53 protein-coding genes (2 of these 53 running past the window's edge) are annotated in these 57,110 nt (G+C 62.5%); 28 read left to right on the top strand and 25 right to left on the bottom strand.

Going from position 1 to position 57,110, the window contains the following annotated elements:
* Positions 1-398: the final stretch of a hypothetical protein gene (locus ABZ728_RS10450; RefSeq protein ID WP_366656042.1), read on the top strand. Its footprint begins 1,270 nt before the window's first position; 398 of the gene's 1,668 nt are visible here — the last part of the coding sequence; the start codon falls outside the window, past its left edge; its stop codon occupies positions 396-398.
* Here ABZ728_RS10450 and ABZ728_RS10445 read toward each other — a convergent pair.
* From ABZ728_RS10445 to ABZ728_RS10415, 7 genes are all read right to left on the bottom strand, one after another.
* Positions 395-1,366 (bottom strand): sugar-binding transcriptional regulator, encoded by a 972-nt coding sequence (locus ABZ728_RS10445; RefSeq protein WP_366656041.1) that lies wholly within the window; start codon positions 1,364-1,366, stop codon positions 395-397. The genes ABZ728_RS10450 and ABZ728_RS10445 overlap by 4 nt on opposite strands.
* Positions 1,367-1,480: 114 nt before the next feature.
* A complete protein-coding gene (locus ABZ728_RS10440; RefSeq protein ID WP_366656040.1) occupies positions 1,481-2,389 on the bottom strand; it encodes a TIM barrel protein in 909 nt (302 codons plus the stop codon).
* A gap of 11 nt (positions 2,390-2,400) precedes the next feature.
* The gene (locus ABZ728_RS10435) at positions 2,401-3,237 is read right to left on the bottom strand and encodes a carbohydrate ABC transporter permease (RefSeq protein ID WP_366656039.1); all 837 of its coding nucleotides are present in this window, start codon (positions 3,235-3,237) and stop codon (positions 2,401-2,403) included.
* A complete protein-coding gene (locus ABZ728_RS10430) occupies positions 3,234-4,172 on the bottom strand; it encodes a sugar ABC transporter permease (RefSeq protein ID WP_366656038.1) in 939 nt (312 codons plus the stop codon). Before ABZ728_RS10430 ends, ABZ728_RS10435 begins: the two co-directional genes overlap by 4 nt.
* A 12-nt stretch (positions 4,173-4,184) precedes the next feature.
* Complete coding sequence (locus ABZ728_RS10425; RefSeq protein WP_366656037.1) at positions 4,185-4,751, bottom strand: SIS domain-containing protein; 567 nt, start codon at positions 4,749-4,751, stop codon at positions 4,185-4,187.
* 60 nt (positions 4,752-4,811) lie between these two features.
* Positions 4,812-6,161: a sugar ABC transporter substrate-binding protein gene (locus ABZ728_RS10420; protein WP_366656036.1), complete on the bottom strand. Its 1,350-nt coding sequence runs from the start codon at positions 6,159-6,161 to the stop codon at positions 4,812-4,814.
* 62 nt (positions 6,162-6,223) lie between these two features.
* Complete coding sequence (locus tag ABZ728_RS10415) at positions 6,224-7,252, bottom strand: alcohol dehydrogenase catalytic domain-containing protein (RefSeq protein ID WP_366656035.1); 1,029 nt, start codon at positions 7,250-7,252, stop codon at positions 6,224-6,226.
* A gap of 206 nt (positions 7,253-7,458) precedes the next feature.
* Here ABZ728_RS10415 and ugpC point away from each other — a divergent pair, with 206 nt between their 5' ends.
* Positions 7,459-8,595 (top strand): sn-glycerol-3-phosphate ABC transporter ATP-binding protein UgpC, encoded by a 1,137-nt coding sequence (gene ugpC, locus ABZ728_RS10410; RefSeq protein ID WP_366656034.1) that lies wholly within the window; start codon positions 7,459-7,461, stop codon positions 8,593-8,595.
* A 29-nt stretch (positions 8,596-8,624) separates the two neighbouring features.
* On the opposite strand, the gene ABZ728_RS10405 is transcribed toward ugpC, so the two are convergent.
* The gene (locus ABZ728_RS10405; protein ID WP_366656033.1) at positions 8,625-9,605 is read right to left on the bottom strand and encodes an Rpn family recombination-promoting nuclease/putative transposase; all 981 of its coding nucleotides are present in this window, start codon (positions 9,603-9,605) and stop codon (positions 8,625-8,627) included.
* Positions 9,606-9,681: 76 nt separating this feature from the next.
* Positions 9,682-11,283, bottom strand: coding sequence for a ribulokinase (locus ABZ728_RS10400; protein ID WP_366656032.1), 1,602 nt, complete (start codon positions 11,281-11,283; stop codon positions 9,682-9,684).
* 159 nt (positions 11,284-11,442) lie between these two features.
* Here ABZ728_RS10400 and xylB point away from each other — a divergent pair, with 159 nt between their 5' ends.
* Positions 11,443-12,912 (top strand): xylulokinase, encoded by a 1,470-nt coding sequence (xylB, locus tag ABZ728_RS10395; RefSeq protein ID WP_366656031.1) that lies wholly within the window; start codon positions 11,443-11,445, stop codon positions 12,910-12,912.
* Between the two features lie 5 nt (positions 12,913-12,917).
* Here the strand turns inward: xylB and ABZ728_RS10390 are convergent, their stop codons facing one another.
* The gene (locus ABZ728_RS10390; protein ID WP_366656030.1) at positions 12,918-13,622 is read right to left on the bottom strand and encodes an SDR family NAD(P)-dependent oxidoreductase; all 705 of its coding nucleotides are present in this window, start codon (positions 13,620-13,622) and stop codon (positions 12,918-12,920) included.
* A 203-nt stretch (positions 13,623-13,825) separates the two neighbouring features.
* Here ABZ728_RS10390 and ABZ728_RS10385 point away from each other — a divergent pair, with 203 nt between their 5' ends.
* The 3 genes from ABZ728_RS10385 (at position 13,826) to ggpS (ending at position 17,235) form a co-directional block, all read left to right on the top strand.
* Entirely contained in the window at positions 13,826-14,878 is a 1,053-nt protein-coding gene (locus tag ABZ728_RS10385; RefSeq protein WP_366656029.1) for an NAD(P)H-dependent glycerol-3-phosphate dehydrogenase, read from the top strand.
* Positions 14,879-14,939: 61 nt separating this feature from the next.
* Entirely contained in the window at positions 14,940-15,674 is a 735-nt protein-coding gene (locus ABZ728_RS10380; RefSeq protein ID WP_366656028.1) for an HAD-IIB family hydrolase, read from the top strand.
* 4 nt (positions 15,675-15,678) lie between these two features.
* Complete coding sequence (ggpS, locus tag ABZ728_RS10375; protein WP_366656027.1) at positions 15,679-17,235, top strand: glucosylglycerol-phosphate synthase; 1,557 nt, start codon at positions 15,679-15,681, stop codon at positions 17,233-17,235.
* A 210-nt stretch (positions 17,236-17,445) separates the two neighbouring features.
* On the opposite strand, the gene ABZ728_RS10370 is transcribed toward ggpS, so the two are convergent.
* Positions 17,446-18,213 (bottom strand): DeoR/GlpR family DNA-binding transcription regulator, encoded by a 768-nt coding sequence (locus tag ABZ728_RS10370; RefSeq protein ID WP_366656026.1) that lies wholly within the window; start codon positions 18,211-18,213, stop codon positions 17,446-17,448.
* Positions 18,214-18,576: 363 nt separating this feature from the next.
* On the opposite strand from ABZ728_RS10370, the gene ABZ728_RS10365 reads away from it, so the two are divergent.
* From ABZ728_RS10365 to ABZ728_RS10340, 6 genes are all read left to right on the top strand, one after another.
* The gene (locus ABZ728_RS10365; RefSeq protein ID WP_366656025.1) at positions 18,577-19,551 is read left to right on the top strand and encodes an ABC transporter substrate-binding protein; all 975 of its coding nucleotides are present in this window, start codon (positions 18,577-18,579) and stop codon (positions 19,549-19,551) included.
* 109 nt (positions 19,552-19,660) lie between these two features.
* Positions 19,661-20,845 (top strand): betaine/proline/choline family ABC transporter ATP-binding protein, encoded by a 1,185-nt coding sequence (locus tag ABZ728_RS10360; RefSeq protein ID WP_366656024.1) that lies wholly within the window; start codon positions 19,661-19,663, stop codon positions 20,843-20,845.
* The gene (locus tag ABZ728_RS10355; RefSeq protein WP_366656023.1) at positions 20,838-22,823 is read left to right on the top strand and encodes an ABC transporter permease subunit; all 1,986 of its coding nucleotides are present in this window, start codon (positions 20,838-20,840) and stop codon (positions 22,821-22,823) included. The genes ABZ728_RS10360 and ABZ728_RS10355 overlap by 8 nt, the downstream gene beginning before the upstream one ends.
* A gap of 83 nt (positions 22,824-22,906) precedes the next feature.
* Positions 22,907-23,710: a methyltransferase domain-containing protein gene (locus tag ABZ728_RS10350; RefSeq protein ID WP_366656022.1), complete on the top strand. Its 804-nt coding sequence runs from the start codon at positions 22,907-22,909 to the stop codon at positions 23,708-23,710.
* 49 nt (positions 23,711-23,759) lie between these two features.
* A complete protein-coding gene (locus ABZ728_RS10345; protein ID WP_366656021.1) occupies positions 23,760-24,680 on the top strand; it encodes a choline kinase family protein in 921 nt (306 codons plus the stop codon).
* 6 nt (positions 24,681-24,686) lie between these two features.
* On the top strand, positions 24,687-25,433 hold the full coding sequence (locus ABZ728_RS10340; RefSeq protein ID WP_366656020.1) for an HAD family hydrolase: 747 nt from the start codon (positions 24,687-24,689) through the stop codon (positions 25,431-25,433).
* Positions 25,434-25,582: 149 nt separating this feature from the next.
* On the opposite strand, the gene ABZ728_RS10335 is transcribed toward ABZ728_RS10340, so the two are convergent.
* On the bottom strand, positions 25,583-25,915 hold the full coding sequence (locus ABZ728_RS10335; RefSeq protein ID WP_366656019.1) for a DUF805 domain-containing protein: 333 nt from the start codon (positions 25,913-25,915) through the stop codon (positions 25,583-25,585).
* 407 nt (positions 25,916-26,322) lie between these two features.
* On the opposite strand from ABZ728_RS10335, the gene ABZ728_RS10330 reads away from it, so the two are divergent.
* Positions 26,323-26,532, top strand: coding sequence for a cold-shock protein (locus ABZ728_RS10330; protein ID WP_366656018.1), 210 nt, complete (start codon positions 26,323-26,325; stop codon positions 26,530-26,532).
* Between the two features lie 116 nt (positions 26,533-26,648).
* Here the strand turns inward: ABZ728_RS10330 and ABZ728_RS10325 are convergent, their stop codons facing one another.
* From ABZ728_RS10325 to ABZ728_RS10315, 3 genes are all read right to left on the bottom strand, one after another.
* On the bottom strand, positions 26,649-27,278 hold the full coding sequence (locus ABZ728_RS10325; RefSeq protein WP_366656017.1) for a hypothetical protein: 630 nt from the start codon (positions 27,276-27,278) through the stop codon (positions 26,649-26,651).
* A 112-nt stretch (positions 27,279-27,390) separates the two neighbouring features.
* A complete protein-coding gene (locus ABZ728_RS10320) occupies positions 27,391-29,574 on the bottom strand; it encodes a malate synthase G (protein WP_366656016.1) in 2,184 nt (727 codons plus the stop codon).
* Positions 29,575-29,789: 215 nt separating this feature from the next.
* Positions 29,790-29,981 carry a hypothetical protein gene (locus ABZ728_RS10315; protein ID WP_366656015.1) on the bottom strand — a complete coding sequence of 64 codons (192 nt, stop codon included), beginning with the start codon at positions 29,979-29,981 and terminating at the stop codon, positions 29,790-29,792.
* A gap of 560 nt (positions 29,982-30,541) precedes the next feature.
* On the opposite strand from ABZ728_RS10315, the gene ABZ728_RS10310 reads away from it, so the two are divergent.
* The 5 genes from ABZ728_RS10310 (at position 30,542) to ABZ728_RS10290 (ending at position 33,447) form a co-directional block, all read left to right on the top strand.
* Positions 30,542-31,864: an amidase gene (locus tag ABZ728_RS10310; RefSeq protein WP_366656014.1), complete on the top strand. Its 1,323-nt coding sequence runs from the start codon at positions 30,542-30,544 to the stop codon at positions 31,862-31,864.
* 149 nt (positions 31,865-32,013) lie between these two features.
* Positions 32,014-32,208 (top strand): DUF1328 domain-containing protein, encoded by a 195-nt coding sequence (locus ABZ728_RS10305; RefSeq protein WP_366656013.1) that lies wholly within the window; start codon positions 32,014-32,016, stop codon positions 32,206-32,208.
* A gap of 133 nt (positions 32,209-32,341) precedes the next feature.
* Positions 32,342-32,656: a hypothetical protein gene (locus ABZ728_RS10300; protein ID WP_366656012.1), complete on the top strand. Its 315-nt coding sequence runs from the start codon at positions 32,342-32,344 to the stop codon at positions 32,654-32,656.
* A gap of 13 nt (positions 32,657-32,669) precedes the next feature.
* Entirely contained in the window at positions 32,670-33,164 is a 495-nt protein-coding gene (locus tag ABZ728_RS10295) for a phage holin family protein (protein ID WP_366656011.1), read from the top strand.
* Between the two features lie 37 nt (positions 33,165-33,201).
* Positions 33,202-33,447 (top strand): hypothetical protein, encoded by a 246-nt coding sequence (locus tag ABZ728_RS10290; RefSeq protein ID WP_366656010.1) that lies wholly within the window; start codon positions 33,202-33,204, stop codon positions 33,445-33,447.
* A 33-nt stretch (positions 33,448-33,480) separates the two neighbouring features.
* Here the strand turns inward: ABZ728_RS10290 and ABZ728_RS10285 are convergent, their stop codons facing one another.
* The 7 genes from ABZ728_RS10285 to ABZ728_RS10255 all read right to left on the bottom strand — a co-directional run bounded on the left by ABZ728_RS10285 (position 33,481) and on the right by ABZ728_RS10255 (position 41,494).
* Entirely contained in the window at positions 33,481-34,239 is a 759-nt protein-coding gene (locus ABZ728_RS10285) for an ATP-binding cassette domain-containing protein (RefSeq protein WP_366656009.1), read from the bottom strand.
* Positions 34,240-34,337: 98 nt separating this feature from the next.
* Entirely contained in the window at positions 34,338-36,434 is a 2,097-nt protein-coding gene (locus tag ABZ728_RS10280) for a dipeptide/oligopeptide/nickel ABC transporter permease/ATP-binding protein (protein ID WP_366656008.1), read from the bottom strand.
* Complete coding sequence (locus ABZ728_RS10275; protein ID WP_366656007.1) at positions 36,431-37,381, bottom strand: ABC transporter permease; 951 nt, start codon at positions 37,379-37,381, stop codon at positions 36,431-36,433. The genes ABZ728_RS10280 and ABZ728_RS10275 overlap by 4 nt, the downstream gene beginning before the upstream one ends.
* 65 nt (positions 37,382-37,446) lie before the next feature.
* Positions 37,447-39,015, bottom strand: a complete 1,569-nt coding sequence (locus ABZ728_RS10270; RefSeq protein WP_366656006.1) for an ABC transporter substrate-binding protein — start codon at positions 39,013-39,015, stop codon at positions 37,447-37,449.
* 223 nt (positions 39,016-39,238) lie between these two features.
* The gene (locus ABZ728_RS10265) at positions 39,239-40,030 is read right to left on the bottom strand and encodes an FkbM family methyltransferase (protein ID WP_366656005.1); all 792 of its coding nucleotides are present in this window, start codon (positions 40,028-40,030) and stop codon (positions 39,239-39,241) included.
* Positions 40,023-40,643 (bottom strand): YceI family protein, encoded by a 621-nt coding sequence (locus ABZ728_RS10260; RefSeq protein WP_366656004.1) that lies wholly within the window; start codon positions 40,641-40,643, stop codon positions 40,023-40,025. The genes ABZ728_RS10265 and ABZ728_RS10260 overlap by 8 nt, the downstream gene beginning before the upstream one ends.
* Positions 40,644-40,690: 47 nt before the next feature.
* Positions 40,691-41,494, bottom strand: coding sequence for a CDP-alcohol phosphatidyltransferase family protein (locus ABZ728_RS10255; protein ID WP_366656003.1), 804 nt, complete (start codon positions 41,492-41,494; stop codon positions 40,691-40,693).
* 190 nt (positions 41,495-41,684) lie between these two features.
* Between ABZ728_RS10255 and ABZ728_RS10250 the strand changes: the two genes are divergently transcribed.
* The 3 genes from ABZ728_RS10250 to ABZ728_RS10240 are packed head-to-tail and all read left to right on the top strand — an operon-like array spanning position 41,685 to position 44,970.
* On the top strand, positions 41,685-42,542 hold the full coding sequence (locus ABZ728_RS10250) for an arginine deiminase family protein (protein WP_366656002.1): 858 nt from the start codon (positions 41,685-41,687) through the stop codon (positions 42,540-42,542).
* Between the two features lie 58 nt (positions 42,543-42,600).
* Positions 42,601-43,845 carry an aminotransferase gene (locus ABZ728_RS10245; protein ID WP_366656001.1) on the top strand — a complete coding sequence of 415 codons (1,245 nt, stop codon included), beginning with the start codon at positions 42,601-42,603 and terminating at the stop codon, positions 43,843-43,845.
* A gap of 57 nt (positions 43,846-43,902) precedes the next feature.
* Positions 43,903-44,970, top strand: a complete 1,068-nt coding sequence (locus ABZ728_RS10240) for a tartrate dehydrogenase (protein ID WP_366656000.1) — start codon at positions 43,903-43,905, stop codon at positions 44,968-44,970.
* 171 nt (positions 44,971-45,141) lie between these two features.
* Here the strand turns inward: ABZ728_RS10240 and ABZ728_RS10235 are convergent, their stop codons facing one another.
* Entirely contained in the window at positions 45,142-45,648 is a 507-nt protein-coding gene (locus ABZ728_RS10235; RefSeq protein WP_366655999.1) for a hypothetical protein, read from the bottom strand.
* 309 nt (positions 45,649-45,957) lie between these two features.
* Between ABZ728_RS10235 and ABZ728_RS10230 the strand changes: the two genes are divergently transcribed.
* Positions 45,958-47,259, top strand: a complete 1,302-nt coding sequence (locus ABZ728_RS10230; RefSeq protein WP_366655998.1) for a multidrug effflux MFS transporter — start codon at positions 45,958-45,960, stop codon at positions 47,257-47,259.
* On the opposite strand, the gene ABZ728_RS10225 is transcribed toward ABZ728_RS10230, so the two are convergent.
* Entirely contained in the window at positions 47,250-48,170 is a 921-nt protein-coding gene (locus ABZ728_RS10225; RefSeq protein ID WP_366655997.1) for an FkbM family methyltransferase, read from the bottom strand. The two genes, ABZ728_RS10230 and ABZ728_RS10225, sit on opposite strands and share 10 nt — an antisense overlap.
* A gap of 160 nt (positions 48,171-48,330) precedes the next feature.
* Positions 48,331-49,776, bottom strand: coding sequence for a glutamine synthetase family protein (locus ABZ728_RS10220; protein WP_366655996.1), 1,446 nt, complete (start codon positions 49,774-49,776; stop codon positions 48,331-48,333).
* 235 nt (positions 49,777-50,011) lie between these two features.
* Here ABZ728_RS10220 and ABZ728_RS10215 point away from each other — a divergent pair, with 235 nt between their 5' ends.
* From ABZ728_RS10215 to ABZ728_RS10190, 6 genes are all read left to right on the top strand, one after another.
* Entirely contained in the window at positions 50,012-51,355 is a 1,344-nt protein-coding gene (locus ABZ728_RS10215) for a glutamine synthetase family protein (protein WP_366655995.1), read from the top strand.
* Between the two features lie 297 nt (positions 51,356-51,652).
* The gene (locus ABZ728_RS10210; protein ID WP_366655994.1) at positions 51,653-53,035 is read left to right on the top strand and encodes an aspartate aminotransferase family protein; all 1,383 of its coding nucleotides are present in this window, start codon (positions 51,653-51,655) and stop codon (positions 53,033-53,035) included.
* Positions 53,036-53,253: 218 nt separating this feature from the next.
* Entirely contained in the window at positions 53,254-54,360 is a 1,107-nt protein-coding gene (locus ABZ728_RS10205; protein ID WP_366655993.1) for a polyamine ABC transporter substrate-binding protein, read from the top strand.
* A 148-nt stretch (positions 54,361-54,508) separates the two neighbouring features.
* Positions 54,509-55,690 (top strand): polyamine ABC transporter ATP-binding protein, encoded by a 1,182-nt coding sequence (gene potA, locus ABZ728_RS10200; RefSeq protein WP_366655992.1) that lies wholly within the window; start codon positions 54,509-54,511, stop codon positions 55,688-55,690.
* Positions 55,687-56,706: an ABC transporter permease subunit gene (locus ABZ728_RS10195; protein WP_366655991.1), complete on the top strand. Its 1,020-nt coding sequence runs from the start codon at positions 55,687-55,689 to the stop codon at positions 56,704-56,706. The genes potA and ABZ728_RS10195 overlap by 4 nt, the downstream gene beginning before the upstream one ends.
* Positions 56,706-57,110, top strand: partial view of an ABC transporter permease subunit gene (locus tag ABZ728_RS10190; RefSeq protein WP_366655990.1) — the 5' portion only. Its footprint extends 435 nt past the window's final position; only the first 405 of its 840 coding nucleotides appear in the window; it begins with the start codon at positions 56,706-56,708; its stop codon lies beyond the right edge, outside the window. The genes ABZ728_RS10195 and ABZ728_RS10190 overlap by 1 nt, the downstream gene beginning before the upstream one ends.

Genomic DNA, 57,110 nt, shown 5'->3' with positions numbered 1-57,110 from the left:
AGACCTTTGAGAGCTCCGGACCGATCGCCGAAGACGGCGGCGATCTGCGCATCGTATCGCATGGCGATGCGGTGAGCCTTGAGGCCGAACTGCCGGTCACTGTGACCACGACCGTTGAAGGGCCCTTTCCCGGCGAAAATACCGAACCCCGCACGCATTTCTGGTCGCTCGCCTGCCAGTCGTCGGGGAGGTGGTGGGGTTCGCCGCCGGACATGACTCATATCGGTCCCCCGAATGAACCACTGTCGGGCTCCTGGGCAAGCGACGACCGCGAAGTGGTCGAGTTCGAGTGTCACGAAAACTGGCAGCCGTCGGTCTATGGTCCCGGCAGCGGTGAGAGCGGCACCACGTCCCTGTCCGTCCAGAGCCGCGTCGAGGTGCAGCCGCGTCGCCGTTAACGCCCCGTCGTTTCCGCCGCCAGCAGCGCTTCGGCCGTAGCCTCGTCCGTCGCGAGTACATTGATCAGCCCGGCGCCGAGAAGGGCGCGCATGACGCGGATCTTGCTGGCGCCGCCGGAGGCCAGCATCACCGACGGTATGGCTTTCAGGTCGTTGATCGCCAATGCGACCGCACGTCGATTGATGGGATGATCGACGAGCTGTCCGCGGCTGTCGACGAATTGGCCGAGGACGTCGCCCACAGCACCGGCGCGGTCGAGTTCAACGACCTCCTTCGGCGTCATCCCGTATTCGATGATCAGACTGTCGCTGAGGTCGCCCGTCGTCACGATGGCGATATCGACCGTTTTCGCCAGTTCGTGGGTTTCGCGGATGGCGTCCTGCGCAAGCAGCACATCTCGCGCTTCTTCGGTGCTGGCGTAAATTGGTGCCGCGAAGAAATGGCGGTCGGCATCGAACAGATCGGCGAAATCCGACACGATCTCGAAGGTGTTGATGCGAGAACAATGGGAAAGGCCGCCCAGAACCGAGATGATCTGGATATTGCGCAACGGCCGGGGCGTAAGCGAATGGACGATGGATCGCGTCGTGCGGCCCCATCCGACGCCGATCTTCATGCCATCATGGATTCTCGGCTCCAGATATCCCGCCGCGCCAAAGCCGATGGCCGCACGCAAGTCCTCCGGCCGCCGGGGCGTCGGCACGACGATCGCGTTGTCGAGTCCGAATTGATCCTTCAGCGCTTCTTCTGCAGCGACACAGGCGCCGACCGGCCGGGTGATCGATATCCGGATGATGCCGTTTTCCCGGCACGCGGACAGTTCGCGGTTGACCCGATTGCGGCTCGTTCCCAGCAGGTCCGCGATTTCCTGCTGCGTCATGTTGCCGACATAGTAGTACCAGGCGATCCGGGTCTGAAAATCTTCCCGGCTGTCAGCCTGGGCGAAACGCAACGGTCTGTCGGTCACCGATCATTGCCTCTGTATGCTGTTGCCGGGAGTCATCCGAACTTGCGAGAACGCTCCATGCAGATGCCAGAAAACGCGACGCCCCGAAACCCCGGCCTGCATCGTCACCTCCGACTATGTGGAAAAGGCCTCTTTCAGTGTGGACACGCATCGTTTCATGTCGCTCAAAACCTGGTCGTCGGCCGTTTCGAACGGATAGAACACCTCAAGGAAAACGGGTCTGTCACTCAGCCCGGCCCCGCGGATCAGATTTGCGGCCTGGACCGGGTCGACGATGCCGTCATCGCGCGTGAAGCCCCAGTGCCGGTCGAGCACACCATCTGTCTGCTGCAGGTGGAACTGGCCGATATGCTCCCCCAGCCCAACCAGCCAGGGCCGCACGTCGGCGCCGTCCAGCCCGTAAAGCGGCCGGTAAAGCGCATGGCCCCAGTCGAGACAGAAGCTGATCGGCACGGCGGTACGCTCTGACAGTCGCGACCGTATCGCCAGACAGTCCTCGACACGCCAGAAGAATTCCCGCGGCAGGGGTGTCGGCTCGACCACGAAGCCGGCCAGGCCGCGCGCAGCAGCGTGGTCGGTCAGATCGGCCACCATGTCGATCAGCCGCTCATAGGCATCGTGGCGCCTGGTCGCGTCCGCAGCTTCTGCGGGAGAGAGCGCACCCAGCGGCCCGCCGATTTCCCTGACGCCGAGATCGGCGGCCGTGTCGATCGCTCGCCTGAACCACTCAAGTCCGGCCTCCCTGCCTTCCGGTTCAGGGTGGAGCAATTGGTTGTATGTGTAGCTCGCCAGACCCACGAACGCGCTGTGGAGCACGATGCCTTCGGCCTCGCAGGCCCGGCGAATGCGCCGGGTGAGGGCGCCGCGCAACTCGGACGGCCACCATGGGTCGAGAATGTCGAACGAGAACTGGGCAAGGTCCAGTTCGAGCTCGGCGCGAACGATGCCGGCCCAGGCTTCGGGCTCGACCCAGCGTTTCACCGCGAAGGAAAGATTGGTGCCGAGGGCAATGTCTGTCGTCATGGTGGTTCAACCTATTTTACGGCGCCCATCGTCAGGCCCCGGACCAGTTGACGGGAAACCAGCATGGCGAACACGATCACCGGCAGAACGATCAGTGTGCCTGTCGCCATGATCTCACCCCAGGGAAGTTCGTAGCCGCTCATGAAACTCGTCGCCGCCACCGGTGCGGTGCGGACGGATGTCCGGGTCAGGACGAGCGCATAGAGCAGCTCGTTCCACGAGAAGATGAAGCTGAAGATGGCCGAAACCGCGACGCCGGGTGCGGCGAGCGGCAGGGCAATCCGGAAAAAGGTCGCCAGCGGGGACGCGCCATCGAGCCTTGCGGCCTCGTCCAGTTCGCGGGGAATGGACCGGAACTGGTCGGCGCAGATCCAGACGACGATCGGCAGATTGAATGTGAGATAGACGAGAATGAGCACGAGATAGGTGTCGATCAGGCCAAGGGAGCGCGCCAACAGGAAGAAGGGCAGGGCAAGCACGATCGGGCTGATCATGCGATTGGTTATGAACCAGAACCACAGTTCGGACTTGCCGCGGAATTCGAAGCGCGCCAGTGCATAGGCTGCGGGGGTCCCGATCGCGATCGCCAGGACGGTCGTCGACAGGGCAACGATGATTGAATTCAGCAGGCTCGCCGCAACGCCCTGTCTGATCAGGGCTTCGGCATAGTTCGTCAGCGTGGGCGAGAAAACCCATACCGGGGGCGACGAGAGGATATCCGACCCGGTCTTGAAGCTGGTCGCGACCATCCAGTAGAACGGGAAGACAGCGACGACGAAGACAATGACGAGGCCGAACGCGTGCAAGATGGTAGGTAGCCGGCGACGCCCTGCAGTGCCTGCACTCATGTCTCGATCTCCCTGTAGACGACGCGGATATAGAGGCGCGACAGAACAATGGTCAGGATCAGCAGCAACACCGCCTGCGCCGACGCCATGCCCTGATCGAACACCCGAAAGCCGATCCGCTGGATGTAGATCGAAATCAGTTCGGTCGCCGCGCCCGGCCCACCGCGCGTCATCGTGAAGATCAGATCGAAAAGCTTGAGAACCTCCGCCGTGCGCAGGATGAGTACGGCCGTAAGGCCGGGCAGCAGATAGGGAAGTTGCACATAGACCAGGATGCGCCACCAGGTCTTCGTTTCAAGTCTGGCGGCTTCCTCGATCTCGTTTGGCACCATGGTCAACCCGGCAAGCAGGATCAGCGCGCAGAACGGCGTCCACTGCCAGATATCCATAAGGGCGACGGCGATGAAGGCATTGGTTGTCGACCCCAGCCATTCCACCGGCGACGCGCCGAAGACCGTGACGAACCAGTTGATCACACCGGCATCGCGGTTGAACAGCAGCCGCCCCACCAGCCCGACCACGGCATAGGTGGTCGCCAGCGGGATGACCAGACTGAGCCGGGTGAAAACCTTGAGCAGTCCCAGGCCGGGGCGATGCAGCAAAAGCGCGATTGCCAGACCGAGCGCGATTTGTACGGGCAGGACCGTGACCAGAAATCCCAGCGTGCGCAGCATGGCCTCGATGAAGCTGGGGTCGGTCAGCGCGGTGGCATAGTTGTCGAAACCGACGAAATCGCGGGCTTCGTTCGGCCGGGCCAGATTGTAGCGCCGAAACGAGTTGTAGACGGCAAACAATAGCGGATAGAGCCCGATCGCCAGCAATGCCCCGACCGCCGGCAGCAGAAACCAGAAAGCGGTCCATCCGGGTTTCCGCATCGGCCGCAGGCGTTTCGGTTCCATGCCGTGGTCAGTCGCCGGTTGTTGTCTGCCGGTCATGGCCCGCTGTCCCTATTCGAGATTGGTGTGATTGGCCCGCATTGCGTCGGGCGACAGGCCGAGATCGTCCCGCAATGCCAGGATCGCCACTTCGAAGAAGACATATTGGGCGCCCTCGTAGAGGCTGCCCATCGGCAGGATGGAGCCGGCCGCGTTTCGCCGATCGTCAGCCATGGTTTGAGCCGGCAACGTGATGACCGTGTCGGCGAGGGCGGCGGCGGTGCCGTCCGGCTGCGCGGTGACGCAGACGATGCGGGCACCGGCACCACGGGCTACCTTCATCAGGGCCTCGACAGTCGAGAAGGATCCCGGGCCGGCGCTGACGATCAGCAGGTCGCCGTTGCCCAGCGGCGGCGTCGTCATATCGCCGACGACATGAGCACCCAGACCGCAATGATAAAGGCGCATGGCAAAGGCCTTCATCATCAGTCCTTCGCGCCCGACGCCGTAGAGTGCGATCTTTCGCGCCGACCTGATTTCGCCGTTGATCGCGGTAATGGCCGTATCGTCCATCGGCTGGAATACGGCTGCGATTTCGGCACAGGCGGTTTCCGCCATCGACGAAAGGCTGCGCGTCATGGAAGGTGTCCTTGGTGTTGCCCCGCCCGGCAGTTCCGGTGCCGAACGGGGCTGATGCCGCTACTTCATCAGGGGTTTGTCGCCGTCGTAGTAGCCGGCCCGATCAAGCACGGCTTCCATACGATCGCCGATTTCGCGCGCGCCTTCCTCGGTCGATACGTCGCCCAGCATGATACGCGTGCCCCAGTCGGCGATGATTTCCGATATCTCGGGCCATTCCGGGAAGCGGGGACGGAAATCGGGCACGCCGCCCTGCCAGGATTGGACCATCGGTTCGGCATAAGGGAACCGATCGAGGATGTCCTGGTCCTCATAGGGAGCGGTCCGGCCCGCGACGCCGCCGGCTTCCAGATACGGAACAGCCATTTCCTCCGACGTGATCCACTGGATGAAGAGATAGGAGGCTGCCTTTTCCGCGTCGGAGGATTGTGACGCAACAGCCAGCGAGAATCCGCCGAGTGCTGGTTTCAGACCGGCTGGTCCTGCCGGTTCCGTCGCGACCTCCAGGCAATCGACGATGTCCGACGAAGCCGGATCTGCGAGAGTGGAATAGAAGGACGACCATTCCGTGATCATGGCCACCTGGCCTTGAGCCAGCGCGTTGACGGCTTCAGCGTGATCGTAGTCGACAATGCCCGGCGGCATGTATTCCATGAGATCCTGGCGGAACTGCAGGCCGGTCTGGCTTTCTTCAGTCATAAGTGCCGAGCGGAACTCATCATCCAGCAGGGCGCCGCCGAACGGCCAGAGAACGCGCATGAAGCTGTCGGCCGACTGCGTCTCGCCGCGGCGGGACTGCAGTGCAAACGCGTACTGGTCGCCTTCGGTCAGAGCAGGACCGTAGTCTTCATACAGTTCGGTCCATGTTTCCGGCGGCCCGTCGAAACCTGCGTCCTCAAGCATGCAGCTGTTGTAGTACAGAAGCCCGGAGTAGTTGTCGAATGGAAGGCCGTAGATGGTCTCGTCCCAGGTGCCGAAAGATTCGAGCAGGATCGGAAAGAAGCCGTCGAGATTGAGATCCGGGTCGGCAAGGCTTTCGTCATCGAAGAACTGATCCATCGGTTCGACCCAACCGTTGGCGGCGAACTCGCCGATCCAGACCACGTCGACAAGGACAACATCGATGTCGCCACCGGCAGTGAAATCCAGCACCTGGCGTTCCCGGCTGTTCTCGTAGGGGAGTATCTCCCATTCCACGTTTATGCCGGTCGCCTCCTCGAACTCCGGTATCAGTTCGATTGCGGCGCGATAACCGGGACGATCAAGAAAGATCGCATTGATCGTCGTGCCGGAATACGGTTCGGCGGCTGTTGCGAGATCCCAGTCCTGGGCCTGGGCCGTGGTCGCCATGGCGACCAGACCGCCAGATATGGCGAGGGTTGAAACTGCTGTACGGAATGTGCGTCTCATCGTTTCCTCCTGTTGATTATTTGCGTTGTTGGTTCGAACATCATCCGGTCGCCTGCGGCCTGTCAGCCCGTTTCCGGATCCGGCACGATGACGCTCTTGACGGCGCCGTCCTGAAAATTTGCCTGGAATTCGAACGCCGTGGCGGCAGTCGATAACGGAAAGTGGTGGGTGACCATGCTGTCCAGATCGACCCTGCGTTCGGATACCAGTTGGATTGCGCGGGGATAGACATGACCCATTCGGCGCGAGAACTTGATGTTCAGCCCTTTGCGTCGGACCAGCGATGCCGTCAGGCCGTATTGGTCGCCGTCGGGTATGCCGGCGATCAGCAGTCGCCCGCCGATGCGCACTGCGTGGACGGCGTGCTCCAGCCCTTCCGGTGCGTTGGTCGCCTCGATCACGAGATCCGCACCACGCCCGTTCGTCCATTGGGACACGGCCTTGAAATCCGGCGCGGCGTCGTCGGCGCCCAGCTTGAGCGCCAGATCGCGCCGATAGTCCACGGGGTCGATGGCGTAGACGCGGCCAGCCCCGGCGAGCCTGGCCAGTTGCAGTATGCCAAGGCCGATCGGGCCGCATCCGAGCACGGCTATCGTCTCCAGAAGCTGAGGCTTGGCATGGTCCATGGCATGAATGGCGACACCCAGCGGCTCCAGCATGACCGCCTGATCGACCGAAAAGCCATCCGGCATTACGAATACCTGTGATGGGCGGACAGCAATCAGTTCGGTCATGGCGCCATTGTGCGGCGGTGCGCCGATAAACTCGACATTCGGGCAGAGATTGACGTGACCGCGCCGGCACCATTCGCAATGGCCGCATGGAAGTGCCGGGTCAACAGCGACCAGTTGCCCTTTCGAAAGGCCATGTTCGGGCTGGTCTTCATCGACCCACCCAGCGAATTCATGGCCGGGAACAAAGGGACGATCGATGACGGCGGAGCCGATACCGCCATCCTTGAAGTAGTGCAGATCGCTGCCGCAGACACCAATGCCGCCGACACGAATACGAACGGTTCCCGCCACGGATTCGGGGCGTGGCAATGTGCCGGAGCGAATGTCTCGGACGCCATGGATGAATGTCGCCAGCAAGGAACGTTCCTCTCCTTCGGTGCCACGGCCATTCGTCGGAAAAGCGGTGGCTGTACCATTGTCGGTGGACAGAGGCTTGGACAAATGCCTTTATATTATGGCATATGTAACTCCAAGAATGGGTGGCTTGTCAACACCGCCCGGGCTCGGGCCGCGCGCAGCGACTTGCGTGCGGCCAGCGACCGGAGGGCGGATGGGAGGAATGGATGACGAAGGTCCGCTTGGCGGCGATCCGAAAATCATACGGCGACATGCAGGTGCTTCATGGCGTCGATATCGATATCGAGGACGGAGAATTCATGGTCTTCGTCGGACCGTCCGGCTGTGGCAAGTCGACTCTCCTGCGCTCGATTGCCGGTTTGGAGCCGGTTACCAGCGGCAGAATTATCATTGGCGAACAGGATGTTACGAATGTAGAGCCGGCGGATCGCGGCGTCGCAATGGTGTTTCAGTCCTATGCCCTCTATCCGCATATGACCGTGGAAAAGAACATGGCGTTCGGGCTCAGGATGGCCGGCATGCCGCGGGCGGAAATTCGCCGCCGGATCGACACGGCGGCATCCATCCTGCAGATCGAGGATCTGCTGCACCGCAAGCCACGCCAGTTGTCTGGCGGACAGCGGCAGCGCGCGGCGATTGGCCGGTCGATCGTCCGTGACCCCAAGGTCTTTCTGTTCGATGAGCCGCTGTCAAATCTGGACGCGGCGCTGCGCGTGCAAATGCGTCTGGAGCTGGTGCGTCTGCATCACCGCCTCAAGGCAACGATGATCTATGTCACCCATGATCAGATCGAGGCCATGACCATGGCCGACAGGATCGTGGTGCTGAATGATGGCCATGTAGAGCAGATCGGCACACCGCTGGATCTTTACCGGCGACCGGCCAACCGGTTTGTTGCCGGATTCATCGGCTCACCCAGAATGAATTTCCTGGAGGTCACTGTCACCGCCGTCGGCGCGGACGGTATCCGTGTCGAACTACCCGATCGCCACGGTGCGTTGACTGTCCCGGTGCAAGGGGAGGGTATCAGTGTCGCAGACACCATTGTCCTGGGCGTGCGACCGGAGCATATTCCAGTCGCCACACCCGGAACCGGGCCCGACAACGGGACGCCCGTAGCTGCTGGCCAGGGGGAGTTCACACGTGTCGTGGCGCGGGTATTGGTGGTCGAGCATCTGGGCGGCGAAATCGTGCTGAACGTGATCATTCAGGAGACATACGAGTTGATGGTCAAGATTGTCGCGGATGTCGATTTCGTCGAAGGGCAGGAGTTATCTCTCGATCTTGTCGGGAGCCGGTGTCACCTGTTCGGCCACAACGGCGCGGCGCTGCCACGGATGTGACAAGCGCGGTTCGAGAAGTTGGAGACGCGTCAGTGGTGCGTCAATCCGTCGACCGCCTGCTCAAACGTCGGTGCGACGAGTGCCCGCTTGGTCGCCATGCTCAGGGCTTCGGCAGACTGCATCCGGATACAGTCCTTTACGTTCTGGTCGAGCCTGTGGAAGCGGGTTTCAAGGATCTGGATAAGGCTTTCGGCCATTCCTTCGGCCTTTCCTTCGGCCTTTCCCTGCACCAGCCCCTGCAGGCGGCCTTCTTCCTGCCATTGACGGATCGCGATCGACATGACGGTGTCCTCCTCCTGCGGTCGGGCTGCGGATATCAGCTGTTGCCAGCCATCGCGGTCGATGGAAGGCTGGGTCGTCAGGATATATTGGATCAGCTGTTTCAGCAATTGCGTGTCGGCCGCCGGCAGTCCCAGGATACGCACCAGGATGTCGAACGCCGCCGGTTCGTCGCGCAGATGCTTGAGCGCCATGAACACCGCGGCGACGTCGCGATGGTTGGACAAGGCGTTGTCGGGACGTTCGTTCAGGTGATGGACGGTGTAGCGGAGGTCGCGGAGCTGCTCCTTGAGCGGCGCGTCGGCATCGATGCAATCGATGATCGCGGTCGGGACGCTCCACGGCTGGCGGCCATGGTAGAACACGATCGGGATGATCGGTGGCAGCCGGCGAAAATTCCCGTCCGGAGCATCGCCATGCCGGCGCCAGATGCGCAGCAGATAGGTGCCCAGCTGGATCGGCGTCGCCGGGTCGACCGAACTCTTGTGCTCCAGCAGGGCATAGACAAGGGCCGACCGGCCGTCACGGGTCCGCACCCGGAACAGCCGGTCGCTCTGGCTATTGGCGAGATCCTCGTCGATGAAGCTGCCGTCGACGGGTTCCGGCAGCGCGTGCCCCAGCAGGGGCACGATCTCCGGCGGGAGATAATCGTTCAGAACCGCTGCCGCACGGCGCGGGTCGTCGAGCAGCGCCTTGAAAAGGGCATCATGGGGAGTAGTGGGTGGCGGCATGTCACCAGGCGGATGGTTCGGGGAACGGCGCCCGCACTGGTAGTGGTTTCGATCGAATGATGCAACCTTCTGCAGATTACTGCCGCAGTGCCCGCAACTGCCGCATCATGTCGCCACCGCCCTTGGCGTCCGCTTCCTGTCGGTACAGGCCGTAAAGGGTTTCATAGCGGGCCGCGGCTGAGGGGTCGGGCTCCAGACTTCGTCCCGCTCGCCGGCCGAGTGCGGCGACCGCAGCTGGAAAATCGGTATAGCAGCCGCTTGCAACAGCGCCGTGGATTGCCGCGCCGCGCGCGGTCGCCTCCGGAGCGTCGGGAACCACAACCGGCCGGTTCATGATGTCGGTCAGGATCGTCAGCAGCAGAGGGTTCTTTTCGGCCAGACCGCTGGTGATGACGAGACGGTGAACGGGGAGGCCGCTGTCTTCCAGCACCTCGACGATGCGGCGGGCGCCCAGACAAATGCCTTCCATGAGCGCCCGGTACAAGTCGACGGGCCGGGTCTGCAGGGTCAGTCCGATCACGGCGCCGCTCAGCGCGGGATCGACCAGCGGCGTGCGACACCCGTTGTGCCAGTCGAGGGTCAGCAGGCCCGTGCCGGCAGGCGCGATGGTGGCGGCTTCGGCATTCAACCGTTCGAACGCCGCTGCCGGCGCCTCTCCGGCACAGAACGTGCGCACGAACCACGAAAGAATGTCGCCGAAAGCCGCCTGACCGGACTCGTAGCCCCAACTGCCGGGCATGATGCCGTCCTTCACCACGCCGGCGATACCGGGTGCGGGCTCCATGCGGTCGGCCATCAACAAATAGCATGACGATGTGCCGAGCGATCCGACCAGTGTGCCGGTCTCGCTGACCCCGACGGCCGGGACGGCGGCGTGTGCGTCGATAGTCGCTACGGCGACCGTCGGGGCATTGGGAAGGCTGGTTCGCGCCACCCATTCCGGTGTCAGTGTGCCGGCGGCGGTACCCACAGGCAGCGGCGGCGCCAGACGGTCACGAAGGCCGGGCGCGATCGTGTCGAGGATATCCGGAAAGCCGTCGTCTTCGGTCCAGTGCGCCTTGTAGCCTGCCTGACAAATGCTGCGCCGCTCGTGCCCCGTAAACTGCCATACGAGCCAGTCGCCGCATTCTATGAATCGCTCGGTTGCGGCCCAAAGATCGGGCGCATTGTCCGCGATCTCGCCCGCCTTCGACGGCAGCCATTCGCAGGAAGTCCGCCCGCCCGTCCGGGCAAGGCAGGCCGGCGCCAGTTCCTCTATCCTGTCGGCCCAGGGCTGGGCGCCGTGGTGCTTCCAAAGCTTGGCATAGGCGTGCGGCGCCGATGGAAAGCGGCGCGACAGCGGCGTTCCGTCGGCAAGGGTTGGCAGCGGCGTACTTGCGGTCGCGTCAACACCGATTCCGGCGACCTTTCCACCGGCCGGAACAGCCGATGCCAATGCCGAAAGGATTGTTTCGGCGGCATGCAGCCAGTCGTCGCCATCCTGCAGCGCCCAATCGGACGGCAAGCGGGAACCGTCGGGGCCGACCTCATCATAGGTTCCATGGGCATAATCGGCGCTCTTGCGGGCGATCAGGTCACCCGTCGCCGCGTCGATCAGAACGCCGCGCGCCGACCCGGTGCCATAGTCGAGGCCGATGATGAAGGTCGATGAGGATGAAGAGGTCGACGTCTCCGGCATATTTTTCCCCAATTTGTCAGTCGGCGTCATTGCCCCGCTTGCCGACGGCTCCGGTGTCGTCGCGTTTGACACTATGCCGATGCAAATGCAACATCTGCATTCAAACATACAGAACAGCCGCCACGCCGGTGATCATAGCGAAACGCGGAGGAACAGTCAGTGTATCTCGGTCTCGATTTGGGGACTTCCAGCGTCAAGGCGGTCGTCATCAATGCAGACGGGCAACCGCTCGCACAGGCGACGGCGCCAGTATCCGTTTCGCGGCCGAAACCCGGATGGTCCGAACATGATCCGGCTGACTGGGTATCGGCCACCGATCGCGTGATGTCCGCACTGGCTCAAGATCACGGTCAACTGATGGGCGCGGTCGAGGCGGTCGGCCTATCCGGTCAGATGCACAGCGCGACCGTCATGGACGCATCGGACCGCGTATTGCGGCCCTGCATGCTGTGGAACGATGGCCGTGCGCAAGCCGAATGCGCATTGTTGGAGCGGCTGGCGCCCGACCTGAGGACGCTGACCGGCAATCAGGCCATGGCCGGTTTTACGGCCCCGAAACTTCTCTGGATGCGCGAGCACGAGCCGGACCTGTTCCGTCAGGTTGCCACCGTACTGCTGCCGAAGGACTACCTGCGCTGGCATCTGTCAGGCGAGAAGGCATCGGACATGTCGGATTCCGCCGGCACGTTGTGGCTGGATGTCGGCCACCGCGCCTGGTCGCCGGTCCTGCTTGACGCGTGCGGCATGTCCGTATCGCAGATGCCGCGCCTGGTGGAAGGCACCGAGGTTTCAGCGACGTTGCGTGCCGATCTGGCCGCCAAGTGGGGGCTTCGTTCCGGCATTCCGATTGCCGGCGGCGGCGGTGACAACGCCGCCGGAGCGGTCGGCATGGGCGTTGTCACTCCGGGCACGGCCTTTGTCTCCCTCGGGACGTCCGGCGTTGTCTTCGCGGTTTCCGACGGCTTCAGACCGGACCCCGGCAAGGGGCTGCACGCGTTCTGCCACGCCCTGCCGGACACCTGGCATCAGATGACGGTCGTGCTGTCGGCTGCGGCCTGCGTCGACTGGGCGGCCCGGCTCGTCGGTTTCGACGATGCCGGCGCCTTTACCACCGCCGCCGATACCGCCATTCCCGAGCGCTGTCCGATCTTTCTGCCCTATCTGACGGGCGAACGAACCCCGCACAGCGATTCCGCTGCCCGGGGTGTCTTTTTCGGACTCGATCCCGAAACAGGGCCAGCGGAAATCGCCTATTCGGTGCTTGAAGGCGTGTCGTTCGGCCTTGTTGACGGTGTCGACGTCATGCGCGGCGCCGGCACCGACCCTGAGTCATTCACCGTTATCGGCGGCGGCGCCCGTTCCAGCGTCTGGGGCCGGATCATCGCCGCCGCCATGGCCCGGCCGATGATCTACCGGTCGCTGGGCGAGGTCGGTCCGGCCCTGGGAGCCGCCCGTCTGGCGCAGATCGCCGCCACCGGGAGCGATCCGGCAATGGTGGCGACACCACCCAAAGAAGAATCGCGTATCGAACCGGATGCGGCGATGACCGATCGTCTGGCGCCCAGACTGGAGCGGTTCCGGGGGCTCTACACGGCACTGAAGCCGAGTTTCGACGCCGCATACGGCTGATGGGGCTACCACGGCAGGATTGTGCCGTCATAGCTGCGAAAACTGCCGGTGTCCGCGGCGGTGGCCGCATCGATGGCGCCCAGAAGTTCGCCGGCCGCCGTGGTGGGATCGCGAACCGTCAGTCCGTCCTTGGCGAATGGCGCGCTCAGCGGCGAGGCAACTGTTCCGGGATGGAGCGCGAGGCAAATGGCCTCGGGGCGCTTGCGGGACAGTTCGATCGACGCTGTTTTCAGCAACTGGTTCAATGCCGCTTTCGATGCCCTGTAGCCGTACCATCCGCCGAGATGGTTGTCGGTGATGCTGCCGACCTTGGCCGAAATGACCGCGCATACGGCCTTTCCGTTCCGGGGAAACAGCGGCAGAAAATGCTTCATGACCAGGGCAGGGCCGGTGGCGTTGACGGCGAAGGAATGCGCAAGGGCGTCGGCGTCCAGGTTTCGCCACGACTTTTCCGGCCCATGCAATTCGTCGTGCAGGTGGCCGGTCGCTATCAGCAGCAGGCGGACCGGGCCGTTGGCGGCGATACCCTCGGCGGCGGCCGCGATGCTGCGTTCGTCGGTAACATCCAGGGCCGGATCGGTTCGGCGGCCGAGCCCGTGGACCGCCTGAAACTGGCCGCAACTGGTGATCAGTCCCAGACAGGCATGGCCTATCGCACCGGTGGCGCCGACGACCACGGCTTGTCCGTCGGGTGGTATGGATGAGAGCATGGATCGGGTGCTTTCGAACGCTGCGGTGGCATCAAAGCTAGAACGTTTAGGCAGCGAGAAAAGGCCCTGTTCTATCAAAGGCTTGGAATGGAAAGCCAGAAGGTGAGGGGCAGGTATTCGCTGCAGCTTTCTTGATGTTGCGCTGCAAAATGTTAGTATACCTAGTCATCCGTCACAGAACATGAACAAGGGAGCGTCGGATCATGGATCTTACCAACGCCGGGATCATTGGCGGTGGCGCCTGGGGAACTGCCCTGTCTACCGCGATGCATCGCGCCGGCCGATCCGTCACTCTCTGGGTTCGTGAGACCGAAGCGGCGGAGCAGATAAACTCGCTCCACGAGAACCAGGTTTTTCTGCCCGGCATTCGGCTCGATCCATCGATCCGGGCCACCAGCGAAATGGCCGATCTCGCCGCTTGTGATCTGATCCTGCTGGTGGTGCCGTCGCAATTCGTCAGGTCGACCTGCCGGGACGCCGCCCCTCACCTGAAGAAGAGGGCGCCGATCATCGTCTGCGCAAAGGGCATCGAAACCGGAACCGGCGCCCTGATGGGCGAGGTGGTTCAGGCAGAGTTGCCGGATCACCCGGTTGCCGTTCTGTCAGGGCCGACCTTCGCGGCCGAGGTTGCCGACAATCTGCCCACGGCCATCACCTTGGCGGTGGCAGAGGACGAGGCGCGATCCGACGGATTGGGCGGAGCGTTGCTGCAAGCCGTGGCGTCACTGCATTTCCGCCCCTACTTGAGCGGCGACATCGTCGGCACCGAGGTGGGGGGCGCGGCCAAGAACGTCATCGCCATCGCCTGCGGGATCGCCGACGGGCTCGGTTTCGGGTCGAACACCCGAGCGGCATTGATCACGCGGGGGCTGGCTGAAATCCTGCGTTTCGCCGTTGCGCGCGGCGGCAGGGCCGAGACACTGCTGGGTCTCGCCGGTCTGGGCGATCTGACGCTCACCTGCTCCAGCACGCAAAGCCGCAACTTTTCGTTCGGCCGGGCGCTCGGGCAGGGGCAGCAAGCCGACGACCTGCTGGGCAATCGGAATTCGGTCGTCGAGGGCGCCTACAATGCCGCCAGCGTGGTGACGGCCGCAAGGCAACTGGGCGTGGCGATGCCGATCTGCGAGGCGGTAAACGCCCTGCTTCACGAGAATGTGCCCCTGTCCGTCGTGGTCGAGGGGCTGATGGAGCGCCCGATGCGCGGTGAGGCGCCCTCGCTGGAGCAGGTCGTCGTCCGTTCGGGCCATTCTACCTGAGGCCGCTTTCAGCGACCGGCCGGATCGGCACATCATCCCCAACGAAAGTCGGAACACGCCTATGTGCGATCATCGATTGATTCTCGCTACAGACCTGGACGGAACGTTTCTTGGCGGCAGTGCGGACCAGCGGCGCTCGCTTTACGACATGCTGACGCGCCACCGCCGGCAGATCATGATCGTCTTCGTCACCGGCCGGGATCTGGGGTTTATCGATACGCTGAAAGCTGAAGGCGACGTACCGGTCCCGGACTACGTGATCGGCGATGTCGGTACCACGATCGTTCGTGGCGATACCTTCGAGCCGATTGCCGCGGTTCAGGATCCCATCTCCCGTGTCTGGGCGGAATCCGGCGAACGGGTCAAGGAAATGCTCCGTGACGAGCCGGGCCTGAAACCTCAACCCGGCACCTTCGAGCGGCGGATGTCCTATTACTATGACCCGCAGACATTACGTCCGGAGGCCATGGCGAAGGTCGAGGCGGCCGGGCTCCAGTGGCTGACATCCGCGGACATGTATTTCGATGTCCTGCCGCCGGGTGTGTCCAAGGGGCCGACCCTGCTGAATTTCATCGATGCGCTGCAACTTGATGCAGCGCGATGCCTCGTGGCGGGCGACACCATGAACGATCTGTCGCTGTTCGAGACAGGACTGAAGGGCGTTGCCGTCGGTAACGCCGAACCGAGATTGCAGGCCGAATTGCACCGATTGCCGCAGACCTGGTTCAGCCCCGAACCGGGCTGTGCGGGTATTGCCGACGCGATCCGTCATTTCGACTTCAAGCTGGAGGACTGAACCCATGGTCAGCGGGACCGAGATCGACGAAAACGGCAAATCCGATCTGGTGATCGTGTATCACCGCCAGCCCTATGACGAGGTCGTCGTCGACGGCAAGGTGACCTATCGCGAAAATGCCAGCCCCAACGGAATCGTTCCGACGCTCAAGAGCTTTTTCGGCGCCGTCAATCGCGGAAGCTGGGTGGCCTGGAAGCAGGTCAGGGACCGGCAGCGCGAGCCCGGCTTCGAGCGGCGGATCGAGGTGACGGATTCCTATGGCACCTACAAGGTCAGCCGGCTGCCCCTGACGGGCGAGCAGGTGAAGCAGTTCTATCATGTGACCTCCAAGGAGGCCTTCTGGCCGATCCTTCACTCGTTCCCCAATCATTTCAATTACGAACCGGTGGACTGGGAGAATTTCAAGGAGGTCAACCGGCTGTTCGCCGAAGCGGCGTGCGAGGAGGCGGCCGACGACGCGCTGATCTGGGTGCACGACTATAACCTGTGGCTGTGCCCGCACTTTATCCGGCAGATCAAGCCCAATGCCCGCATTGCGTTCTTCCACCATACGCCGTTTCCGTCCGCCGATATCTTCAACATCCTGCCCTGGCGGCGGGAAATCGTGGAAAGCCTGCTGGCGTGCGACCTGATCGGTTTTCATATACCAAGATATGCGCGGAATTTCGTCCAGGTCGCGCGAGGCCTGTGTGACGTGAAGATCGAGACCACGATCAGGGTCGAGGACTCGCTTTCCCCTGTCGGCGGCGCCCTGTCGGAACCGGAAATGCCGGAATACATTCAGGCGAATGGCCGGCAAATCCTGATCGACGCGTTTCCGGTCGGAACCAACCCGTCATTGATCGAGGCACAGTTGGCCAAGCCGGCCGCATGGGAGAGGCTGCGAAATCTGCGTGCGGAAATCGGCGAACAGAAACTGATCATGTCGATCGGCCGCACCGATTATGTCAAGGGTACCAAGGAGATGCTGGAAGCCTATGACCGGCTGCTGTCGCGACGGCCGGACCTTCACGGCAAGGTCAAGCTCATGGTCACCTCTGTTTCGGCGAACGAGAACATGGCCGTGTATCGAAAGGCCCAGCATCAGGTCGAGCAGATGATCGGGCGTATCCACGGCAAATACGCGACCATGGGCTGGGGCCCGATCATGGCCTTCACCACGCCTGTCCCGTTCGACGAGGTGCTTTGCTATTACCGGCTGGCCGATATCTGCTGGACCACGCCTCTTCGCGACGGCCTCAATCTGGTGGCCAAGGAATTCGTGGCGGCCCATCGCGGCGAATCCGGCGTGCTGGTGTTGTCGGAATTCACCGGTGCGGCCGTCGAGATGCAGGAGGCGGTCATGACCAATCCCTATTCCATCGACAGCCTGGTCGAAGGGATCGAAACCGCCCTCGACATGGACGAAGCGGAGCAGAAGCGACGCATGAGCGCGATGTTCCAGAGCGTCGAGAAATACGACATCAGCCACTGGGCCGAACACAGCCTGTCGCAGTTCCGCCGCATCGGCGCGCGGGTCGCCGCACCGCCGGAGGCCGAGGTCGGGACCGCCGCCGAATGATGAACGGGCAAGGGGGGTTCCCCAACGCCGATGCGCACAAAGCCCGCCCTGGCTCGTCAGTCCCAGATTGCATCTTTGTGCGAGACGAATTCCTTCGGGCTCCGCCAAGGCGTGTGGCGGTCGAGATGCGATGGTGATCCGAGGGCGATCAGGGCGCCTCTACCGAAGAGTCGGTCAATCCGGCAGCACCTTGAAATGCGGCTGTGAGCCTTACTCCGGGTTGGCGATGATCAGCCTGACTTCCGCCTCCTTGAGCCGCTGTACCATGGGCTCGGGAGGCTGGCGGTCGGTGATCAGGGTGCCGATGCGGTCGATGTCGCAGAGACGCACCGGCGCCTGCGCCCGGAATTTCGAGTGATCGGCCACGACGACCAGATGCGACGCCTGCGCCAGCGCGTTGATCGCAAACTCTGTCTCGTCGAAATAGAAATTCATCAACCCGCCTTCGGGGTGAATGGCGCCGACCGTAATAAAGACATAGCGCAGCCGGAACCGCTGAACGAACGCCACGGCATCGGCACCCAGAATGGCGCCGTCGTCCTCGCGCACGGCGCCGCCGGCCAGAAACACCCTGTTGTTCCGGTGGTTGAGCAGTGTCCGCGCGATTTCCAGACCATTGCTGACGACGAACAGGTCCTGGTGCTGGGCGAGTGCGCGCGCCACGAACAGGGTTGTGCTGCCATTCTCCAGTAGAATCGAGTCCCCGTTCTCGATCAGGCCGGCGGCTTCCCTTGCGATCGCCCGCTTCTCGGCCGAGTTGTGCGACATGCGATTCTGGAAGTCGGGTTCCTGCACGACCGCCGGCAACATCGCCCCGCCGCGAACGCGTTCGATGAGTCCGCGATTGGCCAGAGACTTGATATCCCGGCGGACGGTCTCGTCCGAAACGCCCAGCTGGCGCACGAATTCCGACACGCTGCAGGTGCCGTTGGTGCCGAGAAGCTTAAGGATCGCGGTATGCCGCGTGGAGGGATGCACTCTTCGTACCTCATGAGAAGCCGTCGAAGCCGGTCTTACCGATACGCCGGAAACGTGCAGAAAATATAGCGGCGCGGCGGCCCCATGACCAGCCGATTTGTGGAAATTCGTGGAAAAATGTTGACATATGTGGGTCTGTGAACTCAATGTCCCCGCAACGGACCGCCGGAATTCCTCTTGGTGGAATAAGAAGCGCACAGGCTCGGTTAGAAATCCGGGCTGCGATTCACAGGGAATATGGGGTTCGAAATTACATATTCGACGGCTTTTGGCTTACATAATGGCTGTTGCCGCTCTGAAACATCGGGTTCGGACCGACCGCCGATCACGATTATTGTTATGAATGACCGAAAGGACAACGCAATGAAAACAACGAAATCGATCATCCGCGACCATTGTCTGTGGGCTTTTGTGGGTTTGGCCACAGTCGCTGGCGCGCCGATGGCGGCGTCTGCCGACGTCCCGGAATCCGATCGCACCATTCGCCTGACCCTGAATGACTGGACCGGCCAGAACCTGACGACCAACCTCATGGGTCGGGTCCTTGCGGAGATGGGCTATTCGGTCGAGTATGTGCAGGCGGACTATATCGCCCAGTTCACAGGTCTGGCTTCGGGCGATCTGCACGTTGCCATGGAGATCTGGGAGACGACAGCCCGCGATCAGCTGGAAGAGGCGGTTGCCGCCGGCGACGTCGTCGATCTTGGCGAAACCGGCATGCATGCCATCGAGGAATGGTGGTATCCGAGCTATGTTGAGGAGCTGTGCCCCGGCCTTCCGGATTGGGAAGCGCTTCGCGATTGCGGCGACGTCTTCGCCACGCCTCAGACGCAGCCTGATGGCCGGTACCTGGGCGGCGCGGTTACATGGGGCGGCTATGACGAAGAGCGCATCGAGGCTCTGGATCTGCCGTTCGAGGTGATCCACGCCGGAACCGACGCCGCGCTGTTCGCCGAAATCCAGGCTGCCTATCAGCGCCAGACCCCGATCATTGCATGGGTCTATACCCCGCATTGGGCGCCGATCCAGTTCGATGGCGAATGGATCGAATTCCCGGAATACACCGAGGAATGCTATGAAGACCCAAGCTGGGGCGTCAATCCGGACATGGCCTATGACTGCGGCAAGCCGCGCGGTTGGATCAAGAAAGCCGCCTGGCCCGGTCTGCAGGAAGAATGGCCCGCAGCCTACGAGGCGATCTCCAATTTCACGATCGACAACGAGACGATCGGCACCATGATCGGCTACGTCGATCTCGATGGCCGGCCGCTCGATATGGTCGTCGATGAATGGATCGCCGAGAACGAAGACGTTTGGTCGACCTGGATTCCGAACTGATCTCCGGACACCGTTTGGTATCCGACCACGGCCTGGCTCCGTCCGCTTTCCGGCACTCGGGAAGCGGGCGGAGTCCCGCTATTCTTCTGGACAACCCCGAGGGGTCCCAATGACCGCCGATACCGGAGCAACCGCTCACCCGACAGCGCCGGAACCCTCCGATCTCAGGCCCTCCGCTTCCAGTCTCTCTGATTCCGGGCTGTCCGATTCCGGGTTTTCCGATGGCGAGACGCCTGTCCGCCGCGACCGTCCGGTGAAACTGTCCTGCCGGGGATTGTGGAAGCTGTTCGGCGAGGATGCCGAAGGGTTCGCTCAACGAAACGCGGCCGACATCGCCGGCGCCGTCGATAACGATCCGTCGATCTTCGCTGCCGTTCGCGACGTCGACCTGTCCATTCGGACCGGCGAAACCTTCGTTATCATGGGGTTATCCGGCTCGGGCAAGTCGACCCTGGTCCGGTGCCTGTCGCGCCTTCTTGATCCGAGCGCCGGTGCGCTGGAACTCGAAGGGCGCGATCTGATGGGTCTGCCGAAAAAGGAACTCATCGAGATCAGGCGTCACAAGATGGGCATGGTGTTTCAGCACTTCGCCCTGTTGCCGCACCTGACCGTGCAGGAAAACGTGGCCTTTCCGCTCAGTATCCAGGGCATGCGCCGGGACGTGCGCGACGCCAAGGCGATGGAGATGATCGATCTCGTCGGTCTGGGCGGGCGCGAAGCCGATCTGCCGGCCCAGCTTTCCGGCGGTCAGAAGCAGCGTGTCGGCATCGCCCGATCGCTGGCGGTCGAGCCGGAACTTTGGTTTCTGGACGAGCCGTTCAGCGCGCTCGATCCGCTGATCCGGCGCGATATGCAGGACGAACTGATGCGCCTGCAGAAGGTGCTGAACAAGACCATCATTTTCATTACCCACGATTTCGACGAAGCCATCCGTATCGCCGACCGTATCGCCATCATGAAGGATGGCGCCATCGTTCAGGTGGGCACGCCGGAGGAGATCGTCTGTGCCCCGGCCGATACCTATGTGTCGGAATTCACCCGCGACGTGCCGCGCGCGAAGGTCATGACCGCAAGATCGATCCTTCGCACGGACAGAGCGAGCAGGGCCGGAGCCAATCGGGATGGGGCAGGCGCCGAAAGCGTCGATATCGATGCCCGGCTGGAAACGATCGCGCGACTGGTCGTCGCTGCCGACGCCCCGGTTACAGTCACCGATGACGGGCGAGCGGTCGGCGTGCTGAGGCGCGAAGACGTCATTTCGGTTCTGGCAGGTCTGGAGGTCGACCGTGGCTGATACGACCTCCGGCATGTCCACCTCGCGTCAGGCAGCAGCCGGGTATGGGCTGCGTGCGGGTGCGGTCGCCGTTGGCGCAATTGTGCTGGCCACTCTGCTGTGGGTCGCCGCCGGCGAGGCCGAATGGGTCATGACGGTACCGGCGTGGATGGTGATCCCGCTTGCCGACTGGGTCAGCGTCGGCATGGACTGGCTGATGCGCGATGCCGCCATCCTCGGCGTCAGCGTGCGCGATGTCCTGCGCGGCTTTTCCTCCATCCTCGCGATTCCGCTGGACGTGGCGCTGGCGGCCCTCGCTCGTGGAGCGGAAATTCCGTTCGGTGCCGTCGACATTGTACTGCCGCCCTTCAGCTGGATTGGTGTTGCCATCGCCGCACTGATCGCCGCATGGCAATTGGGCGGTCGGCGCCTGACAATCCTGACGGCGCTGACGCTGGCCTATCTGGTGCTGTTCGGCCAATGGGTCAGCGCGATGACGACCTTTGCGTCGATCGCGGTTGCCGTGCCCATCGGCGTCGGCCTCGGGCTGGTGCTGGGCATTCTTGCCTTCATGAAACCGTCCGTCGAGCGGGCGCTGACGCCGGTTCTCGACCTGATGCAGACCGTGCCGGTGTTCGCCTATCTGGTGCCGGTGCTGGTGATGTTCGGCTTCGGCCCTGTTTCGGCCATGGTTGCGACCGTGATTTATGCCACGCCGCCGATGGTCCGGATGACGATCGTCGCCCTTCGCGGCGTGCCGCCGGAAACGCTGGAATTTGGCACGATGGCTGGCTGCACGCGGCTCCAGATGATCTGGCGCATTCTGCTGCCGTCGGCGCGCTCCGGCCTGATGGTCGGCGCGAACCAGGTGGTGATGCTGTCGCTGAACATGGTCATCATTGCCTCGATGATCGGTGCTGGCGGCTTGGGTTACGACGTTCTGACCGCCTTGCGCCGGCTGCAGATCGGTGCCGGACTTGAGGCCGGGGTCGCCATAACCCTTATCGCCATCGTCGTTGACCGGTTCGGTCAGGCGCTGTCGACCGGGGCCGCGCGGCAGGCCGACCTGCCGCTGCGCTGGATCCTGCCCGCCGTCCTCGTGGCGTTCACTGTGCTGGCGGTGTTCGTGCCGGCGCTTGCCGTCCCGCCCGACTACCTGACAGTCAGCACCTCGTCCTTCTGGGACGCCGTGATGACCTGGATCAACGTCGAGCTTTACGACTTTCTGAACGCCATCAAGACGTTCCTGCTGATTTACGTCCTGTTGCCGGCGAAACGGCTGCTGCTTGCACTGCCCTGGATCTGGGTGGTCGGCGTACTCGCGGCGCTTGGTTGGTCGATCGGCGGACTGCGTCTCGCCGCGCTGGTGGCGCTGCTGTGCCTGTTCATCGCGCTGACCGGCTTCTGGGAACCGGCGATGGTCGCCGTCTATCTCTGCGGCGTTGCCGTCATCATCGCGGCGGCAATCGGCATTCCGGTCGGTGTCTTGTCGGCGAAGAGCGAACGGGTTCACGGCGTTACGGCGGTTGTCGTCGACACGCTCCAGACGATGCCGAGCTTCGTCTATCTGATCCCGGTCGTGATGCTGTTCCAGGTCGGCGATTTCGCGGCACTGGTGGCGATCGTGGCTTATGCCGTTGCCCCGGCCATCCGCTATACCGACCACGGCATTCGCGGCGTGTCTGCCGAGGTGCTGGAAGGTGCGCGGATGATGGGCTGCACGCCGCGCCAGATTCTCTGGCGCATCCAGCTTCCGCTGGCGCTGCCGGAGATCCTGGTCGGGCTCAACCAGACCATCATGATGGCCTTGTCGATGCTCGTGATCACCGCCCTGGTCGGTACCCGCGATCTCGGTCAGGAAGTCTATATCGCCCTGACCCAGGCCGATATCGGTCAGGGACTCGTGGCCGGCCTGTGCGTCGCCGCGATCGCCATCATCGCCGATCGCCTCATCAAGGCCGCCGTGGCGCGCCGCCGCGCCAACCTGGCCGATACCTGAAAAACCGGAGCCGCCGGGCCGGACGTCGCGGCGTCCGGCTGGCGCCCGTCAACAATCGACTCAATCGATAGCGAGGAACCACTATGTCCGATCATTACGACAATTCCGGCGTCGACCGCCTTTATGCCGAAGTCTGGGGCGAGAACATTCATTACGGCGTCTATCCGACCGGCGATGAATCCATCGAAGACGCCACCTGGATCGCCAAACGCACCATGGCCGAAGCGGTCGGGCTGAAGCCCGGAATGACGGTGCTGGAAGTCGGTTGCGGATACGGGGCGACCGCCCGGTACCTTGCCGAAACCTTCGGTGTGGATGTCGTGGCGACCAATATTTCCGAGGTTCAGCTCAAGCGGTGCCGGGAAAGGGATCAGCCGACGACCGGCGGCAAGCTGCGCTTCGAATACGCCGATTTCCATGATCTTCCCTATGAAGACGGAACCTTCGATGTCTGGTGGTGTCAGGAATCGCTGGTTCATTCCGCCGAAAAGGAAAAGGTGCTGGCCGAGGCGTTCCGCGTCCTCAAGCCCGGCGGCCGGGTGGTCATTTCCGACCACATCTTCTGGGTCGACAAGCTGACGCCGGCCGAGCGTACTGCCGTCGAAGCGCGCTATCACATGTCCAAGCTGTCCAGCCCCGACGATTACAAAGCCCATCTCGCCGCCGTCGGCTTCGATCTGGTGGATCATCGCGACTGGCAGGTCCATGCCGCAATGCACCGCGCGAAGGTGCTTCAGCGACTCGAATCGAAGATGGACGAATTCGCGCGTGTCATCGATCCCGAAACCCTCAGCGTCAATCACCATAGCTGGGCGGAGTGGGCGCGCATGGCGGCCGAAGGCAAGCTCAGCTTCGATTTCTTCCTGGCGGAAAAGCCGCGCGGCTGATCCCGGCCTGCGCCTGCACCAGGACGCTAATGGAACTGGAGAAAGACCAATGGATGACGATCTGCGCCGGGCCATTGCCCGGATCCCGAAACTATCGGGCAAGACCGAAGCCCAGCTCCGGCCCAAACGGCTCGGCGGGCAGACAAACATCGTCTATCAAATCGTCGATGATGGCGAAGACCTGATCGTGCGCATGCCCGGCAAAGGGACCGAAGAGTACATCGACCGCCGGGTCGAAGCGCACAATACCCGGGCGGCGGCGGCAGCCGGCGTCGGGGCGGAGGTTCTGTTCAACGACGAGAATGATGGCCTGATGGTGATCCGTCACCTGAAGGGGCGCACGATGTCGCCGGAAGCCTTTCAAAATGATGACGATGCCGTCGAGCGGGCCGGGATCGTCATGGGCAGGATGCATCGGTCGGGACAGGAATTTCAGTTCCGGTTCGAGCTGTTTTCCATGATCGACGAGTATCTCAGGGTGCTTTCCGGCACGTCCATCGACATGCCCGAGGGCTATGACGATGCCGTTGCCGAGGCCCGCGCGATCCGCGAAGCGATCGAGGCCGATCCCGTGCCGCTGGCGCCCTGCCACAACGACCCGCTCTGCGAAAACTTTCTGGACGACGGCAAGCGCATGTGGATCGTCGACTGGGAATATTCCGGCATGAATGATCCGTTCTGGGATGTCGGCGATGTTTCGGTGGAAGCCGGACTGACGCCGGAACAGGATCAGAAGCTGCTCCGGGCGTATCTGGGCCGCGCGCCCAGGGAAAGCGAGGTCGGTCGGATGATTCTGTACAAGGCGGCCTGTGACCTGCTGTGGACGCTGTGGGGGCTGATTCAGTTCTCGAACGACAACCCCGCGGAGGATTTCTGGGCCTACTCCATCGAACGGTTCGAGCGCAGCAAGAGCCTCATGCGGTCGCCGATCTTTGCCGAAAGCCTGAAATCCGTACGCAAGGCAGCGTAGGTGACGATGTCAGAGCCAGGCTCCGCCGTAACCGGTCCGATCGCCGACATCAAGGGTATCCTGTTCGACAAGGATGGGACGCTGTTCGATTATCACGCTTCATGGGCGCCGGTGAATGCCGGCGCGGCCATGACCGCAACGCGGGGCGACCCCGAACTGGCCGAGACGCTGCTCGTGGCGGGGGGGCTTGATCCGGCCTCCGGCCGCTATGCGTCAGGCAGCCTTCTGGCCGCGGCCCATACGGGCGAGATAGCCGAGGCATGGGCCCGTATCATGCAGATGCCGGCGGATCAGGTGCCCGACCTGATTGAGCGGCTTGATCGGACATTTCAGGAACTGGGACCGATCCACGCCACGCCGGTCGGCGATCTTCGGGCACTGATGACCGGCCTTCGGGACCGGGGCCTGATCCTTGGTGTTGCAACCAGCGACAGCGAGGAGGGCGCGCGCCGCATGCTGACCGATGCCGGCTGTGGCGCGGATCTGGTCGCCTATATTGCCGGATACGATAGCGGCCATGGCGGCAAGCCGAACCCGGGCATGGTGCACGGCTTCACGGCTGCAACCGGGCTGCCGGCTGACTCGGTGATGGTTGTTGGCGACAATCTCCATGATATCCGCATGGGACGCGCTGCCGGATGCCGTCTGGCGATCGGTGTTCTGACCGGTACCAGCAGCCGCAATGACCTGGCTGCGGAAGCCGACGCCGTTCTGAACAGCATTCTCGATCTTCCGGCGCTTATGGATTCGTAGGCCGATCGCTTCCCGTCCGGGAGGCATGGAATCGCCGCCTTTTCCCCTCCCCGGAGGCACGAAGTGCCATCCGGGGTCCACACGATAAAATAGAAATTCGAGGAGCCGGGCGCTTGGCCAGGCAGGGTCTTCGCGCGACCGGCAGCGCGCTAGGCCGGCGAGGGGCCGTATTGATTGGCGCCGGACGATCCCTCCAGTATGCCGAGATCGATCAACGCCCACAAGAATCCGACAATCGGGATGAAAAGCAGCAGACACCACCAGCCGGACTTGTCCCGGTCGTGGCAGCGCTTTATATGCAGCATGAGGCCGGCGATCAGGATCAAGGTGCTCAATATCCATTGGATGAAGCCGGAACTGCCGAAAAGGGCATTGAGGATGAGGGAGGCGATGAACAGCAAGCCGACCCCGATCCACCAGGTCTGGCGTCCGACACGCCCTTCGGGAGTCAGAAACATGAATTTGAGGTCGAGATTGCCCACTGTGTTGCTCCCGTTGTTATTGCTCGGTCTCTGAACGACGAGCGTACCTGTTCGCGGCATCTGAACCGCGAGCCGGCAGTCAGCCCGTCACATTGATGCGAGACTGTAACACCCTGACGACGCGAGGCAAGCCGCCGCGTTTTCGGTGGGCCGCAGAGGGTGAAGCAGAGGGTGAAATAGTGACGGTGGGCGTAAAATCGCACAAGCTGGCATATGTGCCTTGAAATTGCCGCAGTCCCGGCGTATCTATTCCTTCATCGATGTTTGGCCGGACTATTGGGCCCATTGCCTTTCCGTAGACGGGCACGCCTTCTGAAGATCCCTACCAAAATCGACCATCCGACGGCCGTCGTTCGAAAGAATTCCGGTTGTCATACGACACTTGCCGATCTACGAAAGGGGCAATTATGATTAGTGGAACCGTTAAGTGGTTCAATAGCCAAAAAGGCTATGGTTTCATCCAGCCGGAATCCGGCGGCAAGGACGTTTTCGTCCATGTTACCGCTCTGGAATCCGCAGGCATCTCCAGCCTGAACGACGGCCAGCGGGTCAAGTTCGAGCTGCAGACGGACAAGCGCACGAATCGTGAGTCGGCTGTTAACCTGCAGCTCGACTAATCACGAACGCGCTATCCGGCCTCAGGGCTGGAAATACGCGGCCGCGCAAGCGGCAGGAAGTGGGGCGGCCTTCGGGTCGCCCTATTTTTTTGGGCATTTCTGTTTCGCAGTATCGCCTATTGATCGATCAAGGCCGATTCAATGTCCGAAAAAAGCGAGGGCGCGGAAGGTGCCGGCAGTTCGTTGGCTCTGCCCAAAGCCATATGACCGAATCCCAGACGGTTGGCGCCGGACCCGTTCTCCCGGAGGTCGGCGTTGACCGGTATGGCAATGATCTCGAATGGGACATCCCCATTGGCACCATATCGGATGACGCCGGAGAATATCGCTTCACGCCGTCTGTCGATCACCCAGCTGGCGCCGGTTTTTGCAAGACGGGCAAATTCCGGCCACGGTGCAAACACTTCGGAGAATGACGGCCCCGACTCGGTGCGCGCCATTGCCTTCTGACCCCCGTTTCCGCGATCCATGGCCGGTTGGGTTGGCAGGCGAGCGTGACGGCGGCCGAGAAGGTGGCTTATCGTCTCGCCAAGCACACGGAATCGGAATTCCGTGCCGCTACGCTGAAACAGGAGCAAATGGCTCAGCATGTCCGGGAACGTGAACGGAAGATTGTTCCGCACGTCTCCGGGCGCGGTTTCCATGACCATGCGCGAAAGCCGGTCGCGGAACGCCCGGTTCCCGGGAAGTCTGGTGACTGATCCTAAGGCCGCCTCGATGCTCTCGGGCGGCGGCGGGTGGCGCATCAACGGATTATCCTTCGAGAAGACCTGATTGCCTACTCAAGGACACATGATGCGCCACAAAAGTTCACCAGATGTGAAATATTCCTGCAATTCACCGCAAATGTAATTTCAATTAGAGCGAAGCTTTCAATTCGCGCCGCCGGGCGTGCAGAACCGGCTCGGTATAGCCGCTGGGCTGTTCCCGGCCCTTCAGGACCAGATCGAGGGCTGCCTGAAACGCCACGCTGTTGTCGAAGTCCGGTGCCATCGGGCGATACCCGGCGTCGCCGGCGTTCTGGCGGTCGACGACTTCGGCCATGCGTTTCATGGTGTCGATGACGGTGTCCCGGCTGACGACGCCGTGGTGGAGCCAGTTCGCGATGTGCTGGCTGGAGATGCGAAGGGTCGCGCGGTCTTCCATCAGCCCGACATTGTTGATATCCGGAACCTTCGAACACCCGACGCCTTGATCGATCCAGCGCACGACATAGCCCAGAATGCCCTGTGCGTTATTCTCGACTTCGGCACGGACCTCTTCATCCGACCAATTGGGCCGATCGGCCAAAGGCAGCGTCAGCAGATCGTCCAGCGATGCCATTGGCCGGTTCCGCAGCTCCTTCTGCCGCGCCAGGACGTCCACGAGATGGTAGTGCAGAGCGTGCAATGTCGCGGCCGTGGGCGAGGGGACCCAGGCCGTATTGGCGCCGGCCTGCGGATGGCCGATCTTGGTCTTCAGCATATCGGCCATCAGGTCCGGCATCGCCCACATGCCTTTGCCGATCTGGGCATGGCCGGTCAGCCCGCAGGCAAGCCCCACATCGACATTCCGGTTTTCATAGGCCTGTATCCACTTGGCGGACTTCATATCCCCCTTTCGGATCATGGCCCCGGCTTCCATCGACGTATGCATTTCGTCGCCGGTCCGGTCGAGAAATCCGGTGTTGATGAAGAACACACGATCCTTGGCGGCCCGGATGCACTCCTTGAGGTTGGCGGATGTGCGCCGCTCCTCGTCCATGATGCCCATCTTGACCGTGTTGCGGGGCAGACCCAGCATGTCTTCCACGCGATCGAACAGGTCGTTGGCGAACGCCACTTCCTCGGGCCCGTGCATCTTCGGTTTGACGATATAGATCGACCCGGCCCGGCTGTTGGCGACGCTGCCGGTATGCTTGACGTCGTGGATGGCGATCAGGGCGGTAACGGCGGCGTCGACCAGCCCCTCCGGCACCTCGTTGCCACTATCGTCGAGAATGGCGTCGGTGGTCATCAGATGGCCGACATTGCGGATCAGCATCAGGCTGCGACCATGCAGTGTCACGGATCCGCCCATGGGTGCCATATAGACGCGATCGGGGTTGAGCCGTCGTTCCAGCGTTTTGCTGCCTTTCGCGAAGGACGCCGCAAGGTCACCCTTCATCAGGCCCAACCAATTGCGATAGGCCGCAACCTTGTCTTCGGCGTCGACCGCGGCAATCGAATCCTCCAGGTCCATGATCGTGCTCATGGCGGATTCAAGGACGACGTCTGCGACGCCGGCCGGGTCAGTCTTTCCGATGGCGTGATCGCGGTCGATGCGTATCTCGGCATGAAGCCCGTTGTTCCGCAAAAGGATGGCGTCGGGCGAGGCCTGATTGCCCAGATAGCCGACGAACCGGTCGGGATCCGCAAGTCCCGTCGTCTCGCCCTTGGACAATGCTACACTCAGCACACCATCAACGATGGTGTAGCCGGTGGACTGTGTATGGGTGCCGGCCGCGAGAGGGGCGACGTCGTCGAGCACCTCGCGCGCCCGGTTGATGACGGCTTGGCCGCGCTTGGGGTTGAAGGCACCACTGGCATCCAGCGCCGGCTCCAGTCCCGGGTCGTGGGGGATTGCATCAGTGCCGTAGAGCGCATCGTACAGGCTGCCCCAGCGCGCGTTCGCGGCGTTGAGGGCGTAGCGTGCGTTCAGGATCGGAACCACGAGCTGCGGGCCCGGAACCTCTGCGATTTCGGGGTCCACATTCGCGGTCGTCACGGCAAAATCGGGACCTTCGGGCTGCAGATAGCCGATCTCTTCCAGGAAAATTCGATAGGCAACCGGGTCCAGCGGCTGGCCGCGGCGTTCCAGATGCCACGCATCGATTTTTTCCTGAATCTCCGCGCGCTTGTGCAGCAGAGCGCGATTGCGGGGAGACAGGTCCCTGATCAGAGTGTCCAGGCCGGACCAGAAGGCTGAGGCGTCGACACCGCTGCCGGGCAGCACGTCCGTCTCGATAAAATCATTCAAGGCCGCCGCGACCCTCAACGAACCGTGCGCAATCCTGTCGGTCATCCCCATACACCTTCGATCGTTTTTCACATGATGGACTCGTAATCCCATCCAATGGAATTAGCCGATATAGATGGCGATGGCGCAGGGCGGTGTCAAACCGAAATCAAAGCCGGATTCCAGGGGTTCGTTCCCGGAAGTGTCGCCTGAACGGCCGGCGACGGGCCGAGCTGAAGAGCGCCGACCCGCCACCACCGGGGACCCGGTCGCGGTCGGGCTCAGGACCGCCGCGACAGCAGCCGTCGAACCGCCCGGGTGATCTGATCGATATGCTTGAACAGGCTGCCGTCCAACTTGTTGAAGCGAGGGTTCGAAATATGGAGCCGGAACCCGCCTCGTTCGCGGATGGCGATGCCCACATCCAGATCGGCCACCTCGATTATGACTCTCTCATTTGCAATGCTTGCCATGGATACTGCCCCTGATCTCCTGTCGGCAATCACCCGGGCGCAGCATTTGTGCGCCCTGGTCTGCGATACTGACGATATGTCGGAATGCGGTGTGGCTGGATCGCTATCGTTGCATTCGATATCGTCGAGACGAGGGGATCGGGTGCCGTTGGGCGGACCGATGCTGCAGTGCTTCGCCCGAGCGTGAGCCTGTGGGGAGCGACGGAGCTGCGATTACCTGGAAACTGATCGGATGGATGGGCGTCATTCTCTGGGTTCTCCCTTGGTAAGAGAACCACGAACACTGTTCGTGGCGCTTTAGCGTTTGATGACGCGGTGCAAGCTGCGTATTTCAAATGACCGCGGGTTCCCGACTGGAACCGGCCCCGGCAATCGGGAGCGCCTTTATAATTGGACATGCGCGCCATGGTGTCAACTGGCCGTGCCTGACTTGAACCCAAATGGAGTAGCGGCTACCCGATTTGTGGTAGGAGTGAGGTTCTACTATCATGCGGTGGCATTGGCGCAGGCCCGATGCCAAGGTCGCGATGTGACGCCGCTGTCGGCTGGGGGGGGAGACTATGACCTTATTGGATTTGCGGGCACCGACGGCCGAAGCGATCCGCACGGGAATAGCCGATGGAAGCCGGCAGGCTGATACTGTCGCAGAGGCGAGTATCGCACGGATCGAACAATGCGACGAAAGTCTGGGCGCCTTTGTCGATTTCAACACCAGCGCCGTTCGAACGGCGGTGGCCGCTTTGCCGGGTCCGCGCAAGGCCGATCGCCTGTACGGCGTTCCGGTCGGCGTGAAGGATATCATCGACACTGCCCTGCTGCCGACGTCCTATGGCTCGCCGATCTATGCCGGTCATCAGCCAGCCGCCGATGCCTACGTCGTCAGCCGGATTCGCAGCCTGGGCGCCGTGATCATGGGGAAAACGGCGACGGCGGAATTTGCGTGGACCCATCCGCCCGCGACCGCCAATCCGTGGAATCCGGCCCATACGCCCGGCGGATCGTCCAGCGGGTCAGCAGCGGCCGTGGCCGCCGGTATGGTGCCGATCGCCCTGGGCACGCAGACATCGGGTTCCGTCATCCGGCCGGCGCTTTATTGCGGTGTCATCGGCATCAAGCCGACGTTCGGCACGATCAACAGAACCGGCGTCAAGCCCGCGGCAGACAGTCTGGACACGCTCGGGCTTTTCGCGCGAGAGGTTGCTGACGGGTCATTCTTCCTGGATGCCGTGTGCGGCCGAAACACGGAACTGCCGGAAAGCGGCACCGGCATGACCGTCGGCGTCCTGATCCCGGAAAGCACAGGTGTGGCCCCCAGCATGGCAGATGACTGCGCCTTGACGGCTCTGGAGCGTGCCGCCGAAACGTTGGAGGCCGATGGATGTACGGTCCGGCGTATGACGGTACCGGCATGGTATGAAGAAATCTTCGGCCTGCAGGAAACCATTGCGGCCTATGAGGGCGCCCGCGCACTGGCGTTCGAGCGCATAGCATTTGGCGATATGCTCAGCGAGACGCTGCGCCGCTTTCTGGACGAAGGTGCCAGGATCAGCATGAAGGAATATCTGGCAGCGATCCGGCGAGTGGACCTGCTGCGCCCGCTCGCCGACGCGTGGCTGAGCGAGGTCGACGCCATTGCCACAATTGGCGTGAATGGCGAAGCCCCCTCTGACCGGACGACCACAGGCGATCCGCATTTCTGCCGGCCCTGGTCGGCGCTGCACACGCCGAGCGTGGCGGTGCCGACAGCATTCGGACCCGCCGGCATGCCGATTGGCGTCCAGATCGTGGCAGCCCGGTGGTGCGATGCCCGGGCCCTGTGTGTGGCCCATCGCCTGGATCTGGGCACGCGCGCCGAGCGGATCGATGCTTCGGTCACCCGATAGCAGCGGATGTGATAGCTCGCAAAAACAACGGGGCTGGTGAACGGACCTTAAAATTTTTCTTTCGATGGACGGAGCAGAATGCTTCGCCGGTTGTTGTTATACGGGGAGCGTGCGATCGTCTGCCTGACCAACTCGTATCGGAGAAAAAAATGCTTTCCTGGACACTCGTATTTCTGGTGATTGCCGTTATCGCGGCGGTTCTCGGCTTTTCCGGGATCGCCGGGGCGGCAGCAGGTATCGCGAAGATACTGTTCGCAATTTTCGTTATTCTCTTCATTCTGTCATTCTTCTTCGGCGGCGCGCCAGCGGCCGTCGGCGCGATCTTCGCCACCGGTGTCGTCTAGTCGCACGCAATTGCGGCTCTGCAGTCCAGGCCGTGAAACCATTGCATCATCAGCTATCCGCGTGGATCATTGACACGCAGCGATGGCTCGCCCACCTCTGATAACGCATAATCCCGAGCAAAGGAGAACCAGTATGGCGACCGAAAAGTCGGATCAGGACGTTCAGGCGCTGCGCGCCGATATCGAGGCGCTTCGCAACGATGTTTCAGCGGTAACCAAGTCGCTTTCAGACCTGGCCCGGCATCGGGCCGGTGATTTCAAGAATGCCGCATGGTCCCGGGCCGAGCATGTGCGCGACGATCTGGGTGAAGTGGTCGATGATATGACCGGTCGCGGGCGGCGTCAGGTCGACCGGCTGGAACAGGAGGTCGCGGACCGCCCGCTCGTCAGCCTGCTGACAGCCTTCGGTATCGGCTTGCTGCTTGGCAAGCTTCTGGACCGGCGGTAATCGGGGCGGCCCGGTGAAGGACCTGGAAGCAGCCATAATTCGCTCGATCCTGTCCGCATTGTTGATCGTCCTGGCGCTGATGTTTCTGTTGGCGTCGATCGGCTTTCTTCTGGTCGTCGCTTATCAACTTGCCGAACCCGTTTGGGGCCCGCCCGGTGCGGCGGGTCTTGTGGCGGGAATTTGTTTCGGCCTGACGCTCTTTCTGCTCGGTATCGCGGCCATCCTCGGCCGATCGCGGCAGAAGCGGGCGGTTGCCCCGCCGGGCGCCGGCACTGATGCGCCGCCGTCGCGTGATCCGGCGCTCGATACGGTGCTGAAGCTATGGGTTCGGCGTTCGCCGTGGGAGGCCCTGTCCACCGCCCTGATCGGTGGTGTGGTCTACGTCAAGGTGCCTGAGGCCCGATCACTTGTCATGCGGATGCTGACGACACCGCCAACGGACAGTGGGCCAGTAGACAGAAGACCTGCAGGTCGGGGACCAGTAGACCCGGGGCCGGGCGACTTCTGAGGATTCAAAGTGAAACAGGACGGGTAGGGGCGCGGCCATGGACCCAGATTTCGGAAGCACCGAGATGGCGTTGTTCCTCTCAATCGGTCTGCTGATCGCCATATTCTGTGCAATGGTCGTCATCTGGCTCTTGATGCTGGCGGCCGCGGCGGTGTTCTGGCGCTCACCGCTGCCGCGGCGCACAGCAGACCAGATCCGCCTGGCATTCTGGATCCTGTTCGACACCCGCCGGACCCTTTCCGGCAGCATCGACCCGGCTATCCGCAACAAAAGCCGGGGCTGATGGCTGCGCGGTCAGCCAAAGTCCCGGAGCCGATCAGGGCAGGCCGGCGCCCGATCTTTTGGCACCGGATCGTTTGGCCGCATTCAGGGTTTCGCCCATAACGGAGCCGATCAGCGTCTGCGTGTATTCATGCTTGGGTGCGCCGAGTACATCCGCCGTTGTGCCATGTTCCACAACCTGGCCCTTGTTCATGACCATGACGCGGTCGCACAGGTATCGGACGACCGCCAGATCATGGGAAATGAACAGATATGTGAGCCCGAGTTGCCGACGCAGATCTGCCAACAGCTCAAGAATCTGTGCCTGGATCGATACGTCCAGCGCCGAAACGGGCTCGTCCAGGATCAATAGATCGGCATCGGCGGCGAGCGCGCGCGCGATGCCGATGCGCTGGCACTGACCGCCCGAGAACTCGTGCGGCAGTCGGTGAATGAATTCCGGTCGAAGGCCAACCAGACTCATCAGCTCCTTTACGCGCGCTTGCCGCTTTTCACGCGGCCAGCCCAGAAGTCCGATCAACGGCGCCGCGATCAGATCTCCAACCGACCGGCGCGGATTGAGCGACCCAAGCGGGTCCTGGAAGATCATCTGAATACGGCGCTGGACGTCACGAGGATGGCCATGGGCGGCGCCGGGCAAGGGCTGGCCATCCAGAGTCATCGTACCTTCCGAAGGTTTCATCAGACCGACGATCATGCGGGCCAGCGTGGACTTGCCGCATCCGCTCTCACCGACGATGCCGAAGGCCTCACCGCGTTGAACGCTAAGGGATACATGATCGACCGCCGTCATCTGACTGCTCGGCTGCCAGGGCCACGGTGTTCGTGTCGTAAACCTTCGGGTAAGTCCGTCGACATCCAGAAGGGGAGGAGCAGGCGTTGCGTCTCTGGTCACGACGGTTCTCCGGCAAAGATGCAACGGGCCTGATGTTTCGATCCCCGCATATGTGAACCGTCGACCGAGCGTGGCAGATCGTGGGCTGAATCCACAGGCCGAAGATCGATTGTGCCCCGGCGGCATTCGGCCGTGACCTGATCGCAGCGATCGGCGAAGGCGCAGCCGGGCGGCAACGCATCGACCGCGGGCGGCAATCCGGGAATGCCACGGATCGGCCGGTCGTCATCCAGCGACGGAATGCATTCCAGAAGTCGACGGGTATAGGGATGGGATGGCCGGTCCAGAACGTCGCGGGTCAGGCCTTCCTCGACGATGCGGCCAGCGTACATCACGCCCACCCGGTCGCAGATATCGGATACCACACCAAGGTCGTGACTGATCAGCAGCAGCGCGGCGCCCTGATCGCGGCGCAGCGTATCCAGCATGTCCAGCACCCGGCGCTGTGTCGTCACATCGAGCGCGGTCGTCGGTTCGTCGGCAACAATGATGTCGGGCTTGTTGGCGACCGCGATGGCGATCACAACCCGTTGCCGCTGACCACCCGACAATTCGTGGGGGAAGCTTTCCGCCTTGGCTTTCGGGTCCGGCAGTCCGACGGCGTCGAGCAGATCGATTGCCGCGCGTCTTGCGGCGGCAGTCGTCAGATGCTGGTGAACGATCAGGCCCTCTGCCACCTGGTCGCCGATGCGCATCACGGGGTTCAGCGTTGTCAGCGGGTCCTGAAAGATATAAGCGATGCGGCGTCCGCGAATGCCGGTCAGTACACGAGGTGTGGCGTCGGCCAGATCGATCGGTCCGGAATCGCGGTCGCGATACCAGATCGATCCTCCCGCGATGGTTCCGGGCGGCGACGCGACCAGCCCGCAGATGGAAAGGGCGGTAACCGATTTTCCCGACCCGGATTCGCCGACGAGCCCATAGGCCTCGCCGGGATAGAGACTGAAGGATACCTGATTCACCGCCGTCAGATCGTTCCGCGCCGTTGCGAAGGTGGTCGTCAGGTCCGTTATCGCCAATGAAGGCAGGACCGCCGCGGTCGGCCCCGAAGTATCACCCGAGGTGTCTGGCGGATCGGTAAAGAAGGCCGGCGGTCGTGATGCGGTGCTGCCGCGCGGCGGATTGCGGCGCGTCGCCGGTTCGGGCTTGGCCAGGGCGCCTGCCTTGAGCCGCGGATCCAGCAGATCCCGCAACCCGTCGCCAACGAGATTGATGCCGACTGCGAGCGCCAGGATCACCATTCCTGGCAACACGGCAACCCAGGGCGCCGTGTAGATCATGGACCGGCCGTCGCCGAGCATGCTGCCGAGATCGGCGTGCGGTGGCTGCGCGCCAAGGCCCAGGAAACTCAGTCCCGCCGTCTCCAGGATCATCCATGACAGCGTCGTGGACATCGTGACGATGATGACCGGCAGGACGTTCGGCAGCAGTTCGCCGGCGATGATCCGGAAATCCGAAAAGCCCGAAAGGCGGGCGGCGTCGATATAGTCCATCGATTTGATGGCCAGCGCCTGCCCGCGGACAGCGCGGGCGAAGAACGGTATGTTGACCACCGCAATGGCGAGCAAGGCGTTGGTTAGTCCCGGACCCAGCACGGCGATGATCGCCAGCGCCAGAAGCAGATACGGAAAGGCCATCAGCGTGTCGATGCTGCGCATGAATACAGCGTCGACCCAGCGACCGTAAAACGCCGCGATCAGCCCGATCGTCGACCCGATCAGTGCCGCTACGGCCGTCGCGGTAAGGCCGACGGCGAGGCTGGTCCGTGTACCCCAGATCAAGCGTGACAACAGATCCCGTCCGAGATGGTCGGTTCCGAGGATCGCATTGGCGGAGAATGGCGGCGTGCGGGCGATCGAGGGAGTCGTCGCCGCCGGATCGATCAGGGGCAGGAGAGGGGCGGCGATGGCGATGGCGGCGAGGCTGCCGAACAGGATCAGGCCCAGCGTTGCCGTCTTGTTGGCCGCGAACCGGACCCATTGGCCCTGCAACCGCGCAAGGGCGGCGGCGCGGCCGGTTATTGTCGGGCTGGCCGGCGTTCCGGGGGCGGGCGATCCGGAAGCCCCTGACCCGGAAGAGGGTGAAGCCGTCATCGATGTCTGACCCTTGGATCGAGCGCGGATTGGATAACGTCGGTGGCGAGGTTGATCAGAACGAAGGCGCTGGCCAGCACGAGCACGCCGCCCTGGACAAGGAGAATGTCACGGGATCCGATCGCGCCGACCAGCATCCGCCCCATGCCGGGCCATTGGAACACTTCCTCGATATAAACCGCGCCACCGATCACGAACCCGGCTTGAATGCCGACAATCGGAATCAATGCGGGCAGAGCGGCGCGAAACGCATGGTTCCGGATGACGCGGCTTTCCGGAACGCCCTTTGCCCGCGCGGTGCGCACGAAATCCTGGCGCAGGACTTCCAGCACCGTGGCTCGGGTAAGCCGGGCCACCACCCCCGTCGCGACAACCGCCAGCGTCGTCGCCGGCAACGCCAGATGCCAGAGCAGATCTGCCAGCCCGCCGCCGCCGAACAGGGAGTACATGTCACCGGTCGGGAACAAGTCCAGCCAGACCGCAAACAGGCTGATCGCCATCAATCCGAGCCAGAACGAGGGTGTGGAAATGCCGATCAGCACGACCACGCTGAGTATCCGGTCGGTCCATCCATACTGGTTGACGGCGGCGGCCGTGCCGGCAATCAAGCCGAATATTGCGCACAGAACCAGCGCGGTTCCCGCCAGCACCGCCGTCGGGCCCAGCCGGTCACCGATTTCCGCGGCAACCGGACGGTTGAGCGCGAAGGATCGGCCAAAATCGCCCTGCAGCACGCCAGACAGCCATGTCGTGTACTGGATCGGCAGCGAGTGATTGAGGCCCAGATCCCGGTTCAGTTCCGCCACGTTTTCCGGCGTTGCATATGCACCGAGTATGGCCGTCGCCGGATCGCCCGGGATCAGCGATATGGTCAGGAACACGATGATGGAGATGCCGAAGAGAACCGGAATCGCCTGCAGCAGTCGTCGTACGATATAGAAGAGCATGGCGCCACCGGACGGCCGGACCGGCGACCGACGCCGACCCGGCCGCGTTCCGGCCCTCTGTCAGATCAGGGCTTCGAGACTTCGTGCAGATCCAGCAGGAACGAGGGCTCCAGGGCGAAGTTCTCGACCGCCGTCGTGGTCACGGCATTCTGCTGCCAGTTGGCGATGATGGCCAACGGGGCGTCTTCGTTCACGATCTCCTGAACCTCGCGGTACAACGCCGCCCGATCGTCCTGATCCGTGGAACGCCGCGCCTGCTCCAGCAGATCGTCAACTTCGGGATTGGAATAGTAGCCCGAATTGAAGCCGCCGTTGTCCGGCATGGCCTCTGTGCGCAGCGTCAGGAAGGGCAGGGTATCCGGATCGTTGGTCATCCACGACATCTGTGCCATGTGGCCTTCGCCTTCGAGGCCCGGATTGACGATACCGAGATAAGTATTCCACTCGTAGCTTTCGATCTCGGCGTTGATTCCGACCTCGGCCAGATCGGCCTGAATCGCGGTTCCCATGGCGACGGGATCGAGCATGCCCGATCCGCCCTGCGTCACCAGGAAGGTGACATCGACGCCATCGCCGTAACCGGCTTCTTCGAGCAGTTCGCGCGCCCGATCCGGGTCGTGCGGATAGCCTTCGAGCTGATCGTTGTAGGCCCACGCAAATGCCGGCGGAACGACGCTGTCGGCAACGGTCGCCGTGCCCTGCAGGACATCGTTGACCATGGTTTCCTTGTCGATGGCATAGTTCACGGCCTGCCGGACCCGCACGTCATCGAACGGTTCCTCGCGCATGTTCAGAATCAGGAACCAGACATGGGGACCCGCCTGTTCGTGGACGACAAAGGTCGGGTCCTCGTCGAAGGTGCTGACGAGATCGGGCGGGACTTCGACCATCAGATCGATGCCGCCGGACAGCATCTCGTTCACGCGGGCGTTGCCGTCGGTGATCGGGCGGAAGACGACGCCTTCCAGACCGGGTTCTCCGTCCCAGTAATCCTCGTTCTTTTCGAGGGCGACCTGCCGGTTCGCTTCCCAGGTCGTGAACTGATAGGGACCCGTCCCGACAGGATTCCGACCATAGTCTTCGCCATATTCCTCGACGGCAGCGGGCGAAACCAGCAATCCGGTCGGGTAGGCAAGGTTGGACAGCAGCGGTGCATAGGGTTCGTCGAGATGAAACCGCACCGTTGACGCGTCGACGACTTCCACTTCCTGAACGGCACTGAAGAAGAACGATAGCGGGAACGGTCCCGTGTCGTGATAGGGGTGATCTTCGTTCAGCATCCGGTCGAAATTGAACTTGACCGCTTCGGCATTGAACGCCGTCCCGTCGTGAAAGGTGATCCCTTCGCGAAGGTTGAAAGTATAGACGGTGCCGTCTTCGGAAACTTCCCAGCTTTCCGCCAGGGCCGGTTCGACTTCCAGCGAGCCGGAGGCGAAGCGCACAAGCCCGTCATAGAGATTGACGGTGATCCGGAAGTCGTTGGTGGCGGTCACAGCATGCGGATCGAGCGATTGCGGCTCTGCGACCTGACCGACGGCCAGAACATCCGGCGGTGTCTGTGCCAATGCCGTCGCGGAAAAACTCATGAGGGCAAGGGCTGAAACGGTCAGTCCCCGCTGGATTGCCGTTGACATGATCGAAGCCTCCTGAACGATTGAATCTTGGGTACGGCCAATTGTCGTACCGGTCGGCGAGGAAATGCAGCCTGCCGAATATCGGAGTGCCGGGCCGAGCACGCCCGCCAACAGTCCCGCCCGGCAGTCTTTCACGCCAACGTGGCAGAAAGCTCCCCCGCATGGCAAGACCCGGCGCCAAAAAAGGGTAAAAAGTAAACGACTATTCTCGATTAAATTGCCGTCAGGATTCGGCGCTGACGCCATTAAGGCGGGCAATGATGTCGCCGGACCGCGTCTCGCGGCCCAGGCGTTCGGCCATCTTCCCGGCTCCGCACCAGTCCGCGAATGCGAGTTCGGGGCTTTCCCCGCGCATCAGGTTGAAATCATAGGCGCCGAGGGCCGACAGCCGATGCATGCAATCGATCGCTGAACCGGGTGCGGCGGGCAGCGCCTCGACACTGACATACGGTATCGGCGTGCTCAGGCCGGCAAGGACCGCCGGCTCGTGACCTTCGACATCGATCTTGCAGAAAGTCGGCGTTCCGTGACGGGCAATCAGGGCGTCCAGCGTCGTAGCCGGGACGGTGACCGTCCGGTCCCAATCGACAGCGGCGAAACCCGGATCGCGGCTGACGATTTCCATCCAGTCGGCGTTGACTGTCGTGACCGTCGGGGTCGCGCTGCTGATCCGCAGGGTCAGTTCCCCGACTTCGGCGCCGATGGCGGCCTGGACGAGCGTAATGGCGGCATCGCGGCCGTATAGCCGCGTCAACAGGCGAAAACAGGCCGGTTGGGGTTCGACACCGACCACGGTCGCCCCCGTCGAGCGGGCGGCGCGCAGCCGGTGCCCGACATGCGCACCGATATCGAAATAGATATCACCGGGTTTGAGAAACTGCCGATAGAAGCGCCGCAGCCGGAAACCGCGGCCGGGAACGCCATAGTAGATCGCCAGACTGCGTGCCAGTCCGCGCAAGGTCGGCCAATCCAGCTTTGCGGGATCGGCGCCGGCCGCAGCGGCGGGGTCAATCATTGCGCCGTGCCTCGAACTCCAGGATGATCTCGACCGTATCGCCGACGAGACCATTGTCGACACCATAGGTCATGCCCCAGTCGGACCGGTCGATCTCGGCCCTCGCCGAAATGCCGATATGGTAGGGCCGACCTTCGACGTCGGGCGGGCTATAGGGGTACTGACCCGATTTGTTCAACGTCACATCAAGCGTTACCGTTCGGGTCTCGCCAAGCAGTGTAAGGTCGCCGGTCACGCGGCCGGTGGTATCGCCGGTCTGTTCGCTTCCGGTCCCGACGAAGGTGATGGTCGGATGGTTGGCGGCGTTCAGGAAATCCCCGCTCCGCAGGTGCCCGTCCCGGGCCTCGTGGTGGGTCGTCACGCTTGACGCCTCGATTGACACGTTGATGGCATCGAGTATTGCGGCCTCTTCATCGAACCGGAAGGTCCCGTCGACCTCGGTGAACTGCCCCAATGTCTTGGCGAAGCCGAGATGACTGACCATGAAGGCGACCGTCGTATGCTCGGGGTCGAGCCGATAATCGGCCATTTCGGCCCGGGGGCCACTTGCCGGGATGGCAACCGTCGCCGCGGTCGCGGCAACGCTGAGCAGCAACAGGGCGAAAGTCCGCATGGTGGGTAACGTTCGGCCGATTATCTGACTATCGGAAAAATGAGGTATCATGAAGTCGCTCCACTGTGGTCGCTGCCGGTGGCGAGTCGGCGCCGGCTCAGATACAGAATGTCGATGCCGAACGACCACGCCAGTGATGCAAGCGCCAGAATGGCCAGGATCGTCGAAGCCATGTCGCCGAGCAGTGGCACGAAGCACAGCGTCAGAGCGCCACCCTGGATGATGCAAACCAACTTGCGTCGGAAACTTGGCGGAAGTTCGTCGCGCAGCGATGGCCAGAGCCATCCGGCGGCGACGAAGCCGTACCGCATCAAACCGATCAGGAGTACCCAGGGGCCAGCCCGGCCGGCTTCGAAGACCAGATACGACATCAGCAGGATGAACAACGCGTCGATTTCCATATCGAATCGCGCTCCGAAGGGTGATGCGGTCTTCTGGGTCCGGGCGAGGTAACCGTCTATGCCGTCGAGTGAAAGCGCGAGCAGGGCCGCGCCGGTGACCCACCAGCCAACAGTCGTTACATCGAACTGGGTTCCGATCAATCCGGCGAGCCAGGCGGTGATGACGCCGCGTGCCAGTGTCACGCCGTTTGCTGCACCGAACCGGTCAACCCCCCGGTGAAGCGGGAGAAAAACCATCATAAGGCCGAGCGTCAGCGCAAATACCATCACCGCCGGTAACCATGCGTAACCGGTCGTTGGCGCGAAATCCAACGGTCCCAACGCCCACACGGTGCCGATGAAGATCGTCATCGCGCAGGCGACTGCGGCCGCAATGCCGACCTTGCGCCGGCCCGCTCTGACAAAACGGTCTCTGATAAAACGATCTCTGGCGACGCGGTCTCTTTGCATGACCAGCAATGTCTTTCGGCACAGCAGAATATCCAGTGGCGGGTTGCGGAATCTTCAGAGTTTTCTTTGTGACACGTTCGGTTCTTGTGGGCTGTGGGCGGGACGGTGCATCCTTGGACGGAGGGAGGCGAAAACCAGTGGTGGCCGCCCGATCGTGACGACCGCATCAGGAGAATCGAAAGGACCGCGAATGCAATGGGGAGTTGGGTCGGAAACCGGCGTGCTGACGGATGTGTTGCTCTGCCGGCCGGATCACTATGACTGGATCCCGACCAATGTCGTCGCGAAGGCCGCGCTGGCCGCCGGCGAAAAGCCGGAGCCGGCAGAGGTCGCCGCTCAATTTCGCGAGCTGGAATCCGCGCTCGATACCGCCAGTGTGCGCCGCCACTATCTGACCCCTGATCCGCATCTGCCATATCAGGTCTATACCCGTGACAGTTCACAGATGACGCCCTGGGGCGCCGTCGTTACGCAGCTGTTCCGCCCCCAGCGGCGGGGCGAGTACGCCTCTATCCTGGAATTCTATCAATCCGCCGGTATCCCGATATGGGGATACGCCACTCATGGCAGTCTGGAGGGTGGCGACATTCACATTATCCGCCCCGGACTGGCGCTGATCGGCCATTCCGGAGAACGCACGTCCGAGGTTGGTGCCCGGCAGTTCGCGGGCTGGCTTGAAGATGCGGCGGGCTGGGAGGTCCGGCTCTATCCGTTCGCAGAGCATTTCCTGCATCTGGATTTGCTGTTCTGCATGGTGACCGACGGCCTGGCGCTGGTCTGCGAAGATGTTCTGGAACCCGATCTTCTGAACTGGATCGACGCACGGGGCATAAGGCGGCTGCCGGTCAGCTATCGCGACGCCATGGCGCTGGGAGCGAACATTCTGGCGCTGGGCAATGACAGGGTCATTTCGCCGGCTCATCAGACCGGGCTGAACGATCGGCTGCGGGCCGAGGGGATCGAGGTTCTCGCGCCCGCGTTCGATCTTCTGACTCGCGGCGGCGGCGGTGTTCACTGCGCGACCATGCCGCTGAACCGGCTTGACTGACTGTCGACGGGACCGACCGGCTGCGATCAGCCGTCCGATGGCACGATGAGAAAGAGACATGCCGATGCAGTTCAACCCGTCCTTCGAGTCCGTGGAGGCGCCGCCGATCGCGGCTGCCCAGGGTTGGATCAGGGGATTGCCCATAGACCCGAACCGGCCATTGATCGATCTGGCGCAGGCGGTTCCTGCCGACCCGCCGCCGGTCTCACTGACAGATCACCTTTCGGCGTTACTGACGCGGCCCGAAACGCATCTCTATACCGACATTCTGGGCCTGCCCGCGCTTCGGGACGCTCTGGCCGTGCATATGTCGTCCGTGTACGAGGCGGCGATTCCGGCCGAGCGGGTCGCCATTACCGCGGGCTGCAATCAGGCGTTCTGCCTGACCATGCAGTGCCTGGCTTCGGCGGGGGACGAGGTGTTGTTGCCCGAGCCGCATTATTTCAATCACAAGATGTGGCTCGACGCTCTGGGACTGAAGACCGTGACATTGCCGTTTCGGCCCGATCGCGCCGGGATTCCGGACCCGATCGAGGCCGAACGCCTGATCACGCCCCGCACTCGCGCGATCGTGCTGGTTACGCCGAACAATCCCACCGGCGCGGTCTATCCTGCGCCGTTGCTCGATGCATTCGCCGCTGTGGCCCGTCGTGCGGGTATCGCGCTGGTCCTCGACGAAACGTACAAGGATTTTCATCCAGGCCGCTTTGCCGATAATTCGGCGGCTCGCACCGGCAGGGCAGGAGGGACAGGCATTCCCCACGCCCTGTTCCAGGATTCCGATTGGGGCGATACGGTCGTACAGCTCTATAGTTTCTCCAAAGCGTACAGCATGACCGGCTATAGGGTCGGTTCGGTAATTGCCGGGCCACGGCTGATCGCCGTGCTGGAAAAGGCCATGGATTGCATGGCGATTTGTGCCCCGCGCATCGGACAGGAGGCGGCACTGTTCGCACTGGCGTCGCTCGGCGAATGGTCGACGGAAAAGGCCCGTCTGCTGGCTCGCCGCGCCGATCGCTTTCGCTCGGCGGTGACGAGCAGGGCTCCGGCCTGGGATCTTGTCAGCATCGGCGCGTTCTTCGCCTATCTCCGGCATCCGTTCGACGGCACGGCGGCCGCGACGATCGCCGAGGGACTGGCCCGCCAGCAACGGCTACTGGTCCTTCCCGGCACGATGTTCGGCGCCGGACAGCAGCCCTATCTGCGCATCGCCTTTGCCAATGTTGCCGATGAGATGGCGCCGACGGTCGCGGATAGACTACAAGAGTACGCAGACACGGGTGATCCCGGCTCCGGGGCTTGAGGTTCCGGCGCTGGGGCGCCGGTCGTTTGCGGGCAGACCGAGACGGAGTAAAGAGACGTGACGCAAAGCTATAGGATCGCCGTCATTCCGGGTGACGGAATCGGCAAGGAAGTGATGCCCGAAGGGGTCCGGGTGCTGGAGGCGGCTGCCTCGAAGTTCGGCTTCCGGATTGAACAGACCTGGTTCGATTTCGCATCCTGCGACTACTATGCCAAACACGGGCAGATGATGCCCGACGACTGGCGGCAGCAGCTGGAGGGTCAGGACGCGATCTTTTTCGGTGCGGTTGGATGGCCGGAAACGGTGCCCGACCACATTTCGCTATGGGGATCGCTGCTTCAGTTCCGGCGCGTCTTCGACCAGTATGTCAACCTTCGGCCCGTGCGACTGATGCCGGGGATCACGCCGCCGCTCGCGGGGCGGAATGTCGGCGATATCGATTTCTATATCGTCCGGGAAAATACCGAGGGCGAGTATTCGTCGATCGGCGGCCGGATGTTCGAAGGCACGGACCGCGAGGTCGTCATCCAGGAAACCGTCATGTCGCGGACCGGTGTCGACCGCGTGATGAAATACGCGTTCGAACTGGCGGCGACACGCAAGAGACGGCATGTGACGTCGGCGACCAAGTCCAACGGCATTTCAATCACGATGCCCTATTGGGATGAACGATTCGAGGCGATGGCCGATCAGTACCCCGACATTTCGACCGACAAGTTCCATATCGACATTCTTGCCGCAAATTTCGTTCTGCATCCTGACTGGTTCGACGTCATCGTGGCATCGAATCTGTTTGGTGACATTCTGTCCGATCTGGGGCCGGCCTGTACCGGCACGATCGGAATTGCCCCTTCTGGAAACATCAATCCCGAAGGCGTATTCCCGTCATTGTTCGAGCCGGTACACGGTTCGGCGCCCGATATCGCCGGGCAAGGCATCGCAAATCCGATTGGCCAGATCTGGTCGGCAGCATTGATGCTGAACCATTTCGGTCAGGCGGAGGCCGGGGCTGCCGTGTTGGCCGCGATCGAAAAGGTCATGGCGGAACCGTCGTTGCGGACACGTGATCTCGGCGGCAAGACCGACACGACGACATGCGGCAAGGCAGTCGCCGAAGCGCTGTAGCACGGCATCGCAAGCCGGGTTCAGTCAGACCATGCCAGAATTGCCGACCAGAACCGGCTTGCAGCAGTCGGTCCCGGTCGGCTGTCATGGCGGCGCACAGACTGGCGTTCGATACGCAATGCAATGGGTACCGCTTGCTTCAGGCCCGGATGCGGTCAGTTTCGGGGACTGCTAAAAGAAGTAAATGCCTTCGTATATGAAGGGTATCAGCAGCATTGCCAGGCTCAGGGCAATCGGCGCCGTGAACCAGGAAGTCCCGCGCATTGCGTGGCGCATGTGGTGGAAATAAACGAACAAGCCGGTGGTAACCGCGAAGTGGGCTGCGGCCCAGGTGGTGCCGACTCTGCCCGTCCACCAGCCAAAGAAGGCGACGACGACGCCGATCAGCCAGATGGCGGCGACCGAGCCCAACGCCGCGAGCTCGATCATCAGCAGGAATATGATCACCGATTCCAGACCGCGAAGCCCCATGAACCGTTTGTAGATCGGGGTCGTCACCGTCGGATACGCGTTCAGTATCAGGCCGGCGACGAAAATCGCGAAGGTATGGGCAACCATCACCTGAAGTCCGACGAGCCCGCCCGCACCCCCGTAGGGAAACAGGACGACCGAAAAGACCAGCGATCCGGCGAATGCCCAGATGAATGACCGCGCCAGTGCGCCGATGGTCAGTGTCATAGCGTCTTTCCCTCCCAAAAACCGGCCCCTGTATCGGCACCGCGATCCTTTTGCCGAGGCGATGGTAGCCTGTGATGGCGGGCGCGATCAACGAAAGATCGCCGTCGTCATGACTTATGCACGTATCGGGGTGCCGACATTCGCTTTCTTGACGAACCTTCGGGCAGGCCGCAGGTTACGGAACCGGTTTCCCGAGTGCGTTTTCATCCTCTATGGTTTTGCGGATATCGCGGGCATCGGTTCATCCGGCATCGCTTTTCGCGATGCTCCAGGCCGGTTTCGGCACGAGGAACATCACAGAGCGACCGCATGGCACGCAATTCGACTTCAGCCGGATCCGACATACGCTCTGGTCCCGGGGGCAGCCCCGGGGGCAAGCCTGGGGCCAGCGCCGGGCAAGGGACCGCGCATCCCGGCATGGGGTTCGGCGAGTTCGTCACGATCGTCGCTGCGATGATGGCCGTAAACGCCCTGGCCATCGACATCATGCTTCCGGCATTGCCGGCGATCGGCGGCTCACTCGGCGTGACCGATGCCAACGCCAATCAGTTGGTCATCTCGGCCTATCTGATCGGTTTCGGCATCAGTCAGTTGTTCTATGGCACGATCACCGACCGCTACGGCCGCAAGTCAGTGCTGATCGTAGGCCTGCTCATCTATTCGGTGTTCGGTGCCATGGCGATCATGGCCTCGACCTTCGACCAGATTCTCTTTGCCCGAACGATGCAGGGCGTCGGCGCCGCGGCCACTCGTGTCATCGCGGTCTCCATCGTGCGCGACTGCTATGGCGGCAGACCGATGGCCAAGGTCATGTCTCTGGTGATGATCGTATTCATCGCTGTGCCTGTGATCGCGCCCTCGATCGGCCAGCTCATCGTGCTGTTCGGTCCGTGGCAGTGGATCTTCGGCTTGTTGACGATTCTGGGCGTAACGCTGGCGATCTGGATCGCCGTCCGCCTTCCCGAGACGTTGCCGCCGGCGCGACGGACGCCGATTTCCCCGCAATCGATCGGCAGCGCGTTCGGCTTCGTCCTGACGAGCCGTATGACTGTCGGCTATGGTCTCGGCGCGGCCGTTATCATGGGCGGGCTGTTCGGGTTCATCAATTCCGCCCAGCAGGTCTTCGTCGAAGTGTTCGAACTGGGGGCGGCGTTCCCGGTCGTTTTCTCGCTGATCGCCCTTTCGATCGCCCTCGCCTCCATTGTCAACTCGCGAATCGTCGAACGCATCGGCATGCGGCGCGTCTCGCATACGGCGCTGCTGCTGTTCACCGCTGTTTGCTCGGTTCATGCGCTGGTCGCTTTGCTGGGCTTCGAGACGATCTATACGTTCGTCGGCTTTCAGGCGCTGACCATGTTCGCTTTCGGTTTGATCATGCCCAACTTCAACGCCATGGCCATGGATCCACTGGGGCATGTGGCGGGCACGGGGTCGGCCTTTGTCGGCGCGCTCAGCACCGTCGGCGGAGCGGTACTGGGCTATTTCATCGGCCAGGCCTATGACGGCAGCGTCGTCCCAATGACCCTTGGCATGGCTGTGCTCGGCGCTGCGTCGATCGCCATCGTCATGGTTACGGAGAAGGGTAGATTGTTCAAAGGGCTCTACGGATAGACCTGCGACGGCCTCAGCAGGACCTCGACCTGGCGGCCGGGATCGTCGGCGGTGTCGCACAGGTCGAGTAGGTACTGCAGGACCGTCTCGGGTGTTTGCCAGACGATTTCCTGGCGTGTGTGCTCGTCGTGCAGCAACGCCGCCGTCGCCATCCCGGTCGCCACCCGTCCCATCAGTCGGGTCGCAAAACTGGCGGGATCGTGCCCCATTTGACGCAAGCCATGAGGCCAGAACTCGACCATTGTCAGTGTCGCTCGTGCAAGTGCGCCAGGCGCGCCTGCCAGAACGTCGGGTTCGTGCCCCTGGGTATCGATCTTCAGCAGCAGGGCCAGTGACTTATCGTTCAGGGGCACGATCCCGTCGAGGGTGGAGAGTGGAGCGGCTTCGGGCTGACATTCATTGTGCGGGGCCACGGAGGCGACGCGGATATCGCCCCCATTACCGGGTGTACGGACCATCCGGGCGGCAAGTGGCGCGCCTGTCGCGTCGACATTCGCAGCACCCGCCGCCCGCCGCAGCGTGGTAACCCGCCCATTCAGGCCGGCGGACGCCATATTGCGAACGAGCATGGAGAAGGTTTCCGGATCGGGCTCCAGTGCCAGTGCGGTTCCCGGCGCCTGACCCAGAATGCCCGCCGTGACCAGTCCCACGCTCGCACCAACATCGACCAGAAGCGGCGCCAAACCGTCGCGGGCGGCGGCGCGGGCCGCGGCGGCCAACGCATTGACACCGGCGGCGCTCCAGGTGCCGGTACGGCCATAATGGCGCAGCATTACGGCATCGTCGGTGTGGCCGGTGAAGCGACCCAGAGAACCGCCGACCGTCACTTCCGTGCGGCCCAGCAGCCGGGCCAACCGGAAGGCAGCGGCGGCTTTCGCGCGTGCCGACAAGGGGGCAAGATCGGTCGTCACGTCGACGCCACCTGGTCCGTGCACGTGTGCGGCTTTGTGAATGCCGCGTCGGGTCTGCCGGTCGCACGAATCGTTGATGCAGAAAGGACTGCGCAAGCCAAACTGCAATTATTGCCGAATATGCGTCGACCAGGACAACCAGAAGGCCCGCGGCCCTCGCTCAGACCCGGTGCAGGTACCATTCGTATTCCAACGCCGTGATCATGGAGAAGAATTTCTCCCGCTCCGCCCGCTTCAGCGCCAGATAGACTTCGACGAACTGCGTCCCCAGATAGTCACGGAAGATATCGCACTTCTCCAGCCTTTCCAGCGCCTGGATCCACGACGAGGTCAGGGTCTGATCGACCGACTCGTAGGCATTGCCCGTCACCGGCTTTCCGGGATCGATCGTGTGGGTCAGGCCGTAATGGGCCCCGGCCAGCACGGCCGCCATGACCAGATACGGATTGGCGTCCGCGCCGGCGACCCGGTGCTCGACCCGGCGCGATTCAGCCGGGCTGGGGGGAATCCTCAGCGACGCCGAGCGGTTGTTATGCGCCCATGTCGGTGCATGCGGGGCATAGCTGTTGGTCTGGAACCGCCGGAAAGCATTCTGGTTCTGGGCGAAAAACGCCATGCCGTCGGCCATGGTCTCGCCCAGTCCGCCGATCGCGTGGCGCAATTCGGGTGTGCCGTGAACATCCTCTGCGGCGAAGATATTGCGGCCATCGCGGTCGAGCATGCTGAGGTGAATGTGGAATCCGCTGCCCGACTGATCGGCGTATGGCTTCGACATGAAGGTGGCGTCGATGCCGTGCTGCATCGCCACCGATTTGACGGCCCGCTTGAACAGGATTGCATCGTCGCAGGCGTCCATCGCATTGGCGACATGATGCAGATTGATCTCGTACTGACCGGGTGCATACTCCGAAACCGAACTGTCCACGGGAATGTTCTGGGCCTGACAGGCGTCGTAGACATCGCTCAGCATGGCATCGAAATCATACAGCTCCTCGATGCCATAGACCTGCGTTTCGCCCTGGCGACGGCCCGAGACCGGAGAAAGCGGCGGCTGCGGAAGCCCATCCGCCGTTGGGGCACGGTCGATCAGGTAGAATTCCAGTTCGATGGCAACGACCGGAAAATAGCCGTCGTCGTTCAGCCGCTGGACCACGCCCGCCAGAACGGCGCGCGGATCGGCAAAGAAGGGTGTACCGTCGGGATTGCGCATGGACAGCATGATCTGTCCGGTCGGCCGCTTCAGCCAGGGGATCGGGTCGAGCGTCTGCGGCACGGGAAAGCAGGGCCGGTCGGAATCGCCGTCCTTGAATCCGAGGCCGGTCTCTTCGACCGTCGATCCCGTGATATCCGTTGCGAACAGCGATCCTGGAAACATCGCCCCTTCGCGATAGATCTTCTTCAGGCTTTCGACCGGAACCTTTTTGCCCCGTAATACGCCGCTGGCATCCGGGATGAGCACGTCGATCTGCGTTACGTCCGGGTGTGCGCGACGAAACGCGTCCACCTCGGCCTCCGGGGCTTTGGGAAGCGTCTCACGCCCCGTTCTGGGCGGGCTTTGATCGGTGCCGGATGGTGTCACGGGGTCGATGTCGTTGCGGTCTGTCATTTCAAGCCTGTGTGGTCGTCGGGATTCGTCTGGCTGCGGCCCGGGACGAATGATATCCAGAACCGGATGCTGAACGACGCGGCGTTGGTGTCAAGCAAAGCAATCGCGTTGAACCTTGGGTTGATCTACAGCCGGGCTTGGTCGATCCTAGCCGAAGACGGCTCCAGCGGAACATGGCCATAGCCGCGAATGGCGATCAACAGGGGAGCCGGGGCGCAAGTCCCGGCCGGTATATATGGGTGTACTCGAAGATTATCTGGCCGAACACGGCGTTACCGAGGTCGAATGTCTGGTTCCGGATATGAATGGCATCGCGCGGGGAAAGATCCTGCCGGACGAGAAATTCGTCAAGAGCCTCTCGTCACGCGGTCTCCGCCTGCCCGAATCGATCTTCATCCAGACGGTCACCGGCACCTATCCGCGAGACGAGGACGTCACCGACGATGCCGTCATCGACATTTATATGGTGCCCGACGCCAATTCGGTACGCCTTGTTCCGTGGTACGACGAGCCGACGGCCCAGCTGATCTGCGACTGCGTCTATGCCGATGGCAACCCGGTCTCGATTTCGCCGCGCCAGGTTCTGCGACGGGTTCTGGCGCTGTACGAGGCCCGCGGCTGGCGCCCGATCGTCGCGCCCGAGCTGGAATTCTATCTGGTCCGGGTCAACACCGATCCCGACTATCCGCTTGAGCCGCCGATCGGCCGGTCGGGACGCCCGGAGACAGGGCGCCAGGCCTATGGTATCGATGCGGTCAACGAATTCGACCCGATCTTCGAGGACGTCTACGACTACTGCGAGGTGATGAATCTCGATATCGATACGTTGAGCCACGAAGCCGGCGCCGCCCAGATCGAGATCAACTTCAACCACGGCGAGCCGCTGGAACTGGCCGATCAGGTATTGCTGTTCAAGCGCACCGTGCGCGAGGCGGCGTTGCGGCATAACGTCTATGCCACCTTCATGGCCAAGCCGATGCAGCACGAACCCGGCAGCGCCATGCATCTGCACCAGTCGGTGGTCGATATCGAAACGGGTCGCAATCTTTTCGTTACCGAAGACGGCGAACACAGCGACCTGTTCCGGGGCTTCGTCGCCGGCTTGCAGAAATTCGTCCCGGCGGCGATGCCGCTGTTCGCGCCGAACGTCAATTCGTACCGCCGCCTGGATCCGGAGAGCGATGCGCCGATCAACGTTCACTGGGGCCGTGACAATCGCAGCGTCGGCTTCAGGGTGCCGATCTCGGAGGCAGCCGCGACGCGGGTCGAGAATCGCGTCGCGGGGGCCGACGCCAACCCGTATCTGATGATCGCCGGATCGCTTGCCTGCGGTTATCTGGGCATGGTGCAGGCGCTGGAGCCGTCGAAGCAGATACAAGGCAGCGCCAAACGGCTGGCTTTCACGCTGCCGCGCCATCTCTGGGATGCGTTGGGCAAGTTCAGTGCTTCGAAGCCGTTGCGCGAGGTTCTGGGCGACAAATTCGTCGATGCCGTATGGTATGTTAAGCTGGCTGAGTACGATGCCTATCAGCAGGTGATCAGTTCGTGGGAACGCGAGAACCTGCTGCTGAATGTCTAGCACCATCGCCCGGTAAATCCGGGGTGTCGGGAGAGTTCGAGCGTCATGGACGTGCACGGCATTTCAACCGATGGCTATCGCAGCCTTTGTCGACCGCAGGGGCGATATCGTGGCAACCGGACACCCAAAGACGTTCTTCTGATTCTCTGCGCCCGTATCGGCTATAATCCTCCCCGCGTGTGAAGTGTTGCGCGTGACGGCTGGCGCCGAACCGACGCGAGGGGTGCGGTCAATGGGCCGCGCATTACGGCTGATTAGCATGACGCATGGACTTCCCATGCACAAAGGGGCCAGACCATGGCAGGACAATCGATACCGGGTACGGCGGAACTGAAGAAGCTGGATACCGCCCACCACCTTCATCCATTCACCGACTACAAGGCGCTGGCCGGCGAGGGGGGCAGCCGGATCATCGCCCGGGCCGACGGATTGCGGCTATGGGACACCGATGGCGGCGAGATGATCGACGCCATGGCGGGGCTATGGTGCGTCAATGTCGGCTACGGACGCGAGGAACTGGCACGCGCGGCATACGAGCAGCTGCAGACGCTGCCCTATTATAACTGCTTCTTCAAAACGGCGACGCCGTCGCCGGTGCAACTGGCGGCCACGCTGGTCGACCTGACGCCGGAGGGGCTGAACCATGTGTTCTATGGCTCGTCGGGATCGGAATCGAACGACACCATCGTGCGCATGGTTCGGCATTTCTGGAACCTGCAGGGCAAGCACCGGAAAAAGACGATCATCGGCCGGCAGTATGGCTATCACGGCTCGACCATGGCCTCGATCAGTCTCGGCGGCATGTCGGCGATGCACCGTCAGGCCGACCTGCCGATGCCGGGTTTCCACCACGTCATGGCGCCCTATTGGTACGATGCCGGTGGCGACCTGAGCGAAGAGGCGTTCGCTGAACGGGCGGCACAGGCGGTTGAGGATCGGATCCTGGAACTCGGCGCCGACACCGTCGCGGCCTTTATCGGCGAGCCGATCCAGGGCGCGGGCGGCGTGATCATACCGCCGGCCGGATACTGGGAAAGGATCCAGCAGATTTGCCGCCGCCATGACGTGCTGCTGATCGCCGACGAGGTCATTACCGGCTTCGGGCGGACCGGCCATTGGTTCGGTTCGGACCGGTACGGCATCAAGCCGGACCTGATGACCCTGGCCAAGGGGATAACGTCGGGATATCAGCCGCTTTCTGCGGTCATGGTCGGCGACCGGGTCGCGGATACCCTCATCGACAAGGGCGGCGAATTCTACCACGGCTATACTTATTCGGGCCATCCGGTGCCCTGCGCGGTCGCCCTGGCCAATATCGACCTGATTCGGCGCGAGGGGCTGGTGGAGCGCGTTCGCGACGATACCGGGCCCTATCTCAACCGGCGCCTTCACGAGGTGTTCGACGATCATCCGATTGTCGGCGAAGTGCGCAGCGAAGGACTGATCGGGGCGATCGAGTTGGTCGCGGACCGCAAGACCCGGGCCCGCTTCCCCGATATGGGCTCGGTCGGCAGCCGCTGCAGGGATCACTGTTTCGAACAGAATCTCGTGATGCGGGCCGTGCGGGACGCGATGGTGCTGTCGCCGGCGCTGATCGCGACACGCGACGATATCGACCTGATTCTCGAACGCGCCCGGGCAGCGATCGACGCCACGGCGCGGGATCTGGGGCGGCTTTAGAGTTTCCGCCCCTACAGAGGGAAACCACGGGCCCGATCCCCTGGGCCCGATCCCCTGGGCCCGATCCCCTGGGCCCGGCCTTCGGCACCAATTGGCGCTGGATCGCAAAGAGTGTTGCTCTTATCGTTCGTCTTTGACAAAGAGTAAGGCCGCGCCGCGCCCGCGAGGGTTGCGGCCACGCGGTGCGAGGGGCAATCACAAACGAGGCAGGGCAGGCCATGCGGCAGAGCAGGAATCACGGCAGGGCGATCGGTACGGGATTGGCGGCGACGGCGCTTTGCGTTGTCGGCATGGCGGGAACGACCGCCGGCGCCCAGGAACTCAACGTCTTCAACTGGTCGGACTATATTGCCGAAGACACGATCGAACGGTTCGAGGAAGAAACCGGCATCAGCGTCAATTACGACGTCTATGACAGCAACTCGGTTGTCGAAGCCCGGCTGATGGCCGGTGCGGCCGGATACGACATTGTCGTGCCGACAGCTGTTCCGTATTTCCAGCGCCAGGTCGACGCCGGGATCTATCAGGAACTGGACCGGGATCTGATCCCGAATCTCGATAACCTCGATGCCAGCCTGATGGACCGTGTCGACACCCAGGATTACGGCGTCATCTATATGTGGGGCACGAACGGCATCGGCTATAACCGGGAAGCCGTGCTGGAGCGCATGCAGGATGCGCCGCTGACCTCGCTGGATCTGATCTTCGACCCGGAAGTGGTGGCGAATTTTGCGGATTGCGGCGTGTCGATGCTGGACGACGCGGCTGAAATCATTCCCATGATGCTGAACTATCTTGGCCACGATCCGTATGGCGAAGATCTCGACGCATTGCAGCAAGCCGAAGACAGGCTGATGGAACTGCGCGAACATGTGCGCTATTTCCATTCTTCGCAATACATCAACGACCTGGCGAACGGCGAGATCTGTCTGGCGATCGGCTGGTCGGGAGACGTTTTCCAGGCGCGGGACCGTGCCGCCGAAGCCGAACAGGATTTCACGATCGGCTATACCATTCCGGAAGAAGGAACGGTGCTGTGGTTCGACATGATGGGCATCCCGGCCGATGCGCCCAATCCCGAAGCGGCGCATGAGTTCATCAACTTCATCCTGCAACCCGAAATCATTGCCGACATCACCAATTATGTCGTCTATGCGAACGCCGTTCCTGCCTCGCGCGACCTGATGGACCCCGAAATATCGTCGGATCCGTCCGTGTTCCCACCGCAGGAGGTACAGGACCGGCTGTTCTCGGCGCAGTCCGTCGATCCTTCCTATGAACGGGCGCGGACGCGGACCTGGACCCGGGTACGCACCGGCCAGTAGTGGCGGGCAAGGGAGGCCGGTGCGGCAATGGCCGGACCGGCTCTCCCGACCAGAACGGTTTCCAGCCACCGATTCCCGGCCACCGATTTCTGGCGAACGCTTTCCGACCCACCCAGCCGACCCCACCCAGGAGGTCCACCGGTCGATCATGGCCCAGAATTCCCGCGCACGCGCCCTGAAGGAACCCTGGCAGGACCCCGCCGCCCAGCCTTATATCCGGATCGAAAACGTGACCAAGTCGTTCGGCGGATTTGTCGCCGTCAACGATGTCAGTCTTTCGATCTATCAGGGCGAGTTCTTCGCGCTGTTGGGCGGGTCCGGCTGCGGCAAGACGACCTTGCTGCGCATGCTGGCCGGGTTCGAACAGCCGACATCCGGGCGCATTTTCATCGACGGCGTCGATATGGCGGGGATCGCGCCGTATAATCGGCCGGTCAACATGATGTTCCAGTCCTATGCGTTGTTCCCGCATATGACGGTGGAACAGAACGTGGCCTTCGGGCTGAAACAGGACCGCCTGACAAAGGCGGAAATCCGCGACCGGGTCGAGGAAATGCTGGACCTTGTCCAACTTGTTCCGTTCCGGCGCCGGCGACCGCACCAGCTGAGCGGCGGGCAGCGTCAGCGGGTGGCACTGGCGCGCTGTCTGGCCAAGAAGCCGAAGCTGCTCTTGCTGGACGAACCCCTGGCGGCGCTCGACAAGAAGCTGCGCGAGCGCACCCAGTTCGAACTGGTCAACATTCAGGAACAGCTCGGCATCACTTTCGTGGTCGTCACGCACGATCAGGAAGAAGCCATGACCATGTCGTCCCGCATCGCGGTGATGGACAGCGGTTACGTCGCCCAGCTGGGCACTCCGGGCGAGATTTACGAATTCCCCCACAGCCGCTATGTGGCAGAGTTCATCGGGTCGGTGAACATGTTCGAGGGCGTCGTCACCGATGCGGAGTCCGGTATTCTGTCCGTCGATACCGGCAGTCGGTCGCTGGGCATCCTGCGGGTTGCCTCGACCGGCGGCGTTGCCCTGGGAACCCGGGTCTGGGTCGCCGTGCGTCCGGAAAAGCTCTCGATCGAGCTTGTCGACGGGAGCAACGGGGCCAGGGCGGGCAACGGGGCGGCGCCAGATGGGTCGCGCAACACCGCGGCCGGTATCGTTCGGGATATTGCTTATCTGGGCAGCACCTCCAACTACATGATCGATCTCGATGACGGGACAACCGTCAGGGTCACCGCGCCCAATCTCGCCCGGCGCACCGAAATGCCGATTACGTGGGAGGACCGCGTCACGATTGGCTGGCGTCCTCAGGCGGCTGTCGTGGTGACCGAATGACGATTCCCACGGACAGGACCCCGGATCATGTACCTGATCATGGCCCGGGCGGGTCGCCGGAGGCAGGTTCTGCAAGTGTGCCCGGCATCGGCATTGGCGACCGGATTGCGGCTGTTGGACGCCGGGTCGGTCTGACCGGGCGGTTTTTCGCGCTCTTGCCCGCCTATGGCTGGCTGGTGCTGTTTTTTCTGGTGCCGTTTCTGATCGTCCTCAAGATCAGCCTGGCCGAGATGGTGTTCGGGCGGCCGCCCTATACGCCGCTGGTGGAATGGGCGGGCGACGCCTATCTGACGATCAACCTGAACTTTGCCAATTTCCTGTTTCTGATGCAGGACAGCCTTTATGCCGTCGCGTATCTGAATTCGATCAAGATTGCCTTGATTTCGACCCTGTTGTGTCTGCTGATCGGCTATCCGGTGGCATACGGTATCGCCAGGGCCGACCGGGCGTGGCGGATACCGCTATTGTTGCTGGTCATCCTGCCGTTTTGGACGTCGTTCCTGATCCGCGTCTATGCGTGGATGGGGATTTTGCGCGGCAATGGCTATCTCAACAACCTGCTGGTCGGCATTGGCATCATCGACGAGCCGCTACAGATCATCAACACGGATCTGGCTGTCTATCTCGGCATTACCTATTCCTATCTGCCCTTCATGATCCTCCCGCTCTATGCGACGCTTGAAAAAATGGACGGCGCGCTGCTGGAAGCTGCCGCCGATCTTGGCTGCCGGCCCTGGAAAACCTTCCTGACCATCACCTTGCCGCTGTCGATGCCGGGAATTCTTGCCGGGTCGCTGTTGGTTTTCGTGCCGTCGGTGGGCGAGTTCGTCATACCGGAACTCCTGGGCGGTCCGGATACGCTGATGATCGGCAAGGTGCTGTGGGACGAATTCTTCAATAACCGCGACTGGCCGGTGGCTTCCGCCGTCGCGGTCGCGTTGCTGCTGGTGCTGGTGGTGCCGATCGTGGTGATCCAGGCGGTGCGCAATCGCCGGCTGCTGCGGGAGGAGCAGTAATGCCGCGTTCCGCATTCCTGCTGACGACGATGGCGTTCGGCTATGCCTTTCTGTATCTGCCGATCCTGCTGTTGATCGTCTATTCCTTCAACGAGTCGCGGCTGGTGACGGTATGGGCCGGGTTTTCCACCCAGTGGTACCGGGAACTTGCCGCCAACGAACAGGTTCTGAGCGCTGCGTGGCTGTCCCTGCGCATTGCGGCAGTTCAGGCGACGGTTGCCGTCGTGCTCGGCACCATGGGTGGTTATGCCATGGTGCGGTTCCGCGGCTTTCCAGGGCGGGTCCTTTTCGCCGGCATGTTGACGGCGCCGCTGGTCATGCCCGAGGTCATCACCGGTCTGTCCCAGCTTTTGCTTTTCATCTCGATGGAACAATGGATCGGATGGCCGTCCGGCCGGGGTGTC

This window comes from Fodinicurvata sp. EGI_FJ10296 (assembly GCF_040712075.1).
Lineage (GTDB): Bacteria > Pseudomonadota > Alphaproteobacteria > DSM-16000 > Inquilinaceae > JBFCVL01.
Note: the sequence above shows the minus strand (reverse complement) of the source record. Positions and strands in the feature narration are given on the sequence as shown.

Excerpts from the sequence above, each read along its gene's own strand:
- ABZ728_RS10255 (WP_366656003.1), bottom strand. The coding sequence starts at position 41,494 with ATGCAAAGAGACCGCGTCGCCAGAGATCGTTTTATCAGAGACCGTTTT.
- ABZ728_RS10215 (WP_366655995.1), top strand. The coding sequence starts at position 50,012 with ATGGGTGTACTCGAAGATTATCTGGCCGAACACGGCGTTACCGAGGTC.
- potA (WP_366655992.1), top strand. The coding sequence starts at position 54,509 with ATGGCCCAGAATTCCCGCGCACGCGCCCTGAAGGAACCCTGGCAGGAC.
- ABZ728_RS10270 (WP_366656006.1), bottom strand. The coding sequence starts at position 39,015 with ATGTCAACGGCAATCCAGCGGGGACTGACCGTTTCAGCCCTTGCCCTC.
- ABZ728_RS10330 (WP_366656018.1), top strand. The coding sequence starts at position 26,323 with ATGATTAGTGGAACCGTTAAGTGGTTCAATAGCCAAAAAGGCTATGGT.
- ABZ728_RS10360 (WP_366656024.1), top strand. The coding sequence starts at position 19,661 with ATGACCGCCGATACCGGAGCAACCGCTCACCCGACAGCGCCGGAACCC.
- ABZ728_RS10195 (WP_366655991.1), top strand. The coding sequence starts at position 55,687 with ATGACGATTCCCACGGACAGGACCCCGGATCATGTACCTGATCATGGC.
- ABZ728_RS10250 (WP_366656002.1), top strand. The coding sequence starts at position 41,685 with ATGCAATGGGGAGTTGGGTCGGAAACCGGCGTGCTGACGGATGTGTTG.
- ABZ728_RS10260 (WP_366656004.1), bottom strand. The coding sequence starts at position 40,643 with ATGCGGACTTTCGCCCTGTTGCTGCTCAGCGTTGCCGCGACCGCGGCG.
- ABZ728_RS10380 (WP_366656028.1), top strand. The coding sequence starts at position 14,940 with ATGTGCGATCATCGATTGATTCTCGCTACAGACCTGGACGGAACGTTT.
- ABZ728_RS10325 (WP_366656017.1), bottom strand. The coding sequence starts at position 27,278 with ATGCGCCACCCGCCGCCGCCCGAGAGCATCGAGGCGGCCTTAGGATCA.
- ggpS (WP_366656027.1), top strand. The coding sequence starts at position 15,679 with ATGGTCAGCGGGACCGAGATCGACGAAAACGGCAAATCCGATCTGGTG.
- ABZ728_RS10310 (WP_366656014.1), top strand. The coding sequence starts at position 30,542 with ATGACCTTATTGGATTTGCGGGCACCGACGGCCGAAGCGATCCGCACG.
- ABZ728_RS10405 (WP_366656033.1), bottom strand. The coding sequence starts at position 9,605 with ATGCCGCCACCCACTACTCCCCATGATGCCCTTTTCAAGGCGCTGCTC.
- ABZ728_RS10420 (WP_366656036.1), bottom strand. The coding sequence starts at position 6,161 with ATGAGACGCACATTCCGTACAGCAGTTTCAACCCTCGCCATATCTGGC.
- ABZ728_RS10290 (WP_366656010.1), top strand. The coding sequence starts at position 33,202 with ATGGACCCAGATTTCGGAAGCACCGAGATGGCGTTGTTCCTCTCAATC.
- ABZ728_RS10400 (WP_366656032.1), bottom strand. The coding sequence starts at position 11,283 with ATGCCGGAGACGTCGACCTCTTCATCCTCATCGACCTTCATCATCGGC.
- ABZ728_RS10285 (WP_366656009.1), bottom strand. The coding sequence starts at position 34,239 with ATGACGGCGGTCGATCATGTATCCCTTAGCGTTCAACGCGGTGAGGCC.
- ABZ728_RS10280 (WP_366656008.1), bottom strand. The coding sequence starts at position 36,434 with ATGACGGCTTCACCCTCTTCCGGGTCAGGGGCTTCCGGATCGCCCGCC.
- ABZ728_RS10430 (WP_366656038.1), bottom strand. The coding sequence starts at position 4,172 with ATGACCGGCAGACAACAACCGGCGACTGACCACGGCATGGAACCGAAA.
- ABZ728_RS10205 (WP_366655993.1), top strand. The coding sequence starts at position 53,254 with ATGCGGCAGAGCAGGAATCACGGCAGGGCGATCGGTACGGGATTGGCG.
- ABZ728_RS10385 (WP_366656029.1), top strand. The coding sequence starts at position 13,826 with ATGGATCTTACCAACGCCGGGATCATTGGCGGTGGCGCCTGGGGAACT.
- ugpC (WP_366656034.1), top strand. The coding sequence starts at position 7,459 with ATGACGAAGGTCCGCTTGGCGGCGATCCGAAAATCATACGGCGACATG.
- ABZ728_RS10275 (WP_366656007.1), bottom strand. The coding sequence starts at position 37,381 with ATGCTCTTCTATATCGTACGACGACTGCTGCAGGCGATTCCGGTTCTC.
- ABZ728_RS10440 (WP_366656040.1), bottom strand. The coding sequence starts at position 2,389 with ATGACGACAGACATTGCCCTCGGCACCAATCTTTCCTTCGCGGTGAAA.
- ABZ728_RS10300 (WP_366656012.1), top strand. The coding sequence starts at position 32,342 with ATGGCGACCGAAAAGTCGGATCAGGACGTTCAGGCGCTGCGCGCCGAT.
- ABZ728_RS10320 (WP_366656016.1), bottom strand. The coding sequence starts at position 29,574 with ATGACCGACAGGATTGCGCACGGTTCGTTGAGGGTCGCGGCGGCCTTG.
- ABZ728_RS10350 (WP_366656022.1), top strand. The coding sequence starts at position 22,907 with ATGTCCGATCATTACGACAATTCCGGCGTCGACCGCCTTTATGCCGAA.
- ABZ728_RS10265 (WP_366656005.1), bottom strand. The coding sequence starts at position 40,030 with ATGATTGACCCCGCCGCTGCGGCCGGCGCCGATCCCGCAAAGCTGGAT.
- ABZ728_RS10210 (WP_366655994.1), top strand. The coding sequence starts at position 51,653 with ATGGCAGGACAATCGATACCGGGTACGGCGGAACTGAAGAAGCTGGAT.
- ABZ728_RS10365 (WP_366656025.1), top strand. The coding sequence starts at position 18,577 with ATGAAAACAACGAAATCGATCATCCGCGACCATTGTCTGTGGGCTTTT.
- ABZ728_RS10235 (WP_366655999.1), bottom strand. The coding sequence starts at position 45,648 with ATGACACTGACCATCGGCGCACTGGCGCGGTCATTCATCTGGGCATTC.
- ABZ728_RS10230 (WP_366655998.1), top strand. The coding sequence starts at position 45,958 with ATGGCACGCAATTCGACTTCAGCCGGATCCGACATACGCTCTGGTCCC.
- ABZ728_RS10390 (WP_366656030.1), bottom strand. The coding sequence starts at position 13,622 with ATGCTCTCATCCATACCACCCGACGGACAAGCCGTGGTCGTCGGCGCC.
- ABZ728_RS10315 (WP_366656015.1), bottom strand. The coding sequence starts at position 29,981 with ATGGCAAGCATTGCAAATGAGAGAGTCATAATCGAGGTGGCCGATCTG.
- ABZ728_RS10345 (WP_366656021.1), top strand. The coding sequence starts at position 23,760 with ATGGATGACGATCTGCGCCGGGCCATTGCCCGGATCCCGAAACTATCG.
- ABZ728_RS10305 (WP_366656013.1), top strand. The coding sequence starts at position 32,014 with ATGCTTTCCTGGACACTCGTATTTCTGGTGATTGCCGTTATCGCGGCG.
- ABZ728_RS10245 (WP_366656001.1), top strand. The coding sequence starts at position 42,601 with ATGCCGATGCAGTTCAACCCGTCCTTCGAGTCCGTGGAGGCGCCGCCG.
- ABZ728_RS10340 (WP_366656020.1), top strand. The coding sequence starts at position 24,687 with ATGTCAGAGCCAGGCTCCGCCGTAACCGGTCCGATCGCCGACATCAAG.
- ABZ728_RS10425 (WP_366656037.1), bottom strand. The coding sequence starts at position 4,751 with ATGACGCGCAGCCTTTCGTCGATGGCGGAAACCGCCTGTGCCGAAATC.
- ABZ728_RS10220 (WP_366655996.1), bottom strand. The coding sequence starts at position 49,776 with ATGACAGACCGCAACGACATCGACCCCGTGACACCATCCGGCACCGAT.
- ABZ728_RS10435 (WP_366656039.1), bottom strand. The coding sequence starts at position 3,237 with ATGAGTGCAGGCACTGCAGGGCGTCGCCGGCTACCTACCATCTTGCAC.